50 protein-coding genes and 1 tRNA gene (1 of these 51 running past the window's edge) are annotated in these 57,671 nt (G+C 59.5%); 10 read left to right on the plus strand and 41 right to left on the minus strand.

Translation table 11 applies throughout. The features are described from left to right. Both GOEFS_RS06520 and GOEFS_RS22370 read right to left on the minus strand, forming a co-directional pair. Positions 1-898, minus strand: an 898-nt coding sequence (locus tag GOEFS_RS06520; RefSeq protein ID WP_040524623.1) for a hypothetical protein, incomplete at its 3' end; no start/stop codon positions are given. A 39-nt stretch (positions 899-937) separates the two neighbouring features. Next, positions 938-2,737 carry a hypothetical protein gene (locus tag GOEFS_RS22370; protein ID WP_138917915.1) on the minus strand — a complete coding sequence of 600 codons (1,800 nt, stop codon included), beginning with the start codon at positions 2,735-2,737 and terminating at the stop codon, positions 938-940. Between the two features lie 544 nt (positions 2,738-3,281). On the opposite strand from GOEFS_RS22370, the gene GOEFS_RS06530 reads away from it, so the two are divergent. Next, a complete protein-coding gene (locus tag GOEFS_RS06530; RefSeq protein WP_138917916.1) occupies positions 3,282-3,530 on the plus strand; it encodes a hypothetical protein in 249 nt (82 codons plus the stop codon). A 475-nt stretch (positions 3,531-4,005) separates the two neighbouring features. Here GOEFS_RS06530 and GOEFS_RS06540 read toward each other — a convergent pair whose 3' ends face one another. The 3 genes from GOEFS_RS06540 to GOEFS_RS06550 all read right to left on the minus strand — a co-directional run bounded on the left by GOEFS_RS06540 (position 4,006) and on the right by GOEFS_RS06550 (position 6,128). Next, a complete protein-coding gene (locus tag GOEFS_RS06540; RefSeq protein ID WP_007317106.1) occupies positions 4,006-4,296 on the minus strand; it encodes a WXG100 family type VII secretion target in 291 nt (96 codons plus the stop codon). Between the two features lie 38 nt (positions 4,297-4,334). Further along, on the minus strand, positions 4,335-4,676 hold the full coding sequence (locus GOEFS_RS06545; RefSeq protein ID WP_007317107.1) for a WXG100 family type VII secretion target: 342 nt from the start codon (positions 4,674-4,676) through the stop codon (positions 4,335-4,337). 123 nt (positions 4,677-4,799) lie between these two features. Further along, positions 4,800-6,128, minus strand: coding sequence for an EsaB/YukD family protein (locus GOEFS_RS06550; RefSeq protein ID WP_007317108.1), 1,329 nt, complete (start codon positions 6,126-6,128; stop codon positions 4,800-4,802). 246 nt (positions 6,129-6,374) lie between these two features. On the opposite strand from GOEFS_RS06550, the gene eccCb reads away from it, so the two are divergent. Together eccCb and GOEFS_RS06560 are read left to right on the plus strand one after the other, a co-directional pair. After that, positions 6,375-10,490 carry a type VII secretion protein EccCb gene (gene eccCb / locus GOEFS_RS06555; protein WP_007317109.1) on the plus strand — a complete coding sequence of 1,372 codons (4,116 nt, stop codon included), beginning with the start codon at positions 6,375-6,377 and terminating at the stop codon, positions 10,488-10,490. Positions 10,491-10,545: 55 nt separating this feature from the next. Continuing rightward, entirely contained in the window at positions 10,546-12,801 is a 2,256-nt protein-coding gene (locus tag GOEFS_RS06560) for a TPR repeat domain-containing protein (protein WP_007317110.1), read from the plus strand. Between the two features lie 108 nt (positions 12,802-12,909). Here GOEFS_RS06560 and GOEFS_RS06565 read toward each other — a convergent pair whose 3' ends face one another. The 4 genes from GOEFS_RS06565 to GOEFS_RS23200 all read right to left on the minus strand — a co-directional run bounded on the left by GOEFS_RS06565 (position 12,910) and on the right by GOEFS_RS23200 (position 16,336). Beyond that, positions 12,910-14,553, minus strand: coding sequence for a MinD/ParA family ATP-binding protein (locus GOEFS_RS06565; RefSeq protein WP_007317111.1), 1,644 nt, complete (start codon positions 14,551-14,553; stop codon positions 12,910-12,912). 23 nt (positions 14,554-14,576) lie between these two features. Continuing rightward, positions 14,577-15,665, minus strand: coding sequence for a hypothetical protein (locus tag GOEFS_RS06570; protein ID WP_007317112.1), 1,089 nt, complete (start codon positions 15,663-15,665; stop codon positions 14,577-14,579). Further along, positions 15,665-16,024 (minus strand): hypothetical protein, encoded by a 360-nt coding sequence (locus GOEFS_RS06575; RefSeq protein WP_007317113.1) that lies wholly within the window; start codon positions 16,022-16,024, stop codon positions 15,665-15,667. Before GOEFS_RS06575 ends, GOEFS_RS06570 begins: the two co-directional genes overlap by 1 nt. Positions 16,025-16,120: 96 nt before the next feature. Beyond that, entirely contained in the window at positions 16,121-16,336 is a 216-nt protein-coding gene (locus GOEFS_RS23200) for a hypothetical protein (RefSeq protein WP_007317114.1), read from the minus strand. A gap of 25 nt (positions 16,337-16,361) precedes the next feature. Between GOEFS_RS23200 and GOEFS_RS06580 the strand changes: the two genes are divergently transcribed. Then, on the plus strand, positions 16,362-17,180 hold the full coding sequence (locus GOEFS_RS06580) for a hypothetical protein (protein ID WP_007317115.1): 819 nt from the start codon (positions 16,362-16,364) through the stop codon (positions 17,178-17,180). 75 nt (positions 17,181-17,255) lie between these two features. Here the strand turns inward: GOEFS_RS06580 and GOEFS_RS22375 are convergent, their stop codons facing one another. Together GOEFS_RS22375 and GOEFS_RS06590 are read right to left on the minus strand one after the other, a co-directional pair. After that, a complete protein-coding gene (locus GOEFS_RS22375; protein ID WP_007317116.1) occupies positions 17,256-18,911 on the minus strand; it encodes a glycoside hydrolase family 183 protein in 1,656 nt (551 codons plus the stop codon). A gap of 49 nt (positions 18,912-18,960) precedes the next feature. Beyond that, entirely contained in the window at positions 18,961-19,647 is a 687-nt protein-coding gene (locus GOEFS_RS06590; protein WP_050949810.1) for a lytic murein transglycosylase, read from the minus strand. Between the two features lie 416 nt (positions 19,648-20,063). Here GOEFS_RS06590 and GOEFS_RS06595 point away from each other — a divergent pair, with 416 nt between their 5' ends. Further along, positions 20,064-20,696, plus strand: a complete 633-nt coding sequence (locus tag GOEFS_RS06595) for a hypothetical protein (RefSeq protein WP_138917917.1) — start codon at positions 20,064-20,066, stop codon at positions 20,694-20,696. Here GOEFS_RS06595 and GOEFS_RS06600 read toward each other — a convergent pair. From GOEFS_RS06600 to GOEFS_RS06615, 4 genes are all read right to left on the minus strand, one after another. Beyond that, positions 20,678-20,971 carry a WXG100 family type VII secretion target gene (locus GOEFS_RS06600; protein WP_007317119.1) on the minus strand — a complete coding sequence of 98 codons (294 nt, stop codon included), beginning with the start codon at positions 20,969-20,971 and terminating at the stop codon, positions 20,678-20,680. The two genes, GOEFS_RS06595 and GOEFS_RS06600, sit on opposite strands and share 19 nt — an antisense overlap. A gap of 19 nt (positions 20,972-20,990) precedes the next feature. Beyond that, the gene (locus GOEFS_RS06605) at positions 20,991-21,317 is read right to left on the minus strand and encodes a hypothetical protein (RefSeq protein WP_007317120.1); all 327 of its coding nucleotides are present in this window, start codon (positions 21,315-21,317) and stop codon (positions 20,991-20,993) included. A 94-nt stretch (positions 21,318-21,411) separates the two neighbouring features. After that, a complete protein-coding gene (locus GOEFS_RS06610) occupies positions 21,412-22,164 on the minus strand; it encodes a hypothetical protein (protein ID WP_007317121.1) in 753 nt (250 codons plus the stop codon). 38 nt (positions 22,165-22,202) lie between these two features. Next, positions 22,203-26,249: a type VII secretion protein EccC gene (locus GOEFS_RS06615; protein ID WP_040524655.1), complete on the minus strand. Its 4,047-nt coding sequence runs from the start codon at positions 26,247-26,249 to the stop codon at positions 22,203-22,205. A 72-nt stretch (positions 26,250-26,321) separates the two neighbouring features. Between GOEFS_RS06615 and GOEFS_RS06620 the strand changes: the two genes are divergently transcribed. Further along, positions 26,322-27,641 carry an EsaB/YukD family protein gene (locus GOEFS_RS06620; RefSeq protein ID WP_007317123.1) on the plus strand — a complete coding sequence of 440 codons (1,320 nt, stop codon included), beginning with the start codon at positions 26,322-26,324 and terminating at the stop codon, positions 27,639-27,641. A gap of 10 nt (positions 27,642-27,651) precedes the next feature. On the opposite strand, the gene GOEFS_RS06625 is transcribed toward GOEFS_RS06620, so the two are convergent. Next, positions 27,652-27,864, minus strand: coding sequence for a hypothetical protein (locus GOEFS_RS06625; protein WP_007317124.1), 213 nt, complete (start codon positions 27,862-27,864; stop codon positions 27,652-27,654). A gap of 330 nt (positions 27,865-28,194) precedes the next feature. On the opposite strand from GOEFS_RS06625, the gene GOEFS_RS06630 reads away from it, so the two are divergent. After that, positions 28,195-29,790: a MinD/ParA family ATP-binding protein gene (locus GOEFS_RS06630; RefSeq protein ID WP_444542550.1), complete on the plus strand. Its 1,596-nt coding sequence runs from the start codon at positions 28,195-28,197 to the stop codon at positions 29,788-29,790. Between the two features lie 25 nt (positions 29,791-29,815). Here GOEFS_RS06630 and GOEFS_RS06635 read toward each other — a convergent pair whose 3' ends face one another. The 18 genes from GOEFS_RS06635 to GOEFS_RS06730 form a co-directional block, all read right to left on the minus strand. Then, entirely contained in the window at positions 29,816-30,043 is a 228-nt protein-coding gene (locus GOEFS_RS06635) for a hypothetical protein (protein WP_007317126.1), read from the minus strand. Positions 30,044-30,288: 245 nt separating this feature from the next. After that, the gene (locus GOEFS_RS06640; RefSeq protein WP_040524632.1) at positions 30,289-30,894 is read right to left on the minus strand and encodes a hypothetical protein; all 606 of its coding nucleotides are present in this window, start codon (positions 30,892-30,894) and stop codon (positions 30,289-30,291) included. Positions 30,895-31,461: 567 nt separating this feature from the next. Beyond that, positions 31,462-31,956 (minus strand): hypothetical protein, encoded by a 495-nt coding sequence (locus GOEFS_RS06650; protein WP_007317129.1) that lies wholly within the window; start codon positions 31,954-31,956, stop codon positions 31,462-31,464. A gap of 184 nt (positions 31,957-32,140) precedes the next feature. Then, positions 32,141-32,962, minus strand: coding sequence for a DUF1963 domain-containing protein (locus GOEFS_RS06655; RefSeq protein ID WP_007317130.1), 822 nt, complete (start codon positions 32,960-32,962; stop codon positions 32,141-32,143). Further along, positions 32,959-33,288 (minus strand): hypothetical protein, encoded by a 330-nt coding sequence (locus GOEFS_RS06660; protein ID WP_007317131.1) that lies wholly within the window; start codon positions 33,286-33,288, stop codon positions 32,959-32,961. Before GOEFS_RS06660 ends, GOEFS_RS06655 begins: the two co-directional genes overlap by 4 nt. A 45-nt stretch (positions 33,289-33,333) precedes the next feature. Then, positions 33,334-34,377, minus strand: coding sequence for a hypothetical protein (locus GOEFS_RS06665; RefSeq protein WP_007317132.1), 1,044 nt, complete (start codon positions 34,375-34,377; stop codon positions 33,334-33,336). 112 nt (positions 34,378-34,489) lie between these two features. Continuing rightward, the gene (locus tag GOEFS_RS06670) at positions 34,490-34,897 is read right to left on the minus strand and encodes a DUF4259 domain-containing protein (RefSeq protein ID WP_007317133.1); all 408 of its coding nucleotides are present in this window, start codon (positions 34,895-34,897) and stop codon (positions 34,490-34,492) included. A gap of 759 nt (positions 34,898-35,656) precedes the next feature. Then, positions 35,657-36,280, minus strand: coding sequence for a T6SS immunity protein Tdi1 domain-containing protein (locus tag GOEFS_RS06680; protein WP_007317135.1), 624 nt, complete (start codon positions 36,278-36,280; stop codon positions 35,657-35,659). A 127-nt stretch (positions 36,281-36,407) separates the two neighbouring features. Further along, positions 36,408-36,902: a hypothetical protein gene (locus tag GOEFS_RS06685; protein ID WP_007317136.1), complete on the minus strand. Its 495-nt coding sequence runs from the start codon at positions 36,900-36,902 to the stop codon at positions 36,408-36,410. Between the two features lie 76 nt (positions 36,903-36,978). Further along, positions 36,979-37,287, minus strand: a complete 309-nt coding sequence (locus GOEFS_RS06690; protein WP_040524638.1) for a hypothetical protein — start codon at positions 37,285-37,287, stop codon at positions 36,979-36,981. An 86-nt stretch (positions 37,288-37,373) separates the two neighbouring features. Next, entirely contained in the window at positions 37,374-38,204 is an 831-nt protein-coding gene (locus GOEFS_RS06695) for a hypothetical protein (RefSeq protein WP_007317138.1), read from the minus strand. Positions 38,205-38,228: 24 nt separating this feature from the next. Then, the gene (locus tag GOEFS_RS06700) at positions 38,229-43,226 is read right to left on the minus strand and encodes an RHS repeat-associated core domain-containing protein (protein WP_007317139.1); all 4,998 of its coding nucleotides are present in this window, start codon (positions 43,224-43,226) and stop codon (positions 38,229-38,231) included. A gap of 56 nt (positions 43,227-43,282) precedes the next feature. Then, positions 43,283-43,576: a WXG100 family type VII secretion target gene (locus tag GOEFS_RS06705; RefSeq protein ID WP_007317140.1), complete on the minus strand. Its 294-nt coding sequence runs from the start codon at positions 43,574-43,576 to the stop codon at positions 43,283-43,285. Positions 43,577-43,620: 44 nt separating this feature from the next. Continuing rightward, entirely contained in the window at positions 43,621-43,959 is a 339-nt protein-coding gene (locus GOEFS_RS06710) for a WXG100 family type VII secretion target (RefSeq protein ID WP_007317141.1), read from the minus strand. Between the two features lie 84 nt (positions 43,960-44,043). Further along, positions 44,044-45,699, minus strand: a complete 1,656-nt coding sequence (locus tag GOEFS_RS22380; RefSeq protein WP_007317142.1) for a glycoside hydrolase family 183 protein — start codon at positions 45,697-45,699, stop codon at positions 44,044-44,046. Positions 45,700-45,723: 24 nt separating this feature from the next. Continuing rightward, positions 45,724-46,386 (minus strand): lytic murein transglycosylase, encoded by a 663-nt coding sequence (locus tag GOEFS_RS06720; protein WP_245549780.1) that lies wholly within the window; start codon positions 46,384-46,386, stop codon positions 45,724-45,726. A 217-nt stretch (positions 46,387-46,603) separates the two neighbouring features. Next, on the minus strand, positions 46,604-47,092 hold the full coding sequence (locus tag GOEFS_RS06725; protein WP_040524640.1) for a hypothetical protein: 489 nt from the start codon (positions 47,090-47,092) through the stop codon (positions 46,604-46,606). 137 nt (positions 47,093-47,229) lie between these two features. Continuing rightward, positions 47,230-47,973: an SDR family oxidoreductase gene (locus GOEFS_RS06730; protein ID WP_007317145.1), complete on the minus strand. Its 744-nt coding sequence runs from the start codon at positions 47,971-47,973 to the stop codon at positions 47,230-47,232. A 75-nt stretch (positions 47,974-48,048) separates the two neighbouring features. Between GOEFS_RS06730 and fdhD the strand changes: the two genes are divergently transcribed. Both fdhD and GOEFS_RS06740 read left to right on the plus strand, forming a co-directional pair. Next, entirely contained in the window at positions 48,049-48,912 is an 864-nt protein-coding gene (fdhD, locus tag GOEFS_RS06735) for a formate dehydrogenase accessory sulfurtransferase FdhD (protein WP_007317146.1), read from the plus strand. A 49-nt stretch (positions 48,913-48,961) separates the two neighbouring features. Continuing rightward, the gene (locus tag GOEFS_RS06740) at positions 48,962-51,358 is read left to right on the plus strand and encodes an FdhF/YdeP family oxidoreductase (RefSeq protein WP_007317147.1); all 2,397 of its coding nucleotides are present in this window, start codon (positions 48,962-48,964) and stop codon (positions 51,356-51,358) included. Between the two features lie 175 nt (positions 51,359-51,533). On the opposite strand, the gene GOEFS_RS06745 is transcribed toward GOEFS_RS06740, so the two are convergent. Continuing rightward, the gene (locus GOEFS_RS06745; RefSeq protein ID WP_040524641.1) at positions 51,534-52,427 is read right to left on the minus strand and encodes an Fpg/Nei family DNA glycosylase; all 894 of its coding nucleotides are present in this window, start codon (positions 52,425-52,427) and stop codon (positions 51,534-51,536) included. A 90-nt stretch (positions 52,428-52,517) separates the two neighbouring features. On the opposite strand from GOEFS_RS06745, the gene GOEFS_RS06750 reads away from it, so the two are divergent. Then, positions 52,518-53,258 carry a 3'(2'),5'-bisphosphate nucleotidase CysQ gene (locus GOEFS_RS06750; RefSeq protein WP_040524642.1) on the plus strand — a complete coding sequence of 247 codons (741 nt, stop codon included), beginning with the start codon at positions 52,518-52,520 and terminating at the stop codon, positions 53,256-53,258. Positions 53,259-53,335: 77 nt separating this feature from the next. Here the strand turns inward: GOEFS_RS06750 and cobF are convergent, their stop codons facing one another. The 6 genes from cobF to GOEFS_RS06785 form a co-directional block, all read right to left on the minus strand. Further along, positions 53,336-54,112: a precorrin-6A synthase (deacetylating) gene (cobF, locus tag GOEFS_RS06755; RefSeq protein ID WP_007317150.1), complete on the minus strand. Its 777-nt coding sequence runs from the start codon at positions 54,110-54,112 to the stop codon at positions 53,336-53,338. After that, positions 54,105-54,932, minus strand: a complete 828-nt coding sequence (locus GOEFS_RS06760) for an SDR family oxidoreductase (RefSeq protein WP_007317151.1) — start codon at positions 54,930-54,932, stop codon at positions 54,105-54,107. The genes cobF and GOEFS_RS06760 overlap by 8 nt, the downstream gene beginning before the upstream one ends. Before the next feature lies 1 nt (position 54,933). After that, positions 54,934-55,006 (minus strand) — tRNA-Arg (locus GOEFS_RS06765). Between the two features lie 215 nt (positions 55,007-55,221). Next, positions 55,222-55,593 carry a hypothetical protein gene (locus tag GOEFS_RS23415; RefSeq protein ID WP_170323135.1) on the minus strand — a complete coding sequence of 124 codons (372 nt, stop codon included), beginning with the start codon at positions 55,591-55,593 and terminating at the stop codon, positions 55,222-55,224. Positions 55,594-55,809: 216 nt separating this feature from the next. After that, the gene (locus GOEFS_RS06780) at positions 55,810-56,454 is read right to left on the minus strand and encodes a response regulator (protein ID WP_007317154.1); all 645 of its coding nucleotides are present in this window, start codon (positions 56,452-56,454) and stop codon (positions 55,810-55,812) included. A gap of 73 nt (positions 56,455-56,527) precedes the next feature. Further along, a protein-coding gene (locus GOEFS_RS06785) for a sensor histidine kinase (RefSeq protein WP_245549781.1) crosses the window boundary here: on the minus strand, positions 56,528-57,671 show its 3' portion. 143 nt of this gene lie beyond the right edge of the window; only the last 1,144 of its 1,287 coding nucleotides appear in the window; its start codon lies beyond the right edge, outside the window; it ends in the stop codon at positions 56,528-56,530.

Below are 57,671 nucleotides of genomic sequence, written 5' to 3' on the forward strand. Positions count from 1 at the left end.
ATTCGCCCGTTTTAAAGTCGACGTGGTAGTTGCCATCTACATTCAACGTCACAACCATCGCTGACCAAGTGACGCCGTCGGCGGCGGCTGTCAAACCCAGGCGAATCACCGCAGTAGTGACATCGTCGGACAAGGTTAGTTGCCCCACCACCGAATCATCCTCAGCGCGACATTCCGCCGATAGGTTGCCATCCACATCAGCACGCAGCACCACCCGTTCCCACCCGGAGATATCCTTGGCTGCCTCGAAAACTGCCTTAGCTACCCCATACTCGGCCATCGCCACGGACTCCGCGAGCTGGACACTCGGCGCCGCCCCAGGTGAAAAACCTGGCCGCCGATCCGAATCCACTAGCTCGCCACCGAAATCTGCCACGCCTACACCCGTTGCCAGCTCAGCGATATCCGCATCTGCCAGAGCGTTCCACTCTCCGAACGTGGGTCGATCCACCCAGAATGACTCCGTCGGCACATTCCGATACTTCGCCACCGTTTCGAGCCCAGGTTTGGTTCGGTTGTCATTGGTAATGACAGTTGCTGTTCCGTCGGATTTTGACAACCCAGTCACCATATACACTGACTCACTCTGGCCCCAGCGCTTCAACGAATCCCCGGGATATGAATAGTCGATCACTTTGGACCGGAAGAATCGGCCATCAATGGCATCAAATCGAACAATTCGGATAATCGACCCATGGCGATCATAAAACTTGAACTTAAACGCACCCGCCTTGCCGGGATAGAAATGCATCGACCAGGCAGGTACTCCAGAGTCTCCTGGTTCTGGAACTACCTCGAAAAAGTGCGAATCACTTTCATATCGATCTCGCGCTACATCTTCCAGAAGATAGTCCTCGCCACCGATAGGCTGCAACGTCAGATCATTCCAATTATTCATATACCTATACAAAGACTACTCCTATCGCTGGCATGTAGCTCAATCGTACACATGACCCGTCACATCGCGAATCTTGATTCCGCTGTCTCGCGCGAACTTGAGGATGGCCGCAGGTATGGCCCCAGTCTGAACCGGAACTTCGAGGAAGTACTCGCCGTCTAGAGCATCGCCAATTAACCCACGAAGCGATGGATTTTCTCGTGCGCTCGGAACGTCTGCGATCCTAAATAGATCATTGCCCGCAGGATATTTGTCGATTATCTCTCGCAAATACCCGATCGCAGTCTTTTCGGATATTTGGGCCAGCTGCGTAAATTTTCGAGACACAATCTCTAAGCCTGGGATATATGAATCCAATTTCACATTCTTAACGAACTTGCCAGCACTGTCTATTATTCGTACGTAGACTTCATTCGCCGGGAACCGATAGTGATTCTGCAAGTTGAAAAGATCGCCGCGCGCAATATTCCGCAGCCAGTCGGGCAGGTGCTTGTTACTAATTCGATCATATAGTCGATTCGCCCAATCTAAAAACTTCGCCGGCACGTTCGACAACGCCAGTTCACGGGGTGAGTCCGGCGTTATCGGCGCGGTGGGAGCCTTCGGCTCCTCCGTGGGCGGTCCGTGCGGTGCTGTTGGCTCAACAGGAGGTTTCGGCGGTTTCGGCGGCTCGGCTGGGATCTTCGGACCGGCCGGTGGCTTCGGCGTTGGCGGAATCTTGGGACCGGCCGGCGGCTTCGGCGTTGGCGGAATCTTAGGGGCCTCTACCGAACCCGGCGCCGCTATCTTGGGCAACCCGGCCTCGCCGGGTTTCAGGGCAACCTTGGGGATCTCGGGTCCCTTGACCGCAACATTCTTGCCGAGCGCTAGCTTTCCACCAACTCGCACCGATTCGGCGGCGTTCTTGGCGAGGTTGCCCGCGCGCGCAGCAACCGACTTAACTGAATTGCCCGCGACTCTGACTCCGCGGCTCGTGATGCCGAGGACCTTCGTCGGGGTAACAACCCACGAAAGGACCCCGACAGCGAGCTGCCCACCGGTTCCCCATGGGTCCTCGCCGGCGAAGTCGCGGAAGTCCACTCCCAACAGCAGATTCGTTGTGTCGGCAAAACGGTCGCCTATCGACTTCGATGCCACATATGGTCCACCTATGCCGCCTTTTGCAGCCTCCGTCCGCACCAGATCGTAGCCATACTGGAAAGTACTGAAGACCCCATCGAAAACTCCGCCGCCGAGAGCCTTCCAGGTATCAGCAGTACCATAAGGACCGAGCCCAACCAAAGATCTAAATCCGTTTATCGAGTTCTTTCCCGATTCCCAGGCTCCATCCCACGCTTTTCGAACTCCAAGACGAGTATCGGGCGGCATTTGCACATTCGACACTTCCCCCTTACTGTCCAGCGTGAGGATAGTGCCATCCTTCATCTCGACCGTTGAGGTGTTGTCGGCATTGAGAGTGACCTTTCGCCACTCGACACTCGGATCATCGCGACTATTGACTTTTACGACGCTGCCATTCACCCAGGTCGTACGAAACGAGCCTTCGACTATATCGCCCGACTTTACCGAACCGTCAAGATTGTATTCCATATGGCCTATAAACGCGCCATTCTTATCGACCACATTGGCTCTGGACTGATTGGTCTTCGGATCCGTGAACTGATATGTCTTCGATCCAGTCGTAGAATCAGTTGTGACATATACCGGGAGATTATTGCCATCGATGAACGTATCGACGCGTTGACCAGATTCTCCGGTAAACCACCCAGTACCTTTCGGGTCGATCTGGCCAGTTACCTTCGTGTCCTTGCCCCCCGGCCCCGACGACGTCAGCGTCACCGAACCGTCGGCGGTTTGTTGACGATGAGTCCAATTGCCGTCCGGTTTTTGCTCACTGTCGACCTGTACCTGGGTTCCGTTAGCGGTAGTCGCTAGGGTCGACGACTTCTTTCCGTCCCAGGTTTGCCCATAGGACGACCGTGGAATCGCTCCTGCCGGATCCGCTCCGGGGTCCCAGGAAATCCCCTCAACATTTTCGCCGGGTTTCATCTGCAGTTGATAACCCGATCGACCATCGGACTCATTACTCCAGCGCTGATACCCGCCCTCGCCATTGGAAACCACACGTTGACGAGAGGTAATCTTTCCGTCTTTTCCGACAAACTCTTGATCGACGGTCTGATCACCATTACCTACCGGAATGGTGTTGATGATCTTGGTTCCGTCAGGGAGGATCGTTTCCCACCGATCTCCCTCACGACGACCTTTTGCGTCACCCAGAACTATGCCGCCGAGCGCGGTCTTGTTCTCAACAGGTTTTGCCGGCGGCGGCGTGGGAGTCGTCGGTGTCGGTGTTGCAGGCGTAGGTGTTGCAGGCGTAGGCGTGGGAGTCGCGGGCGTTGACGGCGCAGGTGTCGCGGGCGTTGACGGCACGGGCGTCGGAGTCGCAGGCACCGGCGTCGCGGGCGTAGACGTCGCCGGCGCCGACGGCACAGGGGTGGGCGTCGTAGATATCGACGGCGCAGGCGCTGGAGTGGGTGTCGACGGCGCAGGCGTCGAAGTCGAAGGAGTGGGAGTCGGCGGAGTCGGGGTAGGAGTCGGCGGCCCCTTGACCGGGATAGGCCCGCCATAAGGCGTATAGCTCGCCGGCGGCACAGGTGGCGGCGTCGGCACTGGCCGATCAGCTACCGGACCTCCCACAGTAATCCCCTTAGGAAGTTGTTCTGACTAGGTGAAATGAATCATTCATCGCGGTCGGGGCACTGGTGTCCGCCCGACGACGACGTGGAGGCCGCGGTCAGAACCTATGACGACCTTGATCGGCAGCCATATCCCACCGGCCTGGACTGCACCCGTTTGGTTGGCGCCAACGGAATTGACAAGAGCGCCTTCGCACCAGACCGCATCGGGAGATCGCCCCGTTTGAGCCGCTAAAACACGCGAGATTTCAGTCTCAAGTTCTGCTCGGCTAATTTCCATATCCGGCGCCCGCGAAGAATCGCACGTCATACGGTCGTCTCCCGACTACTCCAACATGTTCAAGTGCGAAGACGAGGCGGTCATCTCTGAAAGAGATGACCGCCCCCATCGCAAACCAGTTGTTTAGATCAGTGCCCCAGCTCGGTACGCATATCCGAGCGCATACTGTTGTTCAGATCGCCGGATTCGGAAAGCGAGTTGTATACCTCAGCGACGACGTTACGCACCGCGGTCGAACCGGACTGGAAACGAGTAAACAAAGCCTCGTAGATATCGGCCTCGTCACCTTCCCAGTGAGCCTTCAAAGTGTTCTTGGCGGCCTCGAAGTTTTCCAATTCCGCGTCATAACGCGTTACTTGGCTCTGCAGGTCTTCAAGAGTGGCTGACACCTGCTCATCGTGAAACTTGTATTCTGGCATTTTCTTCCCCTAAGAAGAGTAGTGATGAACGGTTAGATTCAGACGCTCCGGAAGTTGCCTTCAATATCGGCCCAGTCCGCAGCCCCCTCACGATGAACAACGCTCTCGTGCTGTTGAGCCTGTCCGCTTCGTGACGCCCGCTGCACGCCTTCAAGCTTTGTTTGGATGCTCTGCAAGGTCGTCGTCATATCCTGCTGAGCGTCGTGGGCACGCCGGCCGAATCCCCGCCATTGGTCACCGCCGTCGCCTTCCCACGAAGCAACCGTAGCTTCAATCGCACTGGTGAACTGACCAGCGAGAGTGTGCAACTGGCCAGCGGAATCCATCAACTGAGTGATGTGCTGCTGAAGACCCTCGTCCTGAATTCTGGTTAAAGCCATCGATATGTCCCCTCATCTGCCGGTCACTGTCGATCCCGGACCACAATGAATTTGTTGAACGCAACCGCACGTCCTGTCCTGCCAAATCTGAGGCTAGCTGCCCCTTAACATCAGGACCACAGATCAAGACGGCCAGAAGAACTGATAAATGCCCTGCGCGAGGAACACCATCGGCACAATCCCCAAGGTCAGCGGCGCATCGAACACCTCGTAGGCACGTGCGACGCGCGCTGCATTTACGTCGTTCAGCCGGATGACAGCTAGCGAGACAATCACGCCGCAAACGCCCGCGACTAACAATGCGGACAACAAAATAGAGACGTCGGGGGGCAGATTGAACCATTGCGGCGCAGCAATAGCAGAAACCATCAGCGCGACGGCCGCGGTGCCGAGTAGGGGGATCACATGACGGGCATGAGTAAATGACCTGGAGCGGATAACGAGCGCGACTCCCACATACAACGCCAGGATTGCTTGCACCCAAACGCCCGACAGAGCGATTTCGACGAGCGCGGGAACGAGTAGCGCCGAAGTCGTAATGACGACAAGGTCGACACAGAATCGTGTGGTGCCCAGCCTATGTTCGATGTCACTCCGACTGGCCAGCTGTCCCTCGTCAGTCCCCCGCACAAGCGCGACAACCCCGCTTGTCGACAGGGCCAATGCTGGCGCATAGCCCAGAATTAGCACCAACGGGATCATCGACCACCCCGAAATCGCGATGGCGTTGGCCCCAATGTGCACAGCAACTGCGACAACGGCGAATACGACCGCACTAACGATTGCGGCCACGCCGACGACCACAGGTTTGATCGTCCGAATCAGACAATTGATCGCGACACCGAGTGCGACTCCGGTAAGTGCCAACGCCCAGACCGAATCCTTCATTTGGTCCTCGCCTACGACGTATCCAAGCGCGCCGAGTGCGAACACCGCAGACCAGCCGACAGGTCCCGCGTCTCGGGATCGGCCGATCCACCCGCAAACAACTGCGGTCGTAGAGACCACTATCAAGCCCACCGGTGCGGCGTACCCAGCGTCGACAAGCGTCAGCCAGACACTGAAGGCCGCGAGGACCGCCGCAATCAGGTAGCCAACCGCACGGTTGCGGACTGCTCCCGTCCATACGGCGTACTGGGTGTTGACTCTGGATTCGATCGCGCCGATCACATCGTCGACGAATGGTGTCTCGACGGCATCGGTGATGGTGGTCAGATAGAGCGTCGAGCCGTCTAAGACACCGAGGCGTTCGAGCGACTCGTCCGGCGAAAGCCTGCCGCGCACCGGATCGGACAGCGCCCACGCGGTGATATCGACATTGTCATTCCCTTGAATGACAGCGAGCGATAATAGTGACGCGAGCCAGTCGTTAATCGTCACATCGGTTGGCAGACTGACATCGACTTGGTTATTTGGTCCCACTACTGTGAGCCGGACAAAACCAGTACTCATGGCCCCTATCATGCCTGACGGTGGCGATTCGTAATGCACCGCACGCCGCGGATGTCGACGAAGGTACGCCGACATTCCGGGTACGATCATGGCGCTAAGAGCGCTAGGGAGACAGGGACCGGTGCGGAGCGAAAGAACAACCGCTCGCACCGTCTGGCACCACTGCAAGTTTTCACCGCGTCGGGTCGCCGCTCTCGTATGCTCTCGGCTACTGGACTGGGACTGCCACAACGATCGAGGTGACTTATGGCGGCACGCGTAATACATCGACCGGCTCGAACTAGAGTCGATCCGCTTCCCAAGAAGCCACTCGATGTGTCCGCACCGCCGACCATCGACGATCCTTCGTCGGTTCAAGAAGGAATCGTACTGCGGTTGGCGATGCCATTAATGGCCGGCGGCGGAATGATGCTAATGATGGCATCGACCGGCAACAAATTGCGTATGGTCGCGGGAATCGGCTTCATTGTGGTGGCGCTTCTCATGGGTCTTACCATGTATCTACGTTCGAAAACCGGCCATCGTAAACGTGCCGAAATGCAACGCACCACGTATATCAAGTTCCTTACCCGCTTGAAAAAGGATCTGCAACCGGAAATCCAATTACAACGCGAAGTTCAGCTGCGCTTACACCCCGCACCCAACGAATTACTGTCACTCATCAGCAACCCGGCCCGGCTCTATGAACGCAGGCGATGGGATCCCGACTTCGGGATGGTCCGCGTTGGCACTGGTGCGGGACCGCTGGCGCGCGACGTGAACTATAGCGAGGGCGGCGATCCGGCGGCCGAAGTCGATCAGATTTCGGTAGCGCACCTGGAACGGACGAAAGCCATTTTCGACCGCATCGACGGTATTCCGCTTTGCGTGGAGCTCTCCGGAACAGTCTCCATCATCGGCAGCACCGAGGCATGCGAGTCGCTTATCCGTGCGGCGCTGACCCAATATCTCGCGCTGCACGCTCCAGAGGACGCAGCAGTGCACCTGTGCATCGGCAGCGACCCATCGATGCACAACTGGATCAAATTCGCGCCGCATTTGCTGGAAGAAGGCGGTTTCGACGGCCCCGTACACCGACGCAGGGCTACGACGAATCACCCCGATCTCCACGCGTCGTTGAGTCAGCTCATCGCCGAACGGGCCGCCGACGCGGAACGACACGGTCGCATCGGCCATCCACCTCTTGCCTCGCCGTTCATCGTCATCGTCGTCAACCTCGACGACGCCAACGGCCAACAACCCCTAGCCTTGTTCCCACCCGGAATATCGCCCGCTACGGTAGGCATTTGCGTCCTCACGCATACGCGTCGCCGAATCACCGAACCGAGCGAGATCACGTGCCGCGTGGAGGTATCCGACGACGGACAAGTCACCGTCGAGGACCCCAATTCGATTGATGACAATCCACGGCGCGCATCAATGGCAGCCGAAGCCCGGACCAGGCGGCTCATCATGGGGGCGTCGAAGGGTTCGGTCGATCGGATGACGCCGAGTCTGGCCAATGCGATCGCACACGAGTTGGCGTCAGTGCGCTTGGCGGCCGAGGAAAGCGCCGAAGCGCCGCTCGAATCCACTGTCACCATCGAGAAACTGTTGCGCCTGGACGATATCGGACGATTCGATCCGATCGATATTTGGCGGCATCGCCCCCTCGCCGATTTCTTAAAAGTCCCATTCGGCATCGACACCAACGGAAACCAGGTCTTCCTGGATCTCAAGGAGTCCGCGCTGGAAGGTCATGGACCTCATGGCCTCTGTATCGGAGCGACCGGATCGGGCAAGTCCGAGGTATTGCGAACACTGGTGTTGGCGCAAGCGATTAACCACCCGCCCGAACGTTTGGCGTTTATTCTGGTCGACTACAAGGGTGGTGCGGCCTTCAACGGTCTCGACATCCTTCCGCATACCGCGGCAATGGTTGACAACCTCGGCGACAGTGATGGGCTCGTCGACCGTCTACACGACGCTATGTCCGGCGAAATGCAACGCCGGCAGCGTGTTCTGCAAGCCGCCGGTGCGAAGAACATCTACGACTACAACGATCGTCGGGACGCTGGCGCCGAACTCGAACCGCTTCCCAACTTGCTGGTGATCATCGATGAATTCGGCGAAATACTTGTCCAAAAGCCGGAGTTTCTAGACCTTTTCGTGCAGATCGGTCGTATCGGCCGATCGATCGGTATTCACCTGCTGCTCGCGTCGCAGCGTCTGGAAGAAGGGCGGTTGCGCGGACTCGAATCGCACCTGTCCTATCGCATCTGCCTGCGCACGTTTTCCGCCGTCGAGTCACGTATCGTGATCGGCACCGTCGATGCGCACGAGCTTCCCGCACTTCCTGGATCGGGCTATCTCAAAGTCGATCCCGATGTATATGTGCGATTCAAAGCCGCCTATGTGTCGGGTCGGTATGAGCCCCTCGAAGAACGGGTCAGCTTCGACTTGCCGCCGCTGGCGATGCCGTACGGAATCCGGAACACGACCGGTGAATGGCTCCGAAACCAGCAGGAACTCTATACCGCGGTTATGAAGGCCGAGACCGATCAGCGCGAGGAAAGCCCGTTCGACAAAATCGCGCTTGAAGTGGCAGCCGAGCGAATGGGCCAAGTTGGGCGCAAGGTCAAGCAAATCTGGCTTCCGCCGCTCCGCGATGACCTTTCCCTCACCGATGTCGTCGGAAATCTGACAGCGACCGCAGATCGTGGCCTCCAAGTCGCCGACACATCGACCCATTCGAAGCTGCGATTCCCCATCGGAACTGTCGATGACCCAGCCGAACAATGGCAGGGCACCTTTTACGTCGATACCGCGGCGTCGAACGTTCTTATTCTTGGTGCTCCGCAAACTGGGAAAACTACTACCGCGCGAGCGATGGTCATGGGATCTGCCGTCACGCACACCCCTCGGCAGGTGGCTTGGTACGTGATCGATGCGGCTTCGACCTTGATGGGCGATCTGGAGGGCCTCCCGCACGTCGGCGGTGTGGCGACGCGTTTCGATCCGGACAAGATCCGACGCGCCGTCGCCGAGACGACATATGAACTGGCCCGACGCGAAGAACTATTCGTCCAATACCGCATCTCTTCGATCGGCCAAATGCGCCGCATGGTGGCGGAGGGCGCGATTCCGGAAATTACCGTCGCCGATCGCTATCTGATGATCGACGGGTGGGCGACGTTCAACACCGAATACGAAACGCTGGTCGCCAGCGTCACCGACATCGCCGTTCGCGGCCTGGGATACGGGCTCCACGTCATCATCGTCGCGAATCGTCTGGCTGATCTTCGTACTAATCTCAATACGAATCTCAGCACGATGATCGAACATCGCTTGGCCAATGCGGTCGATTCAATGATCTCTCGACCCCTCCAAAATCGCATTGGCGCTAAGGAATACGGTCGGGTGATAACTCCGACCGTCAAGCTGGCACAAATTATCAACGCCACCGGAGAACGTGTCGAAAGATCTATCGAACAGATCCGATCGGCGTGGCGTGGAGCCAAGGCACCCATAATCCGCATGCTGCCAGAACGGATCACGTACTCAGAGCTCACTTCCGGAGTCCCCGCGAAAACCGCCCCGGTCATCCTTGGTATTGATGAAGCGACCCTGTCCCCACTGCATCTCGACATCCTGGGCGACGACCCGCATCTGACAATCTTCGGCGAAGGAGAATCGGGCAAAACAAATCTCTTGCGCGCTGTTGTCGGCGATATAGTCGCGCGGCGCGGCGCCGCCGGAACCAACATTGTGGTTATAGACCCGCGACGCAGCCTTCTCGACGCCGTCCCCCAACCGCCACTGGTCAGCTACGACACGACGCGCGAACAAGCAGCCACAACTTTCGAACGTCTTCACAAATTTCTCTCCAGCCGCCTGCCCGGCAATGACGTCACACCGGCGCAGCTGCGATCTCGATCTTGGTGGACAGGGCCGGAAGTGTTCGTCATCGTCGATGATTACGATCTGCTCGTTCCGACCACCATGACTCCCAACCCGCTATCCGCGCTTATTCCACTGATTCCCCATGCGCGGGACATCGGGCTCCACGTCATTATTACGCGCAAAACCAGTGGACTTTCTCGCGCCCTTTTCGACCCTGTCCTCACCGGGCTGCGCGATAACGGTGGTGCGAGCATCCTGTTATCCGGCGATCGCTCCGAAGGTCAGATCTTCACCAAGGTCTACCTGCAATCCGAACCGCCTGGACGTGGGCGCCTCATTCGTCGCGGAAACCCCCCGCAGCGCGCGCAATACACCTACTGGCCCGAGGAACAAAGGATCACGGCTACGGCCGCCAATGCCCTTCCCAACCTCGACGGCGTCGGTCACGGAACCGACAGTGAGGGTTCCGTGTCGGGGTAGCGTCAACGATATTCAAACGGAAGCAACCCCGGCTATTTCAGGAGGACATGCGGGAATGGGATCGATATCGGACAAACCGCTGCCCGTGCCGAAGGCTCCCACCGTACCGAATAGGGCCACCTATACCGGAAATATCACCCCAAGAAAATCACCGATACCCGACGACGATGGCGCCATTCCAGGCAATACAACGAAAGGTGGGTCGGGAACGGCGGCGCCGAGCTCCGGCAACACTACGACTCTGCCCGGCAAATCCACCAGCGATTTCGAGACCATGGCCAATTACAACCTCGTCGCGATGCTGGTGGAGTTGAAGCGGCAAAAGGACCAGCCATCGGGCGATGCGAGTGCCGGCAACAAAAATTCTCCCGAAGCCATTCGAAAAGCCCAAGAAGAAGCGGAACATGACGCACACGTCATTCAGAATGGCCGCATCGCAGGGCGGACAGAATTTCCGACGTCACAGCAGAAGGCTGCGGCGAAGGATCGCTTCAAGGAGAACGCGTCTCTTGTCAAAGAGATCGACGGAAAACCTGACGATTCACTACTAAGAGCACTAGAGAACGGCGAGAATGTTAAGCTCGACGCAGCGACTATCGCATACCTCAAGCGTTTCAACGAATCCCTTCCTTCGACAGTATCTGGACTAGAGAAATTTCTCAAAGAGAGCCCTGATATCGCTGGCTCAGTGAGCGACAGCCACTTCTTACTCTCCAGCAATCAGGTGAAGTATTTAGACGCATTGGGGAGCGAGCAAAGTGGATCAATCAACAACCTCCCTAATAACATCGCGACGGCGTTAACTGAGCCGGACATAAAATCCGAATCACATTTTTCCATTTTCGGACGCTCCAGATGGTCGTTCGACGGAAAGAACAATGGACCCGGTACCCAACGGGACTTTACCATGAAAAATGGGGAGACTTTACGGAAACTCACGCAGATCTATCAGAACAGTACTGACTCCACCAATGGATATCGTTACCGCAACGGCTCAGATATCTCACGGAGTATGATCGCGCGCTCAGGAGAAATAGCATGGGCCGAACGACAAAGGGAACTCGACGCAAACGTTCGCCTGTACAGTGCCCCCACCACCGGCCCGGAACGCTACCAGGGCTACAAAGAGGTCAACGAAGACTACTATCTCGACACCGCCGCCGATATGTTGAAGATTGTGGGTGACGATCACAACGCTAGCGTCGATGCGCTCGCCGGTGACAACATGCTCGAGGGATATGACGGGGGAACCATAGACAATCTGTTAAATGCCAGTTGGAACGGGCGCGACGTCAATGGTGAAATCAGCGGAGAAAAGAAGATGAATCCAGAATTCGGACTCAACAAAGTTTTCGCGCAAATCAACAGTTTCCCCGAACGCGACAACACACAAAAGGCGGCAAACTCGTTCGGCAAACTACTATCCAGCGGAAAGTACGCGAAGCTGGGTGAGACAAACCCTGGCGTCACTCAGGCGCTAGCCCAAGGATTCCGCGCATACCACGCAAATTTCGCGGGATATATCGCGCTAGCCGGAATACAGCCAATGCAGAAATCGGCATATGTCAATCTATTGAAGGCAATGTATTCAGATCCCATTGCCGGAGTTGAAACCACCGATGCCATCATGACTCAAGAGGCCCTGCTCGCACAGAATTACGGGGCCGGCAGAACCAATGCATCCACTGCCGACATCGCCGGCCAAATGCACGTGGCTATGGTCTATGCGGTGTCAAATGTTGCTGCCGACGCGACCGCTCGCGACCGCTATAACAAAATACTCGAATTGGCAAAGAACGGCGCCTTGTGGGATACGACGGTGGCGGCACTATCGTCCGCAACAGGCATCGCCGGCAAGGTACCGGGTCCGATCGGGACAGTAGGAAAAGTTGGCGACATCGGCCTGAAGATCGCGAACCCCCTCGTAAAGATTGCAACGTTAGGTGCTCTCAATCCCGCCGATGTGGAGACACCGGCTGCATTGAGGAATACACTCAACTATGTCGCTACCATCGATAACTCGCACACTCTTGATGCCGCAATTGTCCAAGGACTCGCCGAGAAACATCCTGAGATCCTCTCCGATCCAGAGCTCATTAAATACGGCTGGGTAAAGGACGGGGTGATCCAGGTAGACACAACCAATGTCGGCTTCAGACATAAGATGCTCGAGATAATGGGCAAATACGGAAAAGCTCTAGTACAAAAAGACGGAGAAGCGATAGCTGCATATGAACAATCATATGACGTAGGCAAAGACCGTAGCACGTTCGGAATAGTTCCGAAAGAATACGCAGAGAACGTGAATTGACCGACGGTGCTAGATAAGCATTGCCCACGTCCACCTATCCACGGCGAGCTAACGCCACACGTATGGTTAATGCCGGTGTCAGCCAAACGTGGCGAACAATCACTTTCTTCACTGCTGGGGTGACCACCCGACGGCACCGGTGGGAGGAAAATTCGGTTGGCCGAATTGCTGCGGTGAACCGAATCCAGGAAACTGCTGAGGCTGCGGCAGAGGTGGTACCGCGAAAGCATCGACCACAGTCGCCGAGAGTTCCAAAAACGCCGCTCGCGTGCGCTCTTCCAATTGTTCCAGGTCGATATGCGCCCCGACCGCGAGATGCGGATCATAAGGAATCACTTGGACCGCACGAGTGCGGCCGGCGAAATAGTCAGTCAACATCGAAATGTCGACGGGTGAATTCCGATCGCGCGCCGACGCGATGACCACAATCGCGTTTCTCGCCAGTTCCTGATATCCATGTGCGTTGAGCCAATCGAGAGTCACCACAGCGCTCTGAGCTCCATCGATCGCCGGCGACGTAACCAAGACGAGTGAGTTCGCGGCCTTCAGAACACCCGACATCGCCGAATGCACCAGGCCCGTGCCGCAGTCGGTGAGGATCAGATTGTAGTGATTTTCAAGAATCGATACGACCCGCAGATATTCTTCTTCTGAAAATGCCTCCGACAGCGCCGGGTCACTCGACGAAGCGAGAACTTCCAAGCGGCTAGATGCTTGATTGGTATGCCTGCGAATATCGGAGTACCGCGCAACGTTCGGGTCGCCGAGTAGATCCCGCACCGTCGAATACGTCTGGAGCGGCACCCTACGGGCAAGCGTTCCCAAGTCAGGATTGGCGTCGACCGCGATGACGCGATCCCCGCGCAGTGACGCCAACGCCGAGCCCAGCCCAATCGTCACCGTCGTCTTACCAACGCCGCCCTTCAACGAGAGGACGGCGACCTTAAAATCCGAACCAACTGGTTGACGCACTCGCTGGGCCAACTGAACGATATCTTGGTGACTACTGGTACCACCGAAGGTGATCAGGCCCCCAGCCGCACTTCGCAGGCGCGATCGCCACCCACGATCTTTGCGCCCGGCAGTCATCGGCATTTGCTGCATCACCGACTGACCGACCTGGGTGTGTATAGGCGGTCGCAACTGCGAATCTGGTTGCGGCAGTACGACATTCGGCTGCGGCATATCTTGCGGCGGCATATTCGGCGGCAACACATTCTGCGGCGGCATATCTCGTGACGGCAGGTTCGGCTGCGGCACATTCTGCGGCGGAAAATTCTGCGGCGGCACATTCGGCACTTGCTGCTGCCACATGGGCCCCTGTTGCGGACCGACCGGTGTCACCGCCGAGCCGACGGGCTCCTGAGGCATGTGGTGATCCAGCGGCACCTGAGACTGGGGGAATCCCGATGGAAGCAGATTGGGCAGTGGCGGCACCGGAACCTCCGATCGGACCGGTTGCGGGACGGGATTGAACCCACCACCCGCGCCTTCGGTTTCGGTCACGATGCCATGTCGGCCCGAGGTCGGCTGCACGGGATTCGACGCCTGAGCCGGTGCTGGATACCCTACGACGCCCGGAACGGCATTGACCGGCGGATGGACCGTCGCTGCGGCGCCGTTCGCCGCCGCGGTCACGCCGGCGAAGGGGTTCCCGCCGGCCGCTGGCTCATTCGCAACCGGTCGATTGTCGGTGGTTGGCTCAGGTCCACCCATCCACGGCGGTGGCTGCGTCGACTCCGGACTCGTCATTCAGTCTCTTTCGATGGTGTGTATCAACCGCGTCCACCGACAACTAGATCATTGCCCTCGGTGTCGGATTTCTTTCCATCCTTCTTAACTTTATCGTTGTCTTTATTCTTCTTGCTGCCGGTTTTTCGAGCGCCGCCACTTCGTATGCCGGGCATACTGAACGCCCCGGCATCGCCGTGATTGGCCGCTCCCCTGGTCGGGCTTGACGGATTCGTGGTCGACAACTGATAGCTGTCGACGGCGACGCGAGTCGTCTGCGAAGCAGTCGAGAAATCCGAAATTGTCCTGGTAGCGCCGGGAACGACGGAGGTATTGGACACGTTTCGGAACGCACCCGGCTGGCTCGCATCGCCACCTTTCACCGAGTCCGCGGAATCTGCGGCTTCATCTCCAGTCGAACGCGCTTTGTTCATCGCGTTCACCGCGTTATGACGTTGGCTGGTGCCTACGTTGATCGTCCCAGCCGACAGCATCGCGTTGACACCCAACTGCGACTGGATTCCATCGGCTTCCTCGTTGGTCGCATCCCATTTGCGTCGACTTGCCTGATGATCCTGATGTGCCGCAACCACTTCCGCGGATGCCCTGGTCAGCTCGACGGACGCTTGCGATACGTGCGCGGATGCGGCAGCGATGGCACCTCCGGCCATCCCCGCCGTCCCCGACGTCGCCGCAATCGCGGCCGAGAGTTCAGATTCAGCCGCCGTGAGAGCCGCAACCGCGGCAACTTCGACCGCCTCAGCGAGATTCACCCGGTGGAAGGCTCTCCACAAATTCGCGTAGTCCGCTTGGGCGGAGATCAGGACCGGGGTCATCTCGGAAATGGCGGTGTCCAACGAGGTACCCCATTGCCCCAGTCCCTCGCCCGCGACCTGGATTCCTCGTGCGACATGATTTACGGCATCGATATGCGACTGCGCCTTCTTCCGCCACATGTCTGCCTCTGGGCCGGTGAACCGCACGTCGGCGATGCTTATCGCGATATTCGACGCCATCTGGTAAAGGTGGCCGGCTGTTCCATTCCATTGCTGCTGGGAAAGATGAACCGACGCCGGGTCACCTTCGATTTCGTACCGCTTCGGATTGAAGGGCTCGGGAATTGGAACCGGCATCACGCGCTCCTGGATGCGGCATCGTTGAAGTCTCGCGCGCCGGCCTGTAGTTCGGTTTCGGACTCCGACTGGGCCTTCCCGATCATTCCGACAAGCCCCGCCTCGTGCGCCTTGACGATCGCGGCGAGTCGCTGTGTCGTCTCCCCGTGCTCACGTACCTCGTTAAGGGCTCGAACGATGTTGGGTCCGAGCTGAGTCTGAAATTCCGTAACCGAAGCCTGGATCGCCACACCCTGTCGGCTGCCGTGTGAACCACTGTTCGCCAGGCATTCGATTGCGACGAAGGCTCCCTCAATCATCTGGACTACTGTGCCCGCGAGCTGTTCCATGCCGTCCGGATCCGCACTAAAGTTCGCCATCCGCCCAGTTCCCTTCCCGTCACGTCACATTTCGAACTTAACAATGCAAGATTCTATATCCGGACGAGTAGAGGGGGTCACTCAAACAACCGACACCTACTTACGGCGCATGCTCGCGATCAGGTCGGCAATGACGCCGGCCGCCAAAATCCCGGCGAGGATCGCGAACGCCAGAACGATCGAAAAGAGCAGCAATTTCACCACTGGCGACTGCGACCGCGGTTCGAGAGCCCCATGGAGCACAGCCAGCATCGTTGCCCGGTAGCGAAGGCTATGGGCCTGAAGAATAGTTCTGCGATCGTGCGCGGCCATGGTCCGGTCCCCTAAGCTCTCTGATATGCCCGCACCGAGTATAACCAGTTGGCGCCCTTCTCCCGATACGGCCGTCAAACGCGCGGCCCGGCTCGAACGAACAATCGACCTGAAACGATGGCGTCCACATCGTATTGCCGTCGTTCCCCTAGAAGCCGCCGCACCGACGTCAGTAGTAGCGGCACTTATCGCGATAGCGGGAAATCGAACTCTCGAAGATCGCATGATTGGCATCGACACAAGCGGTGAACGTTCGTTGACCCACCTGTTGGGCGCTGGCGCGGGCGGGAATCTCGGAGGGCTGGGACAGTCAGATATCACACGGCGCGAACGCCGGGCGGTAGATAATTATGTCGATTTCGAGACCACTACGGGCGTAGGGGTGGTCGCTCCAACTCCTACCCATCCCGATATCGCACCAGAAATACTTAATGATGCACTACTGGGGATCAGACGTCGATTCCGCGGGTTTGTCATAGACACGCCAAGTTCGGTCGCTGGCTCCCTCATGCGCCCCGCTCTGGGCAATAGCGACCGTGTCGTCGCGGTAACTTCCGGCAGCCGTATTCCAGACTGGGTCTTCAATACCGCGAACCCACTGCAACGATTTCTACATACCAGTCGACTGACGGTGGTGCTGCCATTCCAACAAGGTCAGCCGGAGGCGGTAACCCGATACTCTACGTCAATTCGAACCTTTCCACTCGGCATCACGGTCTATCCCGATGGGCGATGGGATCTTCCCCTCACCGGCCGCGGCTTAGATCTCAGTCTCGGCGATATCGGGCTATCGGATATCACCGTCAAACTGGCACGGCACATATTCGAGGCGGGCGATCGATAACGCCAAGCGGATACGCTTCGCGTTAGATGACCCGGCCTCGGCCCTCAAGACGCACTTGAGGACCGAGACCACGTACTAGCCGCCAGGACCCCTCGGCGAACTTCCTGACGGTGGTCCACCCATCGACTCGGGCAGCTTCAACTCTGGAAGCTTCGGCATTCCATCGGGCATCGGGCCGAATGGAATTCGTGAGCCGCCGGGCAACGGAATCTCCGGAACCCATAACGACGGCGCCGGAATACCGCGGCGGGTAATCGTCGCGTGCATGAGATAGACGTTGTAGCTAGACCACTGGGACATCGTGAAGAACAGGTCATTGCCCTTCGACCACGGGTGGATGCTGGCACCGTAGATCGACGGGTAGTTCTTGGCCGATGCGATCACCTGCGGCGACGTCCACGGTCCCTGTGGCGTGGCCGCCTGACGTAGGACGATCCCGTTGTTGAACACGTCGGTCGCGATCATCAGCCACCGTCGAAGTGACGGACTGTACTGGACAGATACCTCGCCGATGCCACCGGAGACTATCGGCTGCGGCTCGCCTACCAGGCCCTTTTGCCAGTGGTTGCCCATCCAATACTGGTAGGCGGACCGATACATGAGCTGATGTGCGGGAACCCGCGCCACGTAGACGCCGCCGATACGCCCTTGCTCAGTGCCGAACATATAGACCCAGTTTCCGCGCCGGGCGAGGGAAAGCATCTGGAAGTTCCGGGCGGGCCCCGCATTGGTCCAGAAGGCGTTTCCCGACTTTCGCCACGTAACACCGTTGTCGTTGGAGACGGCGATACCCGAATAGTTAGTCGTCCAGGAACCCGGCGACGGGCCGAATCGGCGGACCGACGCATACGTCATGTACTGACGGCCACCGATAGAAATACCCGAAGTAGGGAGGGTCGTGATCTCCGAGCCGTTAACGCGGCGGGCCGAAATCACTTGCCGCGCGTGGCTGGCACGATCGGTGAGGAAACCGCTATAGCTCATCTGGCGAAGATTTTTGGTCGACGAGTACGCCAGTGTGTTGACTCGCCAGTCAAAACCCGTCGGAGCGCTAGTCCCGGTATCACCGGCAAATCCGGATCCGCGCGTAGCCCCCTGCTTCACACTGATATACGGAAGCGCTGGGAATGGTACCTCTTTGGGAAGGATCTGCAAGTTGAGACCATCACCGGTCAGGTACTGCGGCTGATTCGAACTCTCACCTTTAGGACGCGGGCGGCCGAATGTGTCACCGAACATGGTGATTATTTGGCCGCGACCGTTATCCCACATAACGGCATTGCCCGCGCCCGCCACGCCCCACTTAGTGTCGGTATGATCCGCGGATTTGGCGCCCGTGAGTTTCGTGACGAACGCATTCGTCACACCGCCGCGGGTGATCGGCTGCCCGTCACCACGTTTCTCACCCTTGTCTTCGTTCTTGGGATACAGATCCGACGGACCCGTAGGGGCATTCTGATTGTTATTATTGTCGTTATTCTTGTTGTCATTGGGATTCGCCGCTGGTGACTCAACCTTGAGGGCCGGCACGGCGGGCGCGGGAGGGACGATCATCCCAGCGGTTTGCACATTCGGCACGGACAACTGCGGCTGCGCGTTCAGATTCGGCTGATTCCCGTTCCCACTATTCGAACTGGAATTGGAGCAGCCAGTGATCACGAGCGCCGACGACACAAGCAGTATCATTCCGGGCAACAGCCGGCGACGCATTTCAGAGCGATGCCTCTTCATACTTTCCTTCTCCGAATAACTAATGGGTCAAGCATGGCTTTAGACACGATCAACGGCCGTACATCGCGGCGATCGCGTGTACCTTAGCCGCAAATCCGGGCGTTGCGTTGAACTGATTCATTGCCGCAGTCCAGCCATCCGACTTCGAAAGGTCTCCTCCGGCGGCACAAAGGAAACGGGCGGCAGTCAGCGAAGCATCATCGATATTATCGGGATCGGCCTTCCCATTATTGTCCGCGTCAGTGGCGAATTGTTCCCACCTACTCGGCAGAATCTGCATCGGCCCCATAGTCACGTCAAGCAATTGATTGCCGTCATACTTTCCCGCGTCTGTATCGGCGAGAGGCGGTGTTTTCGGGGGATTTGCTTGGTCGAGGTCACGCTGCGCGGGCGAGACAGTACCGTCCGGGGCCAATGAAGCCCCTCCGGCGGATCCGTTATCGCTCGATACTTTGCCGATTCCGGCGAGCGTGGACCAACCGATCTTGCACGCGGGCATGGCTTTGTCCATCGCGGCCGCGGCATAGGCATACGCCCGCAGCGCCCGCTCGGAAATCTGGTACGGATCAGCATGCAGCTCGGACCATGCCTTCAGCTGGTACGAGGGAACGTCACGAGTCTTCGTTTCCTCTTCTTTGTCCAAACGCGACGAACAACCCGCCAGCACCAAACATCCAGCGAGCAACGCAACGCTCAATGCGACCGTTCGGCGTCGCCAACCCCGGTTGAAGTACACGAGGGCTGAGGATACGGGCCGCGAGCAGGCTCAACCCGGTTCGCGACGGTGGACTGACCACCACGCAGCGCAGCTACCTGCATGTTCGCCATCAAACCCTGTCATTCACGCAGTAGACGTCATTTCGAGGTGGAAACACGGCCCCGGCAACTAATGCTGTCCTATCGCCTACCAATCGAAGTGGGCCGATCATGACCTATCCAAACGCGGCGCCCCACGGCAGGCGCCGATCTGTCCGATAGAATTCCCCCGTGGTTACCGGACAGAACAGATGGAGCCAACTCAGGTCAGCGGGTCGACTCGCACGATTACAGCGTAGTTTCGCTCCGTCTGATCAACTCCCAGTGGCGGTGGCCGTGCTGCCACTCGACACGAGAAGCGCGACCAGCCCTATCACCGCAACGCTCGCATCACTGATGCAGTCCACTCTCCCCGACCCTCTGGTCGCGGTCGACGCCGATGGGGTTTCGCAGCCGCTACGGCGGCTCCTGTCCTCGTCCGGCGCGGGCGACCTGATCGGACTAGCGGCGTCCCACGATGCCTCCTTGAGCCGCGCGAGGGTCACCGACTTCGTCGACATGGGTGCGAGTGTCCCGCTAGCTACCTGCTGGCTCGACGGTCCGGGTGCGATACCGCCGGAGTCGCTGCGGTCCGCTGTATGGAAGCTCCGCCGGCGATTCCCGAGTCTGATCATCGACGTGCCGCACGGGGTGCCCAAATCGACTATCGCAGTTGCCACCGGCCTCGCGTCGCACATCGTTCTCGTCGGAGATCCACAAGACCTCGGCCACAGCTGGCTGCACCAAGGGAAGTCGATATTGGCCGACGCCGCTCGACGCAAGGCAGTCACCGTCGTCGCCGTCGGCGGATCAGAAGAATCCCGGGCCGCGTGTGAACACGACGATGTTGTCCCGATCCCCCAACGTCAAACCGCCGGGTATCGCGCGGGCAGCGTGTCGGTTCCAACCGGGACCGACGAACTATTCGCCTTCACCACGCTTCTGCAGCGTGTGACAGGCAATGCTCCGGCTCAGTCACCGAGCGCCTGATTCACCTTCGCCTTGTAGTCGACAACCGCGTCTCCGCCCGCTCCAATGAGTTTGGAAACGGCTTCGAGAATCTGACTGACAGAAGTCGCGGCCTTATCCCAGCTATCGAAAACATCGGTGAAGGTGTCGTGTTCGGTACCGACCCAGCCACCACGGCCCTTGATCTTGCCGTCGAGATCTCTGATATCACCCAGAAGGGCAGACGAGACGCTCAGCACTCGTGTCTTGGCGCTAGTCGCCGCGGAATCACGCCAAGCGAAAATATCTCCAGCCATCGACTCAGTCCTCGATCTATCAGATATGGAAGTTGAATTGTGAGAGGTTGCCCGCTGCCTGGTTAGCCGCCTTGGCCACCTCGCTGTCGATGGCCTTGGCACCGGAACCAATCGCCTCCGACACCTTGCCAAGGTCACCTATCGCCTCGGCGAGCATCTTGATACTCGTCTTCCAGGCGCCCTGAAAGGCATCCTCTGACGACTCAACCTTGCCGCCATGACGATGGTCATAACCGGTTACCGTTGTGCCCGATGCGTTCTCGGCTTCGAGTTGCACTCGAACGTGCTCCAGGCTCTGCCCGAGCGAAATCATGTGCTCTTTGGGAACGCGAATGTAGTCGCCCACTACGCAACAACCCCTTCACCGTCAACGATGGTCTTGATTGCCGAGGCTAACATCCTCGACCGTTTGCGGCCATTCGACCCCGGCAGATGCTCGATCATTTCGGCACGCGATAAGACACGAGCGAGATCGGATCCGGCAGTTCAGATGCAGTATCTACCGGGTCACCCGCTTGATTGTCCCGCCACGAAACACTGCCCGCCATCCGAATGACGGCATCCCGCAGCGCATCGGACCAGTCAATCCGCGGTGTCGTCGCGCCGATCACCAGCGTCCATGTCGTGGAAGGCAGCGGATAGAACGCTTGAATCGACACAACGTCACGGAGTGAATCCCCATCTCGCTGCTGCTGCTGGCGTTCAACCAAGACGTACGCATTGCCCGACGGTGTTGTCAGCTCGTCGAGTTTGCCGGACTTGCCCTCCAACCCCTTCCGGATCGGCGCCATCGACGCCAGCCTGGGCGAGCTGGAGGTAAACATCAGATTGAGCGAAACATTCTCAATACGTCCCTCGGCGTCGACGCCCGGGTGGATCAGCGTGAGAAGTATTCGATTCTTCTGAGTGACCGCAACCGCGTCTTCGAGCGACTTGAGCAGCGCGCGCCGGACTTTGGCGGCTACGCGCTTGCCCCCGTAGTAGTCGTCGACAATTCGCTCATTCTGCCGACGCCATTGCGCGGGATGGGTTTTCAATACCGCCCAGTCGGTCGGGAGAGCAACATTCCAATCGAAACCGGGGCGCAACGCGTCCGGATGCCACTCAATGGCCAGCTCGCGCGAGGATGTCGGCTGTGATGAGTCATCGGGAACGTGGCCAGTCGGCTCATCGGCGTCATCTACCGTTGTCAACTCTTCTCCTCTTTCGGATGCGTATCAAAGGTGTGAGGTTAGCTGTCGTGCTCTACAGGGACGTACGCCAACTGAACTCGCCTCGGCGGCAGTCCGCGCTGAATCAGATCGCCGCGGCCGGGTGGCAATTGCGACATCCAGGCCTTGGGCCACATCTGACCTTCTTGTCGGTCGCCCGACAGCAGTAAACCGGCGGCGCCGCTTTCTTTGAGCGCCTGGATGACCGGCTCGTACATCGCGCGCGAGGCGCCACCGCCGCGACGCATGACCACAACGTGAAATCCGAGATCACGTGCTTGCGGCAAGAATGGAACCAGTGGCCGCAGCGGGCTGTTGGTGCCTTCCATCAGGTCGTAATCGTCGGCGATGACTACTACCTCGGGGCCCGTCCACCACGACCGCTCCCGCAGCTGCTGGGTGGTTACATTGTCGGGCGGTACCCGCCGCTCTAGTTCCTTCACGATGGAGGCCACAAGTTGCGCAGCAACATTCGCGGTGCCGGCATAGCCACCGATGAATTCCGTCGGCACGACATCCATCAGCTGACGCTTGAGGTCGAGCACTGCGAAAACCAACTGGCCTTCGGCGAAATGCGGACATAGTTCGTCGACGACGGTGCGAGCGATATTCGTCTTACCGCTGCCCGAATCTCCGAAAACCACGAGATGTGGATCCGCGCCAAGGAGATCGAGCCGCACCGGCATCAGGTCAGCCTCGCTTATCCCGACAACCACGTGGCCGACCGCGGCGTGATCTCGCCTTATCTCCTCGAGCGTGACCACATCCGGCAACATCCGCACGGCCGGCGCCCCAGGGCCACGCCAGGCGTCCGCTATCGCCGTCATTGTCGCTTCCGACGTGGCCATCGTGTCGCCACCGACAGCCGGGAGCGCTATCTGACACATCAGTTGTTCCTGATTGACACAGCGTCCGGGATTGTCGGCGCGGATGGTCTCGACTAGGCGACGCCCGATCGTCGAATCGAGAGGATCGTTGAGACGCAACTCAATTCGCGTGCCCAGCATGCTCTGCATTTGAATGCGGAAGTCCGCCCACCGACCTGTCGTGACGATCAAGTGCAGACCGAATCCCAACCCGCGTGCGGCGAACTCCTGCACCTCGCGGGAGAGCTCGTCGTATTCTTCGCGGAATGTCCACCACCCGTCGATCACCAAAAAGACGTCGGCGCAACGCAATTCAGGTAGGCGGCCGGCCCGGTGTAACTGTCGCATCTGTTCTGCGGTCTCGATCTGATGGTCGGCGAAGACTCGTTCACGCTCAACGAGCTGGGTCACCATCTCGGCGACCGTCCGCCGTATCTTGTCGGTCTCGAATCGCGTTGCCACATCACCGACATGCGGCAGCCTGGACATCGGCCGCAATCCACTGCCGGCCATGTCGATCAGGTAGAACGCCGCCTCATTCGGCGTGTGGGTCAACGCGGCGCCGAGGACGAAGGATCGCAGCGCCGTCGTCTTGCCCGACTGCGGTGACCCGATGAAAACGAGATGACCACCGGAACCGGCGAGGTCAACCGTCAACGCACCTTGCCACTGACGCAACGGCTTATCCTTGAGCCCGATCGGAAACTGCAACTGACCGCACTCGGCGGTGTTGGCCACCGACAGGCCCCGCTCTCGGGTCGGCTCGACCCTACCCACGACGTCATCGAAAGTCAGCGACGACGGCAGCGGCGGAAGCCAGATCTGACGCACCTTATCCGCGTGTTTACCCAACCGCACCGCGACCATATCGAGTGTCGTCGCACTGAATGGGTCATCATCGACGGCTACCGGCCGGATCGACCGGGTGTACTCGTCTTGCTTCTCAGCCAGCCACGCCGACGTGGTGTTGTTCAACCCGAAGGGCATGGGGATCGGCGGCAGGGTGGTGTCTTCCGCGTCAGCCGGCGGCACATACTTGCCCGACACATAGGCAGCTTTGAACCGGGCAAAGATGTCGGGGTCCACCTTGAGAATTCCCGAGCCGGGTATGGGCGGAAGCTCATGCGCGTCGGGCGAACCGATAACGGTCCGCGACTCTTGAGAAGAGAAGGTACGCAACGCGATTCGATAGGACAGATGCGACTCGAGGCCGCGAAGTTTGCTCTCTTCCAGCCGCTGCGTCGCCAGCAGCAAGTGAACGCCGATGGACCGGCCGATCCGGCCGATCTGCACGAAGAGATCAATGAAATCCGGTTTGGCCGTAAGGATTTCACCGAACTCATCGATGATGACGAGAAGGTCCGGGAGTGGCTCCAAGTCCTGCCCGGCATCACGCCGCCGGTTGTATTCGGTGACATTGGGCAACGAACCGGCGGCTTGCAGCACCTGCTGGCGGCGCTGCATCTCGCCAAGGAGGGCATCATGCAGCCGGTCGACGAGGCCGGAGTCGTCGGAGAGGTTATCGACCATTGCCGTCGTATGCGGCAGTTGGTCGAGACCCGCGAAAGCCGCGCCACCCTTGTAGTCCACCAGAACCAGGGCGAGTCTGTCCGGCGAGTGCCAAACAGCTTGGGCCAGAACAAGAGTGCGCAAAACTTCAGACTTACCCGAGCCGGTAGCGCCCACGCACAGACCGTGCGGCCCCATGCCGTCTTGTGCGGATTCCTTCAGGTTCAGCCGTACCGGGGCTCCGCTTCCGTCGATGCCGAAGGGCACATTGAGAAAGTCGTCGAGCGGGCGAGGCGCCCACATCGCATCAATGTCATAGGAACCGAAGTCGTCGATACCCAGGAGACGATCCAGGGTGATGGTTGTTTCGAGCGGGGCGTCAGGAGCCGAATCTTCAACGAGGCGAATCGGAGCGAGCCGACGTCCGACATTTTCTGCCAGCGGCACGCTGACGGTATCGATCGAGCCACGCGATGCGCCCCGGATCAGTCGCCTCTCCCGCAGAACCTCTTCATTGTCGATCCGCGCGCCGAACGCGTTGGGCGCCTCGGTAACGACTTCGACCGTCACCGAACGGTCCTCACCAATCGTCACCCTGGTGTCCACGGTGCCGGGTTCTAGTTGCCGATCCTCGTTGAGCACCACCGCGATGATCTTCAACTGCCGAAGGTCGGAGCCAACCATCAAGCGAGACAACACTTCCCGCCCATGGGGGTCGTCGGAATCGGCGACCACAACGAGATGATGCCCCTCGACCACATGGTCGCCGTAACGCTTCGACTTGTCGGCCAGTTCCGCACGTCGCCGCCCGATCTCATCGGTGAGCGCGGTGAGATCCTCCGAATCAACCGAGGTCTGGCGCCGGCCCAACGGACCGTCGAACTGTTCCGGGTCGAGGATATGGGGCAACCACAGTGCCCACCGATAGGAGTCGGAAATCCCTCGCGCGGGCAGGGCGAGGTGTACCCGCACGTCCTCGGGCGCGTGGAACGCGGCCAACTGGATGAGCATGGCGCGAACCGTCTCGTATGTCAGCGCGGGCGGTCCCACCACCGATACCACTCCATTGAGCGGCACTGCGATCGGCAGGTTGTCGATACGTTCAGTCAGCGCGACCACGCGGTCGAGGTGCGCCTGCGCAACCGGCTCTGGCCGCTTGAGCGGATCATCGTCGGAAGTTGTGCGCACCGCGCGCGCCAGCGGTCCGACGCCGCTGCCGACGCGAACCGTGAGGAAATCGGCGTCACTCGCCCGACGCTCCCACAAGCGCGACGGGTCTCGGATCACCTCCAGGAGGTTCGCCGGATTGGGATGACGTCGAAGCGACATCTCTCGCTGATCGCGGACCTCGCCCTCGATGTCGGCCCGGGTGGTTGCCAAGTACTCGACGTAGATGCCGCGATGTTGCTCCGCCTTCTTTCGACCACCCGTTTTCGCATAGACGAACATCGCGATACCGCCGATGACCGCCCCGGTAACCATCGCGCCGCCGGCGATCATCCGAATAGGGTTACCCGACGACATCATCATCGCCATCATTCCCAAGCCCGCGAACAGCGGGAGTATCGCGCGTAACGCCGACTGGGCGCCGCCCGCGGAATCAATAGACGGTACTCGCGCGATGACCAGCGGATCCTTGGGTAACGGATCATTGTGCAGTCGCGCTGGTCGATGAACCAGTCTGGTACCCACCGGCACTTCCCTCGCAGTCTCGTCGGTCAGGTGGCAGCGCTTGGACCAATCATCATCTGCAATGATTACTCCATGGGCGCAACGTTTGTGCGGCTAACAGTGCTTGCCGATGACAACCAACTCGACATCAGCCTGCCGGCGCATCGCCCGGTCGTCGAGTATATCGACGATGTCGTCGCGATGTTCGGTCCGTCCGCCGCCGCGCCGACGACGGCGTGGGCTCTCTCTTCACCGACCCACGGCTTGATCGAACTCGACGACACACTCGCCGATCATTCCGTCGCCGACGGCGTCACTCTTCACCTGACAAAGGCGCCCGACGCGGCACCACCACCCTTCGTTGACGATGTCATCGCCGAGATGCGTCGCACCGTAGACGACCGGTACGAACGCTGGACCGCACAGTCCAGGCGCGTCTGGCTCTCGGCGGTCCTGGCCGGAGTGCTGTTGAGCGGGGCGGGATTCGTCGCGCTGCAGTCTTCGGATACTGCTGTGGCAGGCGGCCTCGCGGTATTGGCGCTCGTCGCGATTGCGATAGGCACCATCGCGCGCGGCAAACCGCTCGGCTATGTGACCTGGGCAGCCGCACCGATCGGCGCGCTGGCGGTATGGCGAGCGACGCAAGACGTCGGAGTTGCCGAATCGGTGAGCTGGGCGTTCGCTACCGGAGCCGTGATCGCGGCCCTCGCGACCTACACCAGCTTGGACTCGCGGTCATTGACATTGGCGGGCGGGCTGGTCGGTGGCTCGCTATTCGTCGCGGGCGGCGCGTTCGCCCTCGGGGCCAACCCAACCGCGTTGACGGTATGGGCCTCGATCGGGCTGGTGGTGGTCACCATTTTCACCCCACGGCTGGCGCTGTCCTCCTCGGGTCTACTAGCCCAAATACAGCGCAGCGAGCAATTGGAACTGGCGGAACGTGCCGCGGTCGAAAAGGGATTGCGTCGCGGACGTGAAGTTGTCGACGGGTTGGTGTGGGCCGTTTCTGCTCTGCTCATACCCGTAGTCGCCACCATCGCTGTGACCGGAGTGTGGGAGCAAGGGTTTGTCGCGGTTTTGCTCGTACTGATTTTCACTCTGCGCAGCCGGTCGTTTACCCACTCGCGGCATGTGGCACCGATGCTCGGCGCAGCGGCGGTGTCGGCCGTGGTCGTAGTGTGCGCCGTGCCGCATTGGATCGAGTTGTCCCAGAACGGGGCCATCATCGCGGGCGTTGTCGGCACGATTGTCGTCGGAACCGCGGTCCTGGTCGGACAACTCCCCGCGCTCGATGAGGTTCCAGCAGCGCGACTGCGCCGTTTCCTCGATGGTGTGGACCTGCCGCTGGCACTCGCCTATTTCCCGGTCGTGTTCGTCGGGCAGGGGGTTTACGGCCTGTTCTGGCCGAGCTGACGCATCACAGTCAGCGGCGCGAGGCGAAATAGTCGATGATGAATCCCGCGGCGACGATGCCGACGAGGATGACGGCGGCCAACACCAACGAGATCACGATGAGTCGCAGCGTAAGTTGCTTGCCCCGCAGCGATTGACTGCCATGAATTAGAGCCGACGACGCCAGCTGCGTACGAAGTTTATGGGCCTGCAGTACGGTGCGCGGGTCACCCCCGGTAGTCATGGTTAGCCATCCTACTATCCTGAGGAAGGCTGCGGGCGCAGCGATGCGGGCATCGCCCGGCGTCACACAAACGGAGGAAGAATGGGCAACGATCAGTCAGATATGCCACCACCGTGGTTGAGCGATGACGACGATAGCGACCAGGATCCCGAAGCGATGGTCGCCGAACCGAATACCAGCCCTCCTGATCACTCGGCACCGATAGCCGCGAACGGCGTCGCGAGTGAACCGCGACCTGCGACACCCACTTTCGCTGGGGACCGACAGTCTGCGCCGCCCCCACCAGCACCGCGCGGCTGGGTTCCGGCCAGTGACGACGATGATGCCGAGATCGAGGCACCTGCACCTGCACCTGCACCTGAAAGTGCTCTCGCGTCGGAACCACCTCCACCAGCGCAACACGCCGTTACGCCTCCATCACCTGCTCCACCCGTTTCCCCGCCGCCGGTTGTCCCTTCACCACCCGTGGCGCCCCCTTCTCCCGCAGCAGCACCACCCGCTCAAGATGTGTTGACCGGCTCCGACCAACCCGCACCGGTTGCGGCACAACACTTCACCCCGCCATCCTTCTACGGCCAGCACGCGAGTAGAGAGGGCATCGCGGAAGACCCGAGTCCGGGCGAGAATGCGAACGCCACGGACTCGTCGTTCCAGCCGCCCCAACATTTTCAACCGCAGAGTGCTCCGGCTCCCAACTCCTCGCCGCCCAATTTCCAGCCACCCAACTTTCAGCCGCCCAACTTTCAGCCACCGCCGCAATACCAAGTGCCGCAACAACAACCACCGGTTCAGCCCTACCCCCAGCAGTACGATCCGACGTCGGGAGTACCTCATGGCGCAGCGGTCGCGAACCCGGGTTACGCACCGCAACAGCAGCAGCCGGTCCACCAGCAGCCACCTATTGAGCAAGGCCAGCCGGTGCCGCAGCAGCACTATCAGCCGAACCAGCCGCCGGTCGGAAACCTTGCTCCCCCACCGGGTCTCGACCAGATTCGGCTGATTCATAGGTCAAAGAAGGCGCCTCAATCAGGATGGCGGCGCGCGGTGCATAGTGCCACCGCCGGGGTCGTGAATCTCGGCGACAGTGCCCAACAACAGCACATCGACCAACTGATCGAGCGCGTGCGTCAGCCGATACGTGGCGACTTCCGGCTCGCGGTCCTGTCGTTGAAGGGTGGTGTGGGCAAAACAACGACCACCATCGGCCTGGGGTCGACATTCGCGTCACTTCGTGGTGATCGCGTTATCGCCGTCGACGCGAATCCCGACCTGGGGACACTCGCGAGTCGAGTCCCGCAGCAAACCGCATCGAATGTACGCGGTTTGCTCAACGATCCCAATGTCGCGCGCTACTCGGATGTGCGAGCACATACGAGCCAGGCCGAGAGCCGGCTAGAAGTGCTTGCGTCCGAACGTGATCCAGCAATATCGGAAGCGTTCAGCGAGGACGATTACCGACGAGTCGTAGGAATTCTGCGCAATCACTACAACATTGTGTTGACAGACTGCGGCACCGGCCTCATGCATTCCGCGATGAAGGGTGTTCTCGGCCTGGCACATGGGATCGTCCTGGTGACCTCTCCGGCGATCGATGGAGCGCAGAGTGCGTCCGCCACCCTCGACTGGCTCAACCACCACGGTTACGAGCGGCTCGTCAGCCAGTCTGTCGTGGTGATTTCGTCATCGACGCCGGGCTCCCCGCCCGTCGACATCGATATGATGGCGCAGCACTTCCTTGGCCGGACCCGAGCGGTTCAGGTGATCCCCTATGACAGCCACCTCGCCGAGGGTGCTCAGGTGGATCTCGAGCTGGTCGGCCGAGATACTCGCACCGCACTCATCGAACTGGCTGCGACTATCGCCGACAGCTTCCCGGTTACCGTCGGGATGCCGCCGAACGGTGTGCCCAACCAGTGGCGCGGATAGGCGAGCCGCCGGTCAGCGAGACTGCCTAGTTAGTCGCAGGTGCGGGACCGTGTCCGCGAATGGAGAGAAACACCCGCTCTGGCTCGCTCGTTCCATCTGAAAAGACCTCGACGTACGCCGGCGACGTGACTTCGGCCCGGTAGAGAACGTCGGCGGTGACGTTGCTGACGACGATCACCCCGCTTGGCAACTCCAGCTGGCCCGACCAGATCTCTGCTAACTCGCGACCGGTTGTGAGCCGATGGCTTACCACCTCACCATTGGTCGAAATCGCTAGCTGAACACGACCCTCGAACTCCTCAATGACGGTGACCGCGAAGACATCGGAGGTCGCATATATTGCTGCTGAGCCGTCAACGTCGGGACCGGAGCTTGCTTCGGCATCCCCCCCACGAACAGCAGCCCGTTCGGAGCGTCAACTTCGATCACTTGCAAAGCGATACCTCTCCTGGTTGCGGGACGGCCCCTTCTCAAGTCAGCGCGAGCTCCCGCGCCTATCTACCCACGGCCGAACTCAGACACCAACATTGCCGAGAAACGCGGCACGTCATCCATTCGACCGGAGCGAACCTCACCAATCACGACCAGCGCCCGCTCAAAAACCCGTTCATCACCGCTAGGGTAAGTCCCATATTTCGTGGTCACGAGTGTATCTAAGAACTCCACGAACTGTTCCGCGACGCGTCCCAGGTCCGGCGGACTGCCGCAGTCGAGCGCCAGCAGCGATATGCCAAGGTTTTCGATGACAGGCACCCACACTCCCCAGCGCTCGCCAACGGCGTCTTCGTCAGGAATCTGCTGATCTATCCTTTCGACGAGTTGGGGTCCTACGCAACCAGAACCATGGAATTCCCGGATGCCTGCCTCCAGTACCCTTAGACGCGACTCTTCCCCACCAGGAAGCGTGGCCCGTGCGAAATCGGCCATTATCGCCAGCACGGCCAAAACAACGGCGTCGCGCTCACGAGTCGTCAAATTCACCAGCGTAGCCCTGAGGTCGTCTATCAACATAAAGCTCTCGCTCTCGCCATCTTCGTAACCAGCGTCAGTATCATTCATCGTATTAACTGCCGACACCCACAATATGCGCAGCAGAATTGCCATCTGAGACTCTACAGATATCAACTTCGCGCTATTTCTAGCTGTTAGAACGGGCCTGGTGGCGCCAAGCAAGCCGCGAGCGAGTGTCTAAAAAAGGCGTCGTTGATCGATTCATCTCCATATCTCACAATCCAGGAGCTACTGTCATGCGCATCGATTACTATCCCTCCCATGGATATAACTTCCGGTATCGAAGAATCAGCCATCTGCGGCGGAAGAGTGTTTGGGACGCCCAGCAGGCGACCGTCTATCAGTTGATCGACGGAATTCGCGAACTGCATGAGGCTCTCCCATGCGACTCGTCTACGAACGTCATCCCGCGCATTCCAGAATAGCGCCGGCAGCCGACCGACGAAATCCATCTCCCCCAAATACCACACGAGTCCGCTACCATCTTCAATGAATCCGAGTACGTCAGACAACTGAACTAAACGCTCGTCGATAGACATCGGAAACTCATATACGTTCACTGCGCGTCCAACCAAAGATATCTCAAAGGTCTGCGTTGCATCCCAATTCTGATCGCACTAATTATCTGCACAGTCATCCTCACCGTCATCGCAAGTGCACTTATTGCGCCCTGAATTCTCGATCAATCTTCTCAAGCATGGCCGCAACGAAAATGGCGGACTCCTGGCCGGTTCGCGGAAACTCGCTTGCGGTTCTCCCGGTCGGCACCGGACCACGCGGGATTTTGGACTGATACACATCGTCTGCCAATACAACAACCTCACGGCGCAAAGCATCGTAAAACAGAGGATCAGCTACTTCGTCCGCAATTGGGTTCTCTTCAGTCCCGATAATTCCCCATCGCTTGAAATCAGAGTCCATTCCGTAAAACACGGTAACTCGATCCGCATCAGACAAGGAATGCGCCGAGCGGCATTCGTCAACCGTGGCAGCAAACGATCGCGCAAAGAAGTAACCGAGGGCAGTGCCGACACGTCTCGCCGGCTTCCACACGCGCGCAACGAAAACCACACCGCGACCATCATCACCGACCGGGACCTTCAGCCACATACCAGCCTTCAACTGCGCATGTTTCGGAGCAGCCAGGACGGCCATCAAGACACCATCCTTTCATTAGGCTTGTTAATCACAACTCGACGCTACCGGATAGAGATTGAACATGTCCACAGAGATGAGATGGGACGAGCGCCGACAAAGTCAATTAGGACGGGCGGGCCTACGCCTCTCGGCAACATCAAGCGGTCAAGATCTTCGACGCTGCGCTTCTGCCGCAGCTAGCTCATTCCAAAAATAGTCCGGGCCGAGTTTCGCCGGGGACGCCATGCCAGCAGAGCGAGTGGAGGTCGAAGTCAAGATTCATCTCGTCGTCCTCGTCAATGGTGAGTATATTGATCGACTCTCGAATAGCCGAATTGTCGCCGAATAGTTTGCGATGATCACCGTCGAACGAAAGGGACGCCAAGTTGCCGCCAACGGAGCAACCCAGAATATCGCCCACGATGTTTTCGGCCCGATCGGCGATTCTCGATCGAACCTCGGTAAATAAGGATCCGGGCGTTGGGGAATCGATATCACCCTCGAGGATATTTCTTCCAAGCCACATAAGATCCAACTCCAGACGGGAATCAAATGACATGGGAAGAGTGTCAGTCAACCATGCGGTGAGTTCATGGCGCTCTTCTGAGAATGCCGGTCCCTCAACTATCGAGTTATTCGCAGTCTCTGGTATCACTTGAAACCAGCCAACTGGACTAGTGATACCGCTGGCGATGCGTTCCTCCAGATATCCTTCGTTGCTGACATCCTCCGGTAGGAATATTGCGATACCAGATGATTCATACCCCGCGACCGCTGCGACATCAGAAGAAAATTGGGCCACAAACCTCAACGATGACCCCGAATCGTCACGAGGCCACTCAAAACCCGGAGGCACTAATGGCCCTCCACCGAACCAATTGCCGCTGCGCTCATCGTCACCGTTGGCACGTGAGAATCGCACGGCCGAACGGCGATATCGCAACACTGATTCTCTAAGTCCGGGAGCGTTCAATGGCTCCGCCACTTCGAGGAGCTGAGATTGCGATAAGAGCGCGTCTTTCATTGTGTGTACTTTTCAGGAACAGGGGCGGTCGCATTCTTCGCAAGCCAGCCATCACTTGAGAACAGTTCGCCTTTGAGGTCATCCGACATTGATTCGAGATCTCCCGTGAGACTCCCGTCTTCCCCTCGTACAAACAGGCGCACACCGCCACCCAGATCCGCGTTCTCCTGAAATCGGGCGATAATATTGTGGATAGTAGATATCGCTACTTCCTGAGCGACGCTTACCGAGGTGCCGTCAGTCGCGATTTGCTCAATCGGCGCCACCACCGAATCATAGACTTCGCAGAAAAATACTCCGAGCGACTCTAGTGTACTACTTCGCATTTCTCACCCCTTATGGGACACTGCGTATGTTAGAAGTTGTCATCGTTACCAGGTCTTCGTACTGTCGATGAGATTAAGCGCCACATCTTCCGCGAAATCAATCGACGACGCGTTCAGAATATCAAGTAGTTCGTCGACCAGATCATCGCGCTCCGTTGATTCGATGAAATCGAACTGACCATCAAGAGAGTTCAACTCATGTACCGCTAGTTTAAGACCATTACGGTAGTCGCCATCAGTCTCCAATGTCTTTGCGAATAACCGCAATATATCGACAGCTGCGATTCGCACGGCATCCGGCACCACATCGCTCCCTATCCAAGATAATAGATAGACATTCTGATCTGATGAACGATTTACACTCGCAGACTTAGCCACTCGAAGATCACAATACACACCGCGTCGATTCGACCACTCCGCACTAAGTACGCTCCACGCTTCCTTTGTAAGGCCACTCAGCGATAACTCTTCCAATGGCACCGAGCCGCGCGCCAGAGCTGCAAGATCCGAATCCGGCGTAACAGTCGCCCACAACGACCTCAGGCCGAGATACTCGGCCCAATCCGTGTTCTGCAGCTGAACAGAACTTCCGGCCGACCGCACGTCTTTCGCATTCGGAAAGACGTTGGCGAGGTCCCTGAAGTCAAGGCGACTTCCTACGAAATGAACCGTACGCACCTTGTCGGCAACTTCGACTGAAGTCGTGCCATCCCATTCCGAAAAGAACGCATCGATCCTCCCGGCTTCGAACTCGCGCCGGGCTAATTGTTGGCCGACCCGCCAAGTCGTGGTGGTGATTTTCGAATCTCTGTTGAGAAGCGGCAGCCGCCGCTTGCCAACAAAGACGTAACCCGGCGGAGGAGCGTTCATCCCTGTTACCCGCACATGTGTATGAAGATCACGCACTTTGAGGAGCGGTGCGTGCGCGAGTTCATCCAGCGTCGGGCACCTAACACCGGACCAGTCCAGGTCGTGGATACTCACATGACTTCTTGTCACGTGAGTGACAAGAGATGCACTCCATTTGCCCAACTCAATCGACGACGCTGCCCACACCTGCCCGGCCGCCAATCCCGGATCACTGGACATTCGATGCCTCTCGCGTGGTTATTTCAGAATGTACGACCAAATCGAATACCCCTCGGACCAGGGGCGGCGCTCCAGAGTCGCAACTACCAACGCAACTCAACCGGTCGCGGCGTCACACCCGACGCAGTGCGTCGAACACCGGCCTCAGCTGTTCCAAAGCGGCATCTCTTCCATCCACTTCGGCCCATAATTCAGACCATTCGGTCTCCGGCGCCGTAACAATACTCAGCGCTTCTCTCGCGGCATCACGTAATACGTCGCTGACTACGAAATCAGCGTCTTCTAGTGACTGCGGACCATAGGCTTCGTCAACGCTCGGACCGCCAGGGACCAGGGCGGCGACCGTGGCGGCCGCAGCGATCACAGCGTACGACTGATCAGCCTTTAGCGGGCTATCCCGTTCGAGCTGAAACGTCTCTTGCAATAGCTCAAGTTTGCCCTCAGCGTCGGCTTCATCGAACTCATCTACCCAATCCCCCGCGTCATCGTTATCGAACGGCCCATTACCCCAAGCGCCCATCTTTTACCCAGCCTTTCGTATCGATGTATAGCTTCAGACTATACCTAGAATAGCGTTCTAGGTGCTTCCACCTTCTCGTGTGGCACCTCGACTCTGCCGCACTGTTTCCCGACCACAAAAGGAAGATTCTGAGCGGCGCAATTCACATGTTTCCACACTCGATCATATTTGCCTGGAGTTATTCTCTCGAAGTCGGGGCTATCCAATCGAGCTATCGGATATCGAATAACACCTCCCTGGCCATCTTCGAACGCGGGGCTCTCCCATATCTTTGGCCTAAATTCGTTCATCTGCCCGAGGTACTCAAAATTTCGGAACCCCGTCTCGATCCCGTGTACTATGACCGCAAACGTAGCCAACTCGGGAACCAAGACAGCGGGAACGACCCATGTTGAGCGTTCTTGAGTCGCTGGGACGGGCGTGCAGAACATATAGAGCGCCATTCCGGTGACTTGGCGGTACTGCGACACTCGCGACACCACCGCGACGGCTGCACGTTGCTCATCCTTCGATACGACACCGAAGAGCGCACCCTGCCTGAACGTGATCGGTATCAACCCCACCTCGTCGTCGCCTCGCGAAGCGCGCGATCGCTGCCTCGTGTGCCGTTCATTGACTCAAGAGTACCTGGCTCGACGCGCACGCGAATTGTTATGCGACGGTTCATCTTTGGCCGGACGGCATGTGCAGCAATCTGGCTCAGGCCGTCTTCAAATCTATGTCAAGCTATTAGGTTCGGATCAACCTGGACCGTCTAGCCTACTCGTCGTCGATTCTGATCTGCCCGATCGTGGTGCCCGGCGGGAGTTCCGTCGCTCGCTTGCTGATCTGAGACATCAACGACCAGTTGACTGCAAAGTCGGTCAGTTCCAGGTTCTCAACCGATAGGTCCCCGCCCAGTATCGGCGGAACCTTGTATCCAACACACTCGTTGTAACGCAGCTCGGAGTTGGTGGTCGATTCACGCCACTCATTGAAGAGCGATGCAAGCAAGTCGTCTTCTTTGTAGTTGGATAGTTCACCATCGTGGAAGTCCGAAAAAGTAGAAGGAACTTCAAACACATCTACGCCCGGCTCAACCATGTAGATCTTGCAGTGCTGTGGGATGTCCCCGAGGGTGGTCCCCCAAACTCTGCCAAGCCAGTCAAACGCAAACGGCAAGATCTTCCGCGCATAGTTGGGAAAGTCCTCACCTATCCATCCCGCAATTCGATTTGCCAATTGCGGAGTGCAAAACCGATAAAGGCCGAAGTCATATACCGTCCCGCCCATAATCCGAATAAGCTCGTCAGCATTTACCGCGGAGCCGGTTAGACGCGCATCTTCCACTTCCTCCCTCTGGCCCGCCGTCGGCGTGTAGGTCCGCTCAAACTTCTCGAACACTTCGTTTGCCCTTCATTTGTGACGAAATACAAATATGGAAAACGCTCGACAGAAGATCGCTAGCATCTTGCATAACCAATCAGTTCGGTCCGCAGCAAATCTACGGACAATATCGGCAACCAACTCATCACCTAAGCAGTAGAGCACCCGCAATAAAGGTATCGACTGCGATTACTTCACTCTTCCAAACCAACGTCACAGCTTGCGGCGCTGCTTTCACCAGCCCGGCAGTCTCATCGACCTCGCCCAGTAGAATATCGAATCTGCCATTCCGGCCTTGCACTACCAGCTGGTGAACCCCACCATCAACTTCAGAAGCCGCGACGACATCAACTACCTGTCCTAATACGGGTTCTATGGCGAGCTTCCGGGTTGTGAATAATTCAGGATTAGGATTTCCAATGATAATCTCCAGCCCCCCATCTACCCCTGATGACTTCCATAATGCGGTAAGCGGCTTCGCCCCCACAATAGAAAGGCACAATCCATGTTCCACTTCCACTGCGCCGTCTATTAGATACGGTCCGTTCACCAGCTCACGGTCACGCGGGATGATCTCAAGAAGGCTGCCAAACTCCAACCCTATAACAGATTCGAAATATTTGGACAACAGGTCTTCCATCGACGCCTCAGCACTTTCCGAAGTAACAAGTCTTCCGATTGGGCTGAAGGTGGCACTCGAACTGTGGTGCGCCGGTTCAGCTTTCGAATTGGGCGACTTGCCGCAGCCCGCCCTGTCCGTCAGGCCACCACAAAGTCGGTACCGGATCGCTGAGCAGAAATAGCCCAACAGCATGCGAAGCTGCCAGCCGTAGGCTTACTTCGCGGAAGTCGGCTGCCTCATCCCACCCTGCTGCAACATAAGCCAGTGCGGGATACGCCGACGAATAGTCGGCACCCTCGTCCCCATCCCCAGTCTCACTATCGGGATAAGTGTCCATCATCGACGCGGTCCAGCTACCCAGCGCAGACCCCTCCTGAACTCCCGTTGGCTCGGTCTCATCCATCAAATCTTCGAACCAGGCAATAAACTCTTCAGGATCTGTCGGAGCAACTGCGGGGTCAAATGCAGCTAAATCGTAGGACAAATTTTTCAACCTTTCCCTGGTTTCGGCAGCCTATTCTTAACAGTCAGCGGTTTAACCACCCGAGACTTGTCCCGTTCAGCATTCGCGGCCACCCTCGCGCGACGATCAGCCTCCGCCTTCTCAGCTTCCAATCGCCGTTGACGAACCCGACCTTCGATCAACGCCACCAGTTCATCGCCCAATTCAGGACGATCAAACGTTGTCAAAATCATCGCGGCCCCATTCGCTGCCGCAAGCTGACTCTCATCGGATCCAACCAGTTTAGTCTCAAAGTATTTTCGGTATAGCGCGTAGCCTTCGTCAACCCTCCCCACGACGCAAGTAGCGAGCAGCCCAAACATTCCCGGAAAAGCCCACGGCGGCTCATCGTCCCGAAGCATTGCCTCTACTAATGCATCCAGAGTGGGCACCTCGTCACAAATACGCTGAAAAGCGGAATCCACGGCCAACGCATAGCGATGTGCGCGTTCCAAATCGGTAATTTGCCCCGATTCCTCATCTATAGCAATTTTCCAGCGATCCGGAGAGACCACGAGGGCACCAAGACCGGCGATCCATACCTGACCGCTGCTATAAGCGTCCTCCCGAAACAACTCTCCGGCACGTGCAGAAATCAATGAAAGAATCGTATTCACTTCCGCAAAGACTGCGTCGGAGCGATCTTCAACGCCCAGGTCAACGTGAAGAGAGATGCGAACCTTGTAGCCTTCAGAGATATCAATTTCTAATCGCCCGTTCTCTATAGGTCTAAACTTAGAGACCTCGACCAACTGATCAGACAACTGAGCGGCGACTCGATTTTCAAACTCACGGATCAAAGATCGCCCTTTTTTCACTGCCTTTCACCTTCTTTGCAGATCTTAGTATTTCATCATTATCGTGGAGAAATCGGAATGAGCTTGGCTCAGTTTGAAATTACTCCCCGGATCTATTTTCGCGAGTTTCTCGGCCATAGTCTGCGCATTACCTCCGTGGAAAGTAATTGCTCCACCATTTTCAATATGTGGGAGGACAACTTTCTGATTCCTCGTAAATCTCGCGAATGGACCATTCTTGACTTCGACGATAGCCTTACTTCCCGTAATTTGGTTACGGACAACTAGGTCAGCCCTCATTCGTTTGCCAGCGCCCTTGATAGTAACTTCCTTACCAATGACCTCCCAGTTCCGCGAGGCAAGGTCACGAGTGGCTCTCGCTACGCCCTGCTCCCCCTTGAAGATGCTGGCTATCCCACACATTTTCAAACCCAGCGGATCGATCCACGTGTACGGGTTGTGCACATATGCGGTAGCCGAAGCGGGGTTGGGAGCCACGCCCAGCGGATCGCTACTCGTGTAGCTACCCGTCTCGGGGTGGTAGTACCTGTGTCGGTTGTAGTGCAGTCCGGTTTCGGGATCGAACTGTTGTCCGGCGAATCTCAGAACCGTTGAGGCACCGGTCCATCGAGTCTGTCCCCAGACTGTGGAACTGGCCCGGCCGGCGATCTGCCCGGAGGCGGGGTCGATCAACTCGGTCGGCGCACCATTGAGGTCGGCGACAATCGCATAGAATTCGGCGTCAATCGACGCCTGCGAACTTGCGACCGATCCGACGGCGGACGGCTGCCCGGCGAGTCCGTCACTTGCACCTACACCTGGGCTGTAATGCCGTGCGTGCTGCTCCAGCGGGTCGCCAGTGGCAGGGTGATACGTCCAGACCCACGCCGAAGCACCACCCGCACCGAGTCCGGCGCGGGGAGTGTGTGCCGTGTTGACCTGGATGGCGAGGTCATCGCCGTCCCAACCGAATACAACTGAATCCAGTAATCGCCCGTCGGCGGACGTATGCCGCTTGGAAACACGCCGGCCGAAAGCGTCGTACCCGTAGCGCCACCGCGTGCCATCAGGTGACAATACGGTGCGGATCTGGCCATTGGTGGTGTACTCGAAACGTGTCACCGACGGCTTACGCGACAACCTGGACGTCGTCTGCATGACCATCTGACCAGCAGCGTCGTAGGAGAAGCGTGATCGACCCGCGCGAGTCACATGCGTGCCGGCCGAACCCACACGATCCGACTGTTCAACGCGAGCGACGCCGGCGACCGGCGAGGAGGCCACCCCTTCTGAACTACTCGCGACGCCGTCGCTCGCCGCCAGCACGCCAGCCGGCGAGTACGCGTACCGCTCTTCCTGACGAGACTGATCAACTGATGACGATAAGACGCGCCCCGCTGAGTCGAGTCCGAACCGCTTGGTCCGTCCCGACGCCAGGTCCGTCAACGATTCGACGTAGGTGTCGGACCTATACGACCATCTGCGGCCTCCGACGACCCGCGCATCCGAGCTGCCGGAGCGAGGATCGCCAGCCGCACCGATCTGCAGAGAAGTCAGCCGGTTCCGAGAGTCGTATCCGAACCCGAGCCGCGACAAGGACCCGATGGCTCGCCCTGCTTCGCGGCCGATTTGATCATAAGAGAATCGCAAGCCGTCGATACCGGTCGCCCCGCCGACACCAGCATCCGGGCCAGCCGTAACGACCGAGCCGATCCGACCGGATGGATCAAACTCGAACAGGGTCGACCACACGCCTCCGGCCGGGCCCAACCGTGATCCGTCCACCGTGCGGGTGACGCTCAATTCGTCGGGCGACCACCGCCACGATACCGAGACATCATTCACGGTCTCGCCGACGATCAGACCCGAGCCATCGCGCTGGTATTCCACGCGCGCGTCATTGTTCACCGCCGAGATGAGCTCGCCCGCCGCGTTGAATTCAAAATTCTTGACGTCGTCGTCCGCGCTGACACGTACTACCCTGCCAACGGCGTCATACTCGGTGACCGAACGACGACCCAACGCATCGACACGAGATATGCCGCGACCTGCCGCGTCGTATTCGTACGACGTAACCGCGTCATTGAAATCGGATTCCGATCGGACGCGGCCGGCCTCATCCCGGTCGAACCGCCAGATCATTCCATCAGGATTAGTTACTGCGACGGGTTCACCCTGCGTCGAGTAGCTCGTGCGCAATTGCCCGCCGTCTGCCGCCACAGATACCAGGGGCAAATCCATTGGGCCGAACTCACTGGCCACCCGATGACCGGCCTCGTCGACCGCCGCCACCAGGTTGCCTTCGCCGTCATATTCACCGGTTTGAGTCGTCCCGTCCGGATTCGTCTGCAGGGTCAGCAGGTGATCGGGATTCCAGACTTGAGTCGTGGTATTGCCCTCGGGATCAGTCGCTTCGACGATATTGCCGAACGCGTCGTAGGCATATGTCCATACGCGCGCACCGGGTTCCACAACTAATGTCGGCCGTCCCGCGTCATCACACGTGACTTCGGTCGTTAGACCCGATGAATCCACAATTCGGGAGAGAACCGATCCAGAAGTCCTATATTCGAACTCACGAACCGTCCTGCGCCCACTGGGATCGATAATCGCCGTGACATTTCCCGCGGCGTCCACCTCAAGCTCGGTCACGCGGCCCATCGCGTCGACCTGTCGAACCGGAACACCCAATCCTGCGAACAGTGTCGACGTACGCGCGCCATCAGGTTCGGTGGTCGCGGTAACAGCACCGAACTCGTCTCGTTCGATCAGAGTCTCGCCGCCAACTGGGTCGACTACCGACACAACCTCGTGATTCCGATGACTGTAGGTGGTCACTCCGCCAGCAGGATCAATGTGTTGCCACATATCTCCATCAGCAGTCGAGCGAAATACATGAACCCTCAACCGCCCCAGCACTTCATCTACGACGGGGGCTTCCGGTACAACTCGTCCGACACTGATTGAGCCATCGCGAGCGTCAATATGGAATTCGATGCCAGCGGCGGACAGACCGTGCTCGCTGATAGCTGACGCCAGCGGCAACGAGGCGAGGCGATCGAGCCGCGTATTGATTCCAACGAGATCGACAGTGGAGTCGAGTTCGGTGACCGATTCGATCAATGCGAGCACATGACCGGCGGCTGGCGCACCTTCGTAGGTGTCCCGCAGATGCACGAACGCATTCGCATACACGCCACCCGTACCGGCTTGAACCGCGACGCGGCCCATGTCGTCATATCGGTGGCGATATGAATGCCCGTTCCGATCGGTCCAGCCGGTCAACCGGTGATCACCGTCGTATTCGTAGCGAAGCGCCTGCCCTGACCAATTGGTCACCGCAACGAGGTCATTTGAAGACGAGTAGTCGAATTGCCGAACGACGTCGGATTTACCGTCACTGCTAACCGTCAACTGAGTGACCAAACCAGTCACCTCGTCAGTGGCAACTTCGACCGTGGCACCACCGGAATGCCGCAGCTGCGTAATGTGTCCGCTCTGAGCGTCGTATTCGATGTCGATGCGATGCCCAGAGTGGTGCACTATCGCAGACACACCGATAACCAGTGACATGTCCAGCGCTCCACCAATACTGGACTCGCTGATAGGGCCACTGGATTCCAGCGACGACCTTTCACCGAACAGAGCGAATTCATACGTGACGCCCGTTCGAACATCACGCATGCGGTAAGCGCCATCGACGAAAGACAACGGCATGGTGCCGACCTCGGGCATCACCTCGTTTTCATCCGAGGGGTGCGCATACCGAAGGACCGCCGCATCAGCAGTGAGGACCGTGACTCCGTCGGCGTCGATCTCAACTCGAGCGTCGAGTGTCGAGCACCACGACGGGCCGAATAGGCGTCCCGCACGGAATGACGAGATATGTGACCGCTCGAGAATCAGTGGGAAGGCCGCGTCGATACGCAAATCGATTTCGGTATCGATCAACTCTCCCGACGCCGCGTCGACGGGCTCACCGCAGGAGAATACATTCTTAACGCCCTTGGCGAACTTGCTTTCGCTCGCCAGCTTCCCGAGCTTACCCACCTGGCCGAGCTTGCCGACCCCGGGAATCACCCCTACCGCGTCAATGGCGAACTGTCCCCACGACTTATTTCCAGTGAGTACCAATGCCGCGCTGATCGCCAGACCAATTCCGGCCAGCGCGCCGCCGATGATTGTTCCCAAACCAGGGAACATCGCAAGAATGCCGCCGGCGAACAACAAGAGTTCCGATATCTTTCCCAGAATATCGGCGTGATCATCAATCCAATCGCCGATGCTCTTAAAGAACCCGCTCACACCCGACGGATTCTTCTCAAACGGAGTGTCGTGCTCCTTGTCGATGACGCCCTTCGCCGTCTTCGACGCCGTATCCATCGCGGTATGCACACCATCGGCCTGCGAAAGCAGACCATTCCACGCGGTCATCATATTGTGGTAATGGGTCCACGCGGCGGCTAACTCAGCGCGTACCCGATTCGCGTGCGCCTCAGCAGCGGCAAATGTCGAATCCGCCTGGGTCTCATTAGCCACCGCCGCGGGTAACCCCGGTGTCGCAGCGGCGGCTGTGACCGCAGCCTTGGCCTGCGTCAAATTTGCCGACGCCGACGCCTCTGCCCCCTCGGCAACCACCAACTCGGCTTCTAGCCGGTTGACGTTGTGCGCGGCGGTCTGAACCGCCTGATGCGATCCCGGCGCTTGGGCGCGAATCGACGTCATCAGCGTGTGCTCAGTGGTGAACACTCCACCGAACACCTTGATACCGGTGCCAACATTGCGATGCGCCGTCGCCACTTTGGTCAGCCAGTCAGGCAACCGGTCATCAAGTTTCGACCGGAACTTCTCAGCCTCATCGCCCTGAAAATCAGCAGTGTCTAACGACCGCAACAGCCGCGCTGCATTATCCGCGTGGTCGGCAAACTTGAGATACTTGTCCGCGCCGGCTACCACCGACGTGGGCGTGCCTCCCAACCACATCCGCGACGTATCCACCGGAGCCGTAAATGTCTCCAACGGAGGCAACAGCGCAGCAGGCATTAACTTTCACCCTCCTGAAAGAACCAGCAACGAATCAGCCGAGACCATACCCGGAATCAGCCGTGCAAAATGGTGTTATTAATACCCTTCTGCATTGACAACACCTGCTGTGAATTGTCACCTAGGGTCTGTCGAATCTGCGTCAGCACCTGAGTAATCGAATCGAATCCTCGGGAAACCTTCCCATGGATACCCGAGTAGGTCTCATGCTCGTCACCCGACCATGCCGAGGCCAACTTCGTTACATGCTCTTCGAGTTCGTCAACAGCCGACTGCAGGTTGGTGGCCGCTGTCTCCACACGTTCCTCAGCCTGCTGCGCCGCACCATGGTCATATGAGTAATCCGTCATCACACGCTCCAATCAAAGAATAAACGGGCCAAAAGAAGTCGGTCTTAGATGTTGGTGTTCTCGGCGTCGTGGAAGTTCATATGTGCTCCCGCCGAACGAACCGTATCGTTCTGGTCAGACTCACCACGGGTGTAGTCCGACGAGACCTGCTCGGTCCGAGCACCCAGTTGACCCAGGGCCTTATTCACCTGGTCAGCCGCTGACTTCCACTGGTCCTTCAGACCCGACAACGCTTCCTTTGCGCCACCGTCGATCTTGCCCAGCAGATCCTCCATCGCCGACTCGAATTCAGATGAATTCGAAGTGAACTTTCCTACCGCATCCTGCAAATTCGAGGCATGCCCCTTGACTGCAGCATGCTCGACCGAAAAGAAACCAGCCATGACAAACCCTCCAGTTACCTGAACTAACTACCTACGACGAAAGCCAACATTAGCGGTATCGGATCACCGCCGCAATAATTCAAATCACCCACCCGGACCGCGCGGAGCGTTCCGCCCGCTACCGGGCCCCTGCATCGAGTCAGGCAGCTGCAAAGTCGGGAGTTTCGGTGCGCCAAGATCAGGCGCCGGACCGAATGGAATGCGCGCTCCGCCGGGCAACGGGATCTCCGGAACGGTCGGTGACGGCGCGGGAATTCCGCGGCGCGTCACGGTCGCGTGCATCAAGTAGACGTTGTAACTCGACCACTGCGACATGGTGAAGTACAGGTCATTACCCTTCGACCACGGGTGAATACTCGCACCATAGATCGATGGGTAGTTCGCGGCCGACGCGACCACCTGCGGCGACGTCCACGGCCCTTGCGGATTCGCAGCCTGTCGCAACACGATGCCGTTGTTGAAGACGTCGGTCGACAGCATCAGCCAACGTCGCAGCGAGGGACTGTATTGCACCGAAACCTCGCCTACGCCGCCGGACACCACTGCGCGCGGCTCAGCGGTGAGCCCCTTCTGCCAGTGGGTACCGGTCCAGTACTGGTATGCGGCGCGATACATGATCTGGTTCGCGGGAACTCGCGCCACGTAGACACCACCGACGCGGCCTTGTTCGGTGCCGAACATGTAAACCATGCCGCCGCGTTTCGCGAGCGCCGGCATTTGGAAGTTCCGTGCTGGGCCTGCGTTGGTCCAGAAAGCACTACCCGATTTCCGCCAGGTCGCACCGTTATCGCCGGACACGGCGATACCCGAATAATTCGACGTCCAGGACCCGGGAGCCGGACCATAGCGACGGATCGACGCGTAGGACACGTACTGCTTGCCGCCGATCGAGATACCCGACGTCGGCAACGTGGTTATCTCCGAACCGTTAACGCGCCGCGCCGGAATCACTTCCCGCGCATGGTTGGCACGGTTGCTCAGGAATGAGTTGTAACTCATCTGATTGAGATTGCGGGTGGAACTATAGGCCAAAGTGTTTACGCGCCAATCGAATCCGGTCGGCGCGGACGTACCAGTGTCACCGGCGTAGCCCGACCCCTGCTTGCCGCCCTGCTTCAGATTGACATACGGCAGCGCTGGGAACGGGATCTCCTTGGGCATTATCGGCAGGTTCAGGCCCGCACCACTCACGTAGGGCGGCTGACCACTCGACTCGCCTTTGGGGCGCGGCGTACCGAATGTGTCGCCGAACATGGTGATGACCTGGCCACTGCCGTTGTCCCACATGACCGCGTTACCCGCGCCCGCTACGCCCCACTTGGTATCGGTGTGGTCGGCGGACTGCGACCCGGTCAGTTTCGTGACGAAAGCGTTGGTCACGCCACCCTTGGTGATCGGCTGGCCGTTTCCGCGCTTCTCGCCGACGTTTTCGTTCTTCGGCGCCGGGTACAAGTCATTACCGGGACCAGTCGGGGCCGGTGAATTCTGATCGGGTACCACCGTCACCGACGGTTTGTCATCGCCGCCCTTCGGCAATTCCGGAACGGCCGGAGCGGGAGGAACGATCATCGCCGCGTTTTGCACATTCGGCACACTCAATTGCGGCTGAGCGTTGAGATTGGGCGCCTGCGCCTGTTGCGAATTACCGGAGTTCGACGAGCAACTCGCAAGCGCCAATGTCGCCGAAAGGCTCAATACGCAGCCAGCGACAACACGCTTCTTCGTGGTTGTGGTCTTCATCTGAACGTTCCTCATCCCCACGATTCAGCGCCCGTACCGGCCGGCGAACGCGTGTACTTTGTCCAAGAACCCCGGCGTCGAATTGAATTGCGCCACCGCTGCGGCCCAACCATCGGACTTACGAAGGTCCCCACCTGCCGCACACAAGTACCTGGCGACAGTCAGGGTGGCGTCGTCGAAATTGTCCGGATCGGCTTTGCCGTCATTATCGGCATCGGTCGCGAACTGCTCCCATTTGCTGGGCATGATCTGCATCGGCCCCATAGTGACGTCGATGCTGTCGTTTCCGTCGTATCGCCCGGCGTCGGTATCAGCGATGGGCTTCGCGCGCTCCGGATTCGCCTGGGTCAGCCCTCGCAGTTGCGGCGCCACGATGCCGTCGTTTCCGATTGACGAACCGTCAGCGCTGCCATGTTCGCTGGAAACCGCGCCGATCGCCGCCAGAGTTGACCAGCCGATGCCGCAGCCGGGCACTGCCTTATCCATCGCGGCCGCGGCATACGCGTACGACTGCAGGGCGCGTACTGGGATGCCGTAGGGCTCGCTATGCAACTGCGACCATGCCCTCAACTGCACTGATGGCACGTCCTGTTTTGTCGCCTCGTCGTCTTTGCTCAATCGGGACGAACATCCCGCTACCAGAGCAATCGCCAGTAGAACTCCCATGACACCCATGGCTTTTCGCATGTAATCGAACCCTCCGACCCGCTCGCGCAGCATGTTACCGCACTCGTTAGTCGGACAAATGAACTGGTCATCCGGTTACATGCGTAGCGATTACTGCTTTCGGCGCAGAAGTCTTCTACACAGGCCCGGGCGCTGCAACTTCAACGCCCTACATAGTCACATGCAGTGATATGAATCACATTTCACGCCGTGAAGTCGGCGGCAACCTCGGTGGCCGCTATTTCTTGGCAACAGCGATTAGCGCCCCTCCCGCCAGCGCGACGATCGCGCCAACCAGTGCGAGATACACGCCCGTCCCGAGTTTGAAGTCACCATCGACGAGGACCGCACTAGCTACCGCTCCCGCGACACCGATGGCACCCACAATCAAAGTCGGACGTTTCCAAGCGTCGGTGTACTTCCCGATCAACCGGGTGATCCCGACGATCAACAACACGATTCCCGCCGCGGCTACCGCCCAGTGGAGCTTGCTCGACTTGTAGGTGACCTCAAGGGTGTCGGTGCTATGAGTTGTGCCGAAGCCCGTGATCGTCGCCGCGTCGTCAATCTTCGCCACGTACCAAACCAGCGGATAAGAGGCCAACGCCAGAATCGATCCGATAATCGTCACGACGGCGCCGATTGAAAAACCGGAATAGTCCGCTACTGCCGGTACCGGTTGAGCCCCGTGCGGTACAGCACCGTATGGCGATTGCTGTTCTGTCATCCTCGATGTCCCTCGGCCTAGTTGCGCGGGACACCTCGCCCCCGCCTCGATGGAAGGGTACGACACGAAGTCGATCGGCGCGGGCTTAATGTCATTTCCCCGACCCACATTCGACCTATCGTGACCAGGTCGCGCTCCTACACCAGTCGCTGACTCACCGCATCAGGCAAATGCCGCAGCGCATACGACAACGGCACCCACGGCCAATTCGGTACCGGCGCGAACCGCGGCTCGGCTTCGATCGCTTTCACCAGCGCACGCACACCCTCGTCGGTCTTCGCCATCAGCTTCGTCTTCACGCCGCGGTTGATATCGGTCTCGATATAGCCCGGCGCGATCACCGAGACAGTGATCGGCGAATTCGCGAACTCAGCCTGCAGTCCCTGCCCCAACGCCGACAGTCCCGCCTTCGACGCCGAATATGCCGCCTGCGCCTTCGGCAGCCCACGAATCGCGCTCATCGAACTAATGAGAACCAGGTGGCCGGCGTTCTGCTCGCGGAAAATCTCGAGCGCCGCCTCGATTTGCGCAACCGCCCCAATAAGATTCGTCTGAATCGTCTCGATGTTGGCGTGCATCTTGCCGGTACCCAGCGGCGCACCTTTCCCCAATCCCGCGTTGACGATCACGCGGTCGAGGCCGCCGAGTTCGTCGGCTAGGTCACGAAACGCGGGACCGACGCTGTCGACGTCGGTGACATCGACCGTCGCCGTCGCGACCTGCGCGGCGTCGGGTCCAATCTCGGCCGCCAGGGCGTCGAGTTTGTCCGCACGTCGCGCGCAGAGTGCCAGCGCCCGCCCCTTCTTCGCAAACTCACGGGCCATCCCCTCACCAAGCCCGGAACTCGCACCGCTAATCAAAATCTTCTGCCGTGTGGTCATAGCGGCCAACCTACCTGCCGCCTATCGAGGCACGAACGCTGAACTGCCAGTGAACGCGGTGTACGGTCAGAAGACATGGGGAGAATTACGACGCGCAGGCCGCTGACGAAGATCACCGTCGGCGGCGATGCCCAGCGCCGGGTAGATACCCTCGCCGTCGAAGAACCCCTCGAAATCCGCATCGGCGGTTCCGCACTCGCAGTGACCATGCGCACGCCCGGCCACGACGTGGAGTTGGCTGCCGGCTTCCTCATCTCCGAAGGCGTCATCGATAACGCTGAACAGTTCCGGGCGGCGATACATTGCGGCGGACCGGGTTCGGGTGCCACGAGCACCGGAAACGACTACAACATTCTCGACGTCGCACTTGCCCCCGATGTCGTGCTGCCGTCAACCGCCGCGCGCAATTTCTACACGACCAGTTCGTGCGGCCTATGCGGCAAAACCAGCATCGACGCCGTCGCGACCGTGTCCAGATTCGACGTCGCCGCGGACTCGGTCACCCTCGACGCCAGCCTCCTCGCCACCTTCCCCGACCTCCTCCGCGAGCATCAGTCCGCCTTCGACAAAACCGGCGGGCTGCACGCGGCGGCCCTCTTCGACGCGACGTCGGGCGAGCTGCTCGTGCTTCGCGAAGACGTCGGACGGCATAACGCCGTCGACAAGGTCGTCGGCTGGGCGCTACTAAACAATCGACTTCCCTTGCGCGGCAAAGTGTTACAGGTGTCCGGGCGCGCCAGCTTCGAACTCGTGCAGAAGGCGGTCATGGCTGGTATCCCGATACTCGCCGCGGTGTCGGCGCCATCGTCACTCGCAGCCGAACTCGCCGACACGTCGGGGACGACTCTCGTCGGTTTCCTTCGCGGCGAAACCATGAACGTCTACACCCGACCCGATCGAATAGTCGCCGACGCACGCCTCTCGGCCGTCCCGGGATAACCCGCGAATCACCCAGCCCCATAGCCCAGCCCACGAAAGCGACTCCGCGATGACCATCGATCACTCACCAAAACCTAAGGTGCACAAGCCCGTTCCGACTTCGCCGCCCTCGGCGGAGAACACGGCAACCGACCGCGTGCCGGGGCTGGCGCCCACTGTGCCCCGGCAAGGCGGGTTCGGACCGTTGACCGACGGCAAGTGGTCGAGCAAACCGTACCGGCACGCGGCAGCATCGTGGGGCGCGGCGCAATCGGTCGGCATGATCCTCGCCAAACAACGCGAGCTGGGTCGAGGCACGCACTCGATGTTCGTAATGAACCACTCCGACGGCTACGACTGTCCCGGCTGCGCGTGGCCCGACGACAACAAACTGACCCTCGACTTCTGCGAGAACGGCGTCAAACACGTCACCTGGGAGATGACCCCCAAACGGGTCGACAGCCGGTTCTTCGCCGAGCACACCGTCACCGAACTCGCCGACTGGACCGACTTCGACTTGGAGAACCAGGGGCGGCTCACCGAGCCGATGCGTTACGACCCGGACACCGATCGCTACTTGCCGATCTCGTGGGCAAGCGCCTTCGAAATGATCGGCGGCACACTGCGATCGCTCGCATCACCCGACCAGGCGTCGTTCTATACCTCGGGCCGACTCAGCAATGAGGCGACCTTCCTCTACCAATTGCTCGCACGCGAATACGGCACGAACAATGTGCCCGATTGCTCCAACATGTGCCATGAGGCGTCGGGACGTGCGTTGACCGCGTCGATCGGGACCGGCAAAGGCACCGTCGACACCCACGACTGGGAACAGGCCGAACTGCTGTTCGTGATGGGCAACAACGCGGCGTCTAATGCGCCGCGCATGCTGACCGCGCTCGCCGAGGCAACGCGGCGTGGCGCGAAGATCGTCCATATCAATCCGATGGTCGAGGTTGGCGCGACGAAAACCATTGTGCCGCACGAGATGTTGGAGATGGCGCTGTTTCGGGCCACCAAGACATCGGACCTGAATCTGCAGGTGCGTCCCGGTGGCGACCTCGCGTTGATCCGCGGTGTCGCCAAGACGGTATTCGAAGCGGCGGCAACCGATCCCACCGTCCTCGACAACGAATTCCTCGCCGAATACACCCATCAGCTCGACGAGTACCGGGCCCTGGTCGAATCGACCACCTGGGATGACCTGGTCACTCAGTCCGGGCTCGCCGAGGAACTGATCCGAGAGGTCGGCCGGTGGTATATCGAATCCGGCAAGACCATTATCAGCTGGTGCCTGGGCATCACCCAACATGAGCACGGTGTCGACACCGTCCGCGAAATCATGAATCTCCTTCTGCTGCGCGGAAATATCGGCCGCGAAGGTGCCGGGCCATCGCCGGTGCGCGGACACTCCAACGTGCAAGGTAACCGCACCTGCGGTATCAACCACCGACCGAGCGCGGCATTCCTGGACAAGCTCGACGAAGTATGCGGCATCGTCTCGCCACGCGAACACGGACTGGACACCGTCGCCACCATCGAGGCCATGAACGCGGGCGAAGTGAGAGTCTTCGTCGGCATGGGTGGCAACTTTGTGATGGCCGCACCCGACACCGCGTATACCGCTGCGGGACTTCGCAATTGCGATCTGACCGTGCAGATCAGCACCAAGCTCAATCGCAGTCACCTGGTACATGGCCGGGAAGCGTTGATCCTGCCCTGCCTCGGCCGCACCGAGAAGGACGAACGCGCTGGCGGGGTGCAGGGACAAACGGTCGAGGACGCGATGAGCATGGTGCATATCTCGGTGGGCAAACGCCGGCCGGCATCACCCCAATTGCTTTCGGAGCCAGCGATTCTCACCGGCATCGCCGAAGCCACGTTGCCCGACAGTGCGACGCCGTGGTCGTGGTACGCCGACGATTACGACCGCATCCGCGACGTGATGGCGAAGGTGCTGCCCGGATTCGAGGGTTTCAACGACCTCATCAAACAGCCCGGCGGATTCCGGATTCCGCAGCCCGCGCGAGAACGTGACTTCCGTACACCGTCGGGCAAAGCGGAGTTCTCACTTGCGCCGCTGCCCAACGTGATTCCCGACGATGCCGATGTGCTGATTCTGCAGACGATGCGCAGCCACGACCAGTGGAACACCACCATCTACTCGAATAACGACCGGTATCGCGGCATCAAGAACATCCGTGAATTGATCTTCCTGAATGAGACCGATATGGCCGAGCGCGGGCTGTCCGAGGGTGACTTCGTCGACATCACGTCGACGTCGAAGGACGGCTCAGTCCGCACGATTCGCCGCTTCCGCGCCCTGCGTTACGACCTGCCGAAGGGAGCGGCGGCCGGCTACATGCCCGAGTGCAACGCGCTGATCGGCATCGCCGACTACAGCACCCAGAGCGACCAGCCCTTGATGAAAAACGTGCCGGTGCGGGTGACAGCGTCGGCGGAGTAGCGCCTCCGGTCGTCGAGTGGCCACCCCCTTCGACCGTCGAGTGCCAAGCCGTCCGATCGTCGAGTGCCACCCCCGCCGATCGTCGAGTGCCAGCCGACGAGCCTGCGAGACGGCTGGTGTATCGAGACGCGGTGAGACGACCTCGAAACCCGGCCCGACCAAACCGACCGCCCAACTACTTCAACAACCTCGACATCCGACGATCCGCCAGTACCTTCCCACCCGTCTGACACGTCGGGCAGTACTGAAATGACCTGTCGGCGAATGACACTTCGCGGATCGTGTCGCCACAGACTGGGCACGGAAGTCCGGTCCGGGCGTGCACACGCAGCCCGGTTCGCTTCTCCGACTTCATCTTCGCGACCTCCCGCCCCTCCAACCTCGACGTCGCGTCGGCCAGAACGTCGCGGATCGCCTGGTACAGGTCATCCAACTGTTGCCCCGTCAAGTTTTTCGACGTCGCGAACGGCGACAGTTTCGCGGTGTGCAGGACCTCGTCGGAGTACGCGTTGCCGACGCCGGCGATGACGCGCTGATCGGTGAGCACATTCTTGATCCGCGCGCCGGTTGTGGCCAGGATGTCGCCGAAGTCATTGCGGGACAAGCCCAGTACGTCAGGGCCGAGTGACGCGATCCGCTCCACGTCGTCGGGCTTGCGGACTACCCATACTGCCAGTCGCTTCTGGGTGCCGGCTTCGGTGACGTCGAATCCTTCGCCCGGCATGCCGCAGTGCACCCGTAATGCGATGGGCCCCTTGCCTCCCGGCCGGGGCGGCGTCGGCGAAAGGTTCTCACTCCAGCGCAACCATCCCGCGCGTGACAGATGGATGATCAGGTCGATCACCGGCTCGGCGTCGGCGGGCGCATCAGCGCCCGGCGTCGTTTCGATGATCAGATACTTGCCGATGCGGTGCACCCGAGAGATGACCCGACCGGCCAGCGCCGTGTAGGGCGGGTCGGCGGTCTTCAACACGGCCAGGGATGCGACGTCGACGCGGCGGATTGGGAAACCCGTCGCGCGGTCGTCGAGGAAGTTGGCAATCGCTGCCACCTCGGGAAGTTCGGGCATGGCATCTAGTGTGCCGCACCCGATGCCTGAACACGCGCTTTCGCGGTCTCCTGTCACCCAGCCCGCCTCGACTGCGTAGCATCGGAGGGAATGTCTTCTCGATACACCGATGCCGAACTCGCCGCCCACATCGCCCAGGGTGCAGGCGAAATCCTGCTCGGTGTGCGACATCAGCATCTACTCGATGGTCGCCAACTCGGTGACGTCGGCGATGCGATGGCGCAGGCATGGATTTCGACGGTCCTGAACCGGCATCGCCGACACGACGCCGTGCTGTCCGAGGAGGCCGACGACGTCGGCGACCGGTCCACCGCGAAGCGCGTCTGGATCATCGATCCGCTCGACGGCACTCGTGAATTCGCTTCGGGCACCACGGACTGGGCCGTGCACGTCGCACTCACCGAGGGCGGTCGCCCGACGGCAGCCGCGGTGTCTTTGCCCGCGAAGGGTGAACTTTTCCGCACCGACGAAGTGCCGACGGTCTCCGGTGAGTTGACCGGCCGTATCGCGACCTCACGTTTCGGCGGTTCGTATGAGAGTGCGCTGGTGGCCAATCTGCTGTCCCTGGACATTGTGCAGATTGGCTCTGCCGGCGCCAAGGCGATGGCGGTCGTGCGCGGGTCGGTGGATGCCTATGTTCACGGCGGCGGCCAGTACGAGTGGGACAATTGCGCGCCGGTCGGTGTGGCGTTGGCGGCCGGTTTGCATTGCAGCCGTCTTGATGGCACCGAGATCGTGTACAACACACCGCACGCCTATATGCCTGACTTCGTCATCTGCCGTAAGGAACTGCGCGACGACATTCTGCGGGTGCTGTCCGAGGAGTGGTAAATCCGGGGACTGCTCGCGTTCTGTGAATTATCGTCCCCCTCAACAGGTTCGAAGGGAAATATGCCCTCCGAGCACCCTCACGGGGATGAATTTTTCTTCCGTAGCAGGTAAATATCCATGATCCACCCGATCCGCTTCCGCGCTTCCTCGCGTACTGCCCGGATCTGTTCCCCGACGTCACCTACCCGCCCGCTGATCAGTATCTCATCGTCGGTCCCGACATAAGCGCCCCACCAGATCTCATCGTCGGCATCGGCGGTTCGTAGGAAAGCTAAGTCACCGTCGAGCATCACAATCTGGTTTCCCGCAACCTCTTTCGGTGTTTCCGAAAGGCGGCGTCCAGTGGTCACATGGATCGGTTCACCGATCCGATGCGCGACTATTCCGTGTGCTGCGGTCAACGCCGACGCGCTGGTCACTCCGGGGATCACTTCGACATCCAGCGTCAAATCATCAAGTGCCGCAAGCTGTTCGACGATACGCAGCGTGCTGTCGTATAGCGCTGGATCGCCCCACACAAGAAATGCTGCCACGCCACCGTCAGGGATGTCGGAGCGCAGAACCGTCGCGATAGCGTCGACCCGAGCTCGGTGCCACCGCCGGACTTCGGCGTCGTAATCGTCGGGCCGACGGTCCCGAGGGGGATCAGAAATCTCCACGACGCGGTACCCCGCTGGCGCATAGGCGTCGAGGATCGCGGTCCGCGCGTCGAGCAGCGACTGTTTGGCCGTTCCTTTGTCGAGCATGAGAAACGCGTCGACACCGGCCAGCGCCTCGATCGCCTGTATCGTCACCTGTTTGACGCCGCCGGGCCCTATTCCGATGACGCGCAGTGCGATTCGATGGCTAGGCACGAATCTTGGGCAGGCCGTGGACCTTGGCTACCAGATCAAGGATGGCTTGACGCGGCAGGAGACGTTGCGCGAAGAACACCACACCGGCGCGATTTCCCTTGGCATAGAGCGGTTTGGGATCATCGGACAGTGCGGCGTCGACGATGACTTTCGCCATCACGGCGGTGTCGAGGCCCTTGTCCTCATTCTTTCGAGTTGCCGCCGCGAGGGTTTCGTATTCCGCCTTGTACGGCGAGTCGTCGCCAATAAAGATGCTGCGGCGCGTGCCGATTCCAGTGGCGATCGTGCCGGGTTCCACCGTGAACATCCGAATGCCGTAGGGCGCCAGCTCACGTCGGCTCGCCATCGCGAATGCCTTGAGCGCCGACTTGGTAGCGGCGTAGTTTGACCGGAACGCCACCGGGAAACTCGACAGCATCGAACCGACCATCACGACGGTGCCGCTCCGCCGTTCCCGCATCCCGGGCAGCAATTCCTTGGTCAGCGCGACCGGGCCGAAGACGTTGTTGGCGAATAATGCCTCGATCGCCTCGATCGGGGTGTCCTCCAGTGCTCCGGCCTGCGACTCGCCCGCGTTGTTGATGAGGATGTCGACGTCGCCCGCAGCTTTGGCACACTCGGCGATCGACGCGGCGTCGGCATTGTCGAGCCGCAGATAGGTGACGCCCGGAACCTTGGTCGCGACGGTGTCTGGATTGCGGCTGGTGCCGAACACGGTATGCCCGCGCTGCACGAATAGCCTGGCGGCTTCAGCGCCGATGCCATTGGAGGCGCCGGTAACGAGAACGATCTTCGGATTTCCTGCGTAGTTGTCGGCCACGTGCCCCCGGCAGGATTCGAACCTGCGACACCCGCTTTAGGAGAGCGGTGCTCTATCCCCTGAGCTACGAGGGCGGGGACTGGAGGAAGATGAGGACCTTCGCATCAGTCGCCTTCTGACCACCCGCGTGGCGAGTGATCAGACGAAGGTGAGTCTACGGCACCGATTCGGGACGCTGATCTGGCAGCCGATCGAGGTATCGGCCGCGGCGAGATGTACCACCGTCCATTGGGAACCACGGCGGCGCTTCCGCTTGGGGCGGATCGGTCACAGAACGCCTCGCAAAACGCTATTGTGCGTAACAGAATTCGCCACGACCGTAGGTCGACAAGCGAACGTCAGAGGCACGACGGGAGGGAACAATGGGCCGGAGAATCTTCAAAGTGTCATCGGGCGCACTCGCGGTCGCTGGCTTGCTGATCGTCAGCGCGGGTTGCTCTTCGACAGAATCAGAACCATCGACCACGCCGTCGACATTTTCATCCACGACGACAAGCCTGTCAAGCAGCTCGACTACCGGGGCACCCCGCACCAGCGCTAGTACCCCGAACCCGACCGCGAGTTCAGCCGCACCCTCGAGGCGGATGACTCCGATCGGCATCATGTGTGACCTGGTCCCCAATCCGAACACCGGCTTAAGCACGCCAGTGGTAGTACTCACTGGCAAAGTCGATTGCAGCGAAGCACTCTCCGTAGCTCGCGACTACCTGGCCGGCATCAAAGCCGGGAAGCCCGCGGGACAGGGACAGTTCATGACTGTACGGGGATGGGACTGCAACTGGCCCTACGTCGACGGGCGCAGCCACGCCGACTCGTACCTGAAGTGCGTAGATGCATCCGGCTCGAACTCAATCCGAATTGGCAACTAGGCACCACCTCAACCATGCGCCAAATACATCAAGATCGCCCGCACCCGACGATTCTCCGACTCCGGCGGCAGGTCGAGTTTGACGAAGATGTTGGCGACGTGTTTGGCCACCGCGGCGTCGGAAACCACCAGCGTGGCAGCGATTTCGGAGTTACTGGCCCCCTTGGCCATCAACTGGAGCACCTCGGATTCACGCGGCGTCAGTCGATCAATCACACTGGGCGAGAACATCTTTGCGATAACCTCCGGGTCGATGATCACACCGCCCGCGCAGACCGTGTCGACCGCTCGCAGAAAGTCGTCGACCCGGCCTACCCGTTCCTTCAGCAGATACCCCACCGACCCGCTAGACCCCGACGTCGCGTCAAGCAATCGGCGCGCGTAGGCGGCGGCCACGTATTGGGAAAGCACGAGGACCGGCAGACCCGGTCGTCGCTCCCGAAGCTCGACAGCCGCGCGGAGTCCGTCATCACCGTCTCCCGGCGGCATCCGCACGTCGGTAATCACCAGGTCGACGTCACCAATATCGATGGCGCGCAACGCATGCGCATCGGCGACGGTCGCGATCACGTCGTGGCCCGCTCGCTGGAGTATGCGAACCAGCCCCTCGGCCAAAAGCACCGAGTCCTCCGCGACGACTATCCGCGCACCCACTGGTGAGAACTCCCTTCGATCCATCCGATCATGGCATATCGCAGACCTCCGAGCGCCGGATCACCCAGGCGACTCAAAGAGTCTTCGCCCACCGCAAGACCGTCGGACCACCGTCGGGACTCGCCAACGTCAGCGTCGCACCGAGTGCGTCGGCACGTTCCATCAGACCCGCCAGCCCGGTCCCCCGCTCGACGTCGGCCCCGCCCACACCGTCATCGGTAACGATCATCGTGATCTCTTCCCCAAGCTCGGACGCGGCGGTGTCGAATTCGATGATCACCGTGGACGCCCGACCGTGTTTGCCGGCATTGGTGACGGCTTCGCTTGCGGTGTAATACATTCCACGTTCGACGTCGGCGGGTAACCGTCGGCCCGACGGCCATCCTGCCTTCGGGAGGATGCGCACCGCGATGGGACCACCGAGTTCGGCACAGGCCGCTTCAATGCCAAAGTCATCGAGCACCTGCGGATAGACGCCGCGAACGGTGTCCCGAAGACCAGACAGAGCTCGCTCCACTCTCGTTTGCGCGGCTTCTATGTCGGCACGGACCTGCGTGTCGTCAGTCGCCTGTGCCAGCTCGCCCAACTGCATCGACGCTCCGACCAGATCCTGTTGCGGGCCATCGTGCAGGTCACGCTCGATGCGCCGACGCTCACCCTCGAAGGACGTCACCAACACACCGCGAGACGACTGCAGACTGGATACCAGCGCGGCGAGTTCTTCTTCACGTGGCCCCAGCAACCCGCTGGCCAACGACGCGAACGCGGCCGACACCGCACCGCATAGGTACAGTCCCACAACCCCAATCGGAATCGCGATCAATACCAGCAACAGCGACTCGGCTACCGAGTCGACGACCCACGGTCCCATGTTTATCGGTTCACCACTGCGGGCTATGAACGGCGAAAACAGCAGCGCGCCAAAGAAGGCGCCATAGATAATCAGCCCCAGACTGGCGATCGGCGCGAACGCCGCCAGTACCACCGAGTACGCGACTTCTCGCCACGTAGCGGCCTCTCCGAGCCGTGCGCCGGCCCGTTCGGTGACCGAACCGGTTAGTGGACGATGCGGATCGCCGATCGGAGGCACCCGCAACAACGCCACCCGCTGGCGCTCGATCTTGCCCAGCAGATACGACCAGGCTGGTGCGAGCGGCAGCAGAATGATCACCACATATGCGAAGAACAACAACCAGCCGGCCACCACGGTCACCGCG

The organism is Gordonia effusa NBRC 100432, assembly GCF_000241305.1.
In the GTDB taxonomy this organism is placed as follows: domain Bacteria; phylum Actinomycetota; class Actinomycetes; order Mycobacteriales; family Mycobacteriaceae; genus Gordonia; species Gordonia effusa.

What these genes read in the sequence shown, in the direction of transcription:
- GOEFS_RS06540 (WP_007317106.1), bottom strand. Translation starts at nt 4,296, where the DNA reads ATGCCAGAATACAAGTTTCACGATGAGCAGGTGTCAGCCACTCTTGAA.
- GOEFS_RS06545 (WP_007317107.1), bottom strand. Translation starts at nt 4,676, where the DNA reads ATGGCTTTAACCAGAATTCAGGACGAGGGTCTTCAGCAGCACATCACT.
- GOEFS_RS06550 (WP_007317108.1), bottom strand. Translation starts at nt 6,128, where the DNA reads ATGAGTACTGGTTTTGTCCGGCTCACAGTAGTGGGACCAAATAACCAA.
- eccCb (WP_007317109.1), top strand. Translation starts at nt 6,375, where the DNA reads ATGGCGGCACGCGTAATACATCGACCGGCTCGAACTAGAGTCGATCCG.
- GOEFS_RS06560 (WP_007317110.1), top strand. Translation starts at nt 10,546, where the DNA reads ATGGGATCGATATCGGACAAACCGCTGCCCGTGCCGAAGGCTCCCACC.
- GOEFS_RS06565 (WP_007317111.1), bottom strand. Translation starts at nt 14,553, where the DNA reads ATGACGAGTCCGGAGTCGACGCAGCCACCGCCGTGGATGGGTGGACCT.
- GOEFS_RS06570 (WP_007317112.1), bottom strand. Translation starts at nt 15,665, where the DNA reads ATGCCGGTTCCAATTCCCGAGCCCTTCAATCCGAAGCGGTACGAAATC.
- GOEFS_RS06575 (WP_007317113.1), bottom strand. Translation starts at nt 16,024, where the DNA reads ATGGCGAACTTTAGTGCGGATCCGGACGGCATGGAACAGCTCGCGGGC.
- GOEFS_RS23200 (WP_007317114.1), bottom strand. Translation starts at nt 16,336, where the DNA reads ATGGCCGCGCACGATCGCAGAACTATTCTTCAGGCCCATAGCCTTCGC.
- GOEFS_RS06580 (WP_007317115.1), top strand. Translation starts at nt 16,362, where the DNA reads ATGCCCGCACCGAGTATAACCAGTTGGCGCCCTTCTCCCGATACGGCC.
- GOEFS_RS22375 (WP_007317116.1), bottom strand. Translation starts at nt 18,911, where the DNA reads ATGAAGAGGCATCGCTCTGAAATGCGTCGCCGGCTGTTGCCCGGAATG.
- GOEFS_RS06595 (WP_138917917.1), top strand. Translation starts at nt 20,064, where the DNA reads ATGCAGTCCACTCTCCCCGACCCTCTGGTCGCGGTCGACGCCGATGGG.
- GOEFS_RS06600 (WP_007317119.1), bottom strand. Translation starts at nt 20,971, where the DNA reads ATGGCTGGAGATATTTTCGCTTGGCGTGATTCCGCGGCGACTAGCGCC.
- GOEFS_RS06620 (WP_007317123.1), top strand. Translation starts at nt 26,322, where the DNA reads ATGGGCGCAACGTTTGTGCGGCTAACAGTGCTTGCCGATGACAACCAA.
- GOEFS_RS06625 (WP_007317124.1), bottom strand. Translation starts at nt 27,864, where the DNA reads ATGACTACCGGGGGTGACCCGCGCACCGTACTGCAGGCCCATAAACTT.
- GOEFS_RS06640 (WP_040524632.1), bottom strand. Translation starts at nt 30,894, where the DNA reads ATGGCAATTCTGCTGCGCATATTGTGGGTGTCGGCAGTTAATACGATG.
- GOEFS_RS06650 (WP_007317129.1), bottom strand. Translation starts at nt 31,956, where the DNA reads ATGGCCGTCCTGGCTGCTCCGAAACATGCGCAGTTGAAGGCTGGTATG.
- GOEFS_RS06655 (WP_007317130.1), bottom strand. Translation starts at nt 32,962, where the DNA reads ATGAAAGACGCGCTCTTATCGCAATCTCAGCTCCTCGAAGTGGCGGAG.
- GOEFS_RS06660 (WP_007317131.1), bottom strand. Translation starts at nt 33,288, where the DNA reads ATGCGAAGTAGTACACTAGAGTCGCTCGGAGTATTTTTCTGCGAAGTC.
- GOEFS_RS06665 (WP_007317132.1), bottom strand. Translation starts at nt 34,377, where the DNA reads ATGTCCAGTGATCCGGGATTGGCGGCCGGGCAGGTGTGGGCAGCGTCG.
- GOEFS_RS06670 (WP_007317133.1), bottom strand. Translation starts at nt 34,897, where the DNA reads ATGGGCGCTTGGGGTAATGGGCCGTTCGATAACGATGACGCGGGGGAT.
- GOEFS_RS06685 (WP_007317136.1), bottom strand. Translation starts at nt 36,902, where the DNA reads ATGGAAGACCTGTTGTCCAAATATTTCGAATCTGTTATAGGGTTGGAG.
- GOEFS_RS06690 (WP_040524638.1), bottom strand. Translation starts at nt 37,287, where the DNA reads ATGGATGAGACCGAGCCAACGGGAGTTCAGGAGGGGTCTGCGCTGGGT.
- GOEFS_RS06700 (WP_007317139.1), bottom strand. Translation starts at nt 43,226, where the DNA reads ATGCCTGCTGCGCTGTTGCCTCCGTTGGAGACATTTACGGCTCCGGTG.
- GOEFS_RS06705 (WP_007317140.1), bottom strand. Translation starts at nt 43,576, where the DNA reads ATGACGGATTACTCATATGACCATGGTGCGGCGCAGCAGGCTGAGGAA.
- GOEFS_RS06710 (WP_007317141.1), bottom strand. Translation starts at nt 43,959, where the DNA reads ATGGCTGGTTTCTTTTCGGTCGAGCATGCTGCAGTCAAGGGGCATGCC.
- GOEFS_RS22380 (WP_007317142.1), bottom strand. Translation starts at nt 45,699, where the DNA reads ATGAAGACCACAACCACGAAGAAGCGTGTTGTCGCTGGCTGCGTATTG.
- GOEFS_RS06720 (WP_245549780.1), bottom strand. Translation starts at nt 46,386, where the DNA reads ATGCGAAAAGCCATGGGTGTCATGGGAGTTCTACTGGCGATTGCTCTG.
- GOEFS_RS06725 (WP_040524640.1), bottom strand. Translation starts at nt 47,092, where the DNA reads ATGACAGAACAGCAATCGCCATACGGTGCTGTACCGCACGGGGCTCAA.
- GOEFS_RS06730 (WP_007317145.1), bottom strand. Translation starts at nt 47,973, where the DNA reads ATGACCACACGGCAGAAGATTTTGATTAGCGGTGCGAGTTCCGGGCTT.
- fdhD (WP_007317146.1), top strand. Translation starts at nt 48,049, where the DNA reads ATGGGGAGAATTACGACGCGCAGGCCGCTGACGAAGATCACCGTCGGC.
- GOEFS_RS06740 (WP_007317147.1), top strand. Translation starts at nt 48,962, where the DNA reads ATGACCATCGATCACTCACCAAAACCTAAGGTGCACAAGCCCGTTCCG.
- GOEFS_RS06745 (WP_040524641.1), bottom strand. Translation starts at nt 52,427, where the DNA reads ATGCCCGAACTTCCCGAGGTGGCAGCGATTGCCAACTTCCTCGACGAC.
- GOEFS_RS06750 (WP_040524642.1), top strand. Translation starts at nt 52,518, where the DNA reads ATGTCTTCTCGATACACCGATGCCGAACTCGCCGCCCACATCGCCCAG.